General features: G+C 67.7%; 40 protein-coding genes and 1 tRNA gene (2 of these 41 running past the window's edge). 22 read left to right on the top strand and 19 right to left on the bottom strand.

What is annotated here, in order from left to right; all coding sequences use genetic code 11:
• Nucleotides 1–7,616: the final stretch of a type I polyketide synthase gene (locus FHU35_RS19485; protein ID WP_145741808.1), read on the top strand. It extends 22,549 nt beyond the left edge of the window; 7,616 of the gene's 30,165 nt are visible here — the last part of the coding sequence; the start codon falls outside the window, past its left edge; it ends in the stop codon at nt 7,614–7,616.
• A 161-nt stretch (nt 7,617–7,777) separates the two neighbouring features.
• On the opposite strand, the gene FHU35_RS19480 is transcribed toward FHU35_RS19485, so the two are convergent.
• The 6 genes from FHU35_RS19480 to FHU35_RS19455 all read right to left on the bottom strand — a co-directional run bounded on the left by FHU35_RS19480 (nt 7,778) and on the right by FHU35_RS19455 (nt 17,741).
• A complete protein-coding gene (locus FHU35_RS19480) occupies nt 7,778–9,100 on the bottom strand; it encodes an HNH endonuclease signature motif containing protein (protein WP_145741806.1) in 1,323 nt (440 codons plus the stop codon).
• A 196-nt stretch (nt 9,101–9,296) separates the two neighbouring features.
• The gene (locus FHU35_RS19475; RefSeq protein ID WP_145741804.1) at nt 9,297–9,494 is read right to left on the bottom strand and encodes a ferredoxin; all 198 of its coding nucleotides are present in this window, start codon (nt 9,492–9,494) and stop codon (nt 9,297–9,299) included.
• Between the two features lie 51 nt (nt 9,495–9,545).
• Nucleotides 9,546–10,718, bottom strand: a complete 1,173-nt coding sequence (locus FHU35_RS19470; RefSeq protein ID WP_145741801.1) for a cytochrome P450 — start codon at nt 10,716–10,718, stop codon at nt 9,546–9,548.
• A 7-nt stretch (nt 10,719–10,725) separates the two neighbouring features.
• A complete protein-coding gene (locus FHU35_RS19465; protein ID WP_145741798.1) occupies nt 10,726–12,105 on the bottom strand; it encodes a glycosyltransferase in 1,380 nt (459 codons plus the stop codon).
• Nucleotides 12,106–12,274: 169 nt separating this feature from the next.
• Nucleotides 12,275–13,303: an FkbO/Hyg5 family chorismatase gene (locus FHU35_RS19460; RefSeq protein WP_145741796.1), complete on the bottom strand. Its 1,029-nt coding sequence runs from the start codon at nt 13,301–13,303 to the stop codon at nt 12,275–12,277.
• Between the two features lie 25 nt (nt 13,304–13,328).
• Entirely contained in the window at nt 13,329–17,741 is a 4,413-nt protein-coding gene (locus tag FHU35_RS19455) for an ATP-binding protein (protein WP_145741794.1), read from the bottom strand.
• Between the two features lie 582 nt (nt 17,742–18,323).
• On the opposite strand from FHU35_RS19455, the gene FHU35_RS19450 reads away from it, so the two are divergent.
• Nucleotides 18,324–19,421, top strand: a complete 1,098-nt coding sequence (locus FHU35_RS19450) for a 3-deoxy-7-phosphoheptulonate synthase (RefSeq protein ID WP_145741792.1) — start codon at nt 18,324–18,326, stop codon at nt 19,419–19,421.
• Between the two features lie 69 nt (nt 19,422–19,490).
• On the opposite strand, the gene FHU35_RS19445 is transcribed toward FHU35_RS19450, so the two are convergent.
• The gene (locus FHU35_RS19445) at nt 19,491–20,060 is read right to left on the bottom strand and encodes a TetR/AcrR family transcriptional regulator (RefSeq protein ID WP_145741789.1); all 570 of its coding nucleotides are present in this window, start codon (nt 20,058–20,060) and stop codon (nt 19,491–19,493) included.
• A 139-nt stretch (nt 20,061–20,199) separates the two neighbouring features.
• Here FHU35_RS19445 and FHU35_RS19440 point away from each other — a divergent pair, with 139 nt between their 5' ends.
• A complete protein-coding gene (locus FHU35_RS19440; RefSeq protein WP_145741787.1) occupies nt 20,200–20,613 on the top strand; it encodes a DUF6463 family protein in 414 nt (137 codons plus the stop codon).
• Nucleotides 20,614–20,733: 120 nt separating this feature from the next.
• On the opposite strand, the gene FHU35_RS19435 is transcribed toward FHU35_RS19440, so the two are convergent.
• Nucleotides 20,734–22,134, bottom strand: a complete 1,401-nt coding sequence (locus FHU35_RS19435) for an MFS transporter (protein WP_246110423.1) — start codon at nt 22,132–22,134, stop codon at nt 20,734–20,736.
• Nucleotides 22,135–22,435: 301 nt separating this feature from the next.
• On the opposite strand from FHU35_RS19435, the gene tatA reads away from it, so the two are divergent.
• From tatA to FHU35_RS19390, 9 genes are all read left to right on the top strand, one after another.
• Nucleotides 22,436–22,654 carry a Sec-independent protein translocase subunit TatA gene (gene tatA / locus FHU35_RS19430; protein ID WP_145741783.1) on the top strand — a complete coding sequence of 73 codons (219 nt, stop codon included), beginning with the start codon at nt 22,436–22,438 and terminating at the stop codon, nt 22,652–22,654.
• Between the two features lie 176 nt (nt 22,655–22,830).
• A complete protein-coding gene (locus FHU35_RS19425; protein ID WP_145741781.1) occupies nt 22,831–23,694 on the top strand; it encodes an SDR family oxidoreductase in 864 nt (287 codons plus the stop codon).
• Nucleotides 23,695–23,828: 134 nt separating this feature from the next.
• Nucleotides 23,829–24,056, top strand: a complete 228-nt coding sequence (locus FHU35_RS19420; protein WP_145741779.1) for a hypothetical protein — start codon at nt 23,829–23,831, stop codon at nt 24,054–24,056.
• Nucleotides 24,057–24,182: 126 nt separating this feature from the next.
• The gene (locus tag FHU35_RS19415; protein WP_145741776.1) at nt 24,183–24,473 is read left to right on the top strand and encodes a TIGR04222 domain-containing membrane protein; all 291 of its coding nucleotides are present in this window, start codon (nt 24,183–24,185) and stop codon (nt 24,471–24,473) included.
• A gap of 12 nt (nt 24,474–24,485) precedes the next feature.
• Complete coding sequence (locus FHU35_RS19410; RefSeq protein WP_145741774.1) at nt 24,486–25,025, top strand: hypothetical protein; 540 nt, start codon at nt 24,486–24,488, stop codon at nt 25,023–25,025.
• Nucleotides 25,025–25,834, top strand: a complete 810-nt coding sequence (locus FHU35_RS19405) for an MbnB/TglH/ChrH family RiPP precursor modification enzyme (protein WP_145741771.1) — start codon at nt 25,025–25,027, stop codon at nt 25,832–25,834. The genes FHU35_RS19410 and FHU35_RS19405 overlap by 1 nt, the downstream gene beginning before the upstream one ends.
• Nucleotides 25,831–26,148 (top strand): SCO6045 C-terminal-like domain-containing protein, encoded by a 318-nt coding sequence (locus FHU35_RS19400; protein WP_145741768.1) that lies wholly within the window; start codon nt 25,831–25,833, stop codon nt 26,146–26,148. Before FHU35_RS19405 ends, FHU35_RS19400 begins: the two co-directional genes overlap by 4 nt.
• Before the next feature lie 245 nt (nt 26,149–26,393).
• Nucleotides 26,394–28,103, top strand: coding sequence for an FAD-binding dehydrogenase (locus tag FHU35_RS19395; protein ID WP_222429452.1), 1,710 nt, complete (start codon nt 26,394–26,396; stop codon nt 28,101–28,103).
• Between the two features lie 440 nt (nt 28,104–28,543).
• Nucleotides 28,544–29,296, top strand: coding sequence for a hypothetical protein (locus FHU35_RS19390; RefSeq protein WP_145741763.1), 753 nt, complete (start codon nt 28,544–28,546; stop codon nt 29,294–29,296).
• A gap of 157 nt (nt 29,297–29,453) precedes the next feature.
• Here FHU35_RS19390 and FHU35_RS19385 read toward each other — a convergent pair whose 3' ends face one another.
• The 5 genes from FHU35_RS19385 to FHU35_RS19365 form a co-directional block, all read right to left on the bottom strand.
• Nucleotides 29,454–31,913, bottom strand: coding sequence for a helix-turn-helix transcriptional regulator (locus FHU35_RS19385; RefSeq protein ID WP_145741761.1), 2,460 nt, complete (start codon nt 31,911–31,913; stop codon nt 29,454–29,456).
• Nucleotides 31,914–32,079: 166 nt separating this feature from the next.
• Complete coding sequence (locus FHU35_RS19380; RefSeq protein ID WP_145741759.1) at nt 32,080–33,951, bottom strand: anthranilate synthase family protein; 1,872 nt, start codon at nt 33,949–33,951, stop codon at nt 32,080–32,082.
• Nucleotides 33,952–33,957: 6 nt separating this feature from the next.
• Nucleotides 33,958–34,602, bottom strand: coding sequence for an isochorismatase family protein (locus FHU35_RS19375; protein WP_145741757.1), 645 nt, complete (start codon nt 34,600–34,602; stop codon nt 33,958–33,960).
• A gap of 47 nt (nt 34,603–34,649) precedes the next feature.
• Nucleotides 34,650–35,822 carry a 3-deoxy-7-phosphoheptulonate synthase gene (locus FHU35_RS19370; RefSeq protein ID WP_145741755.1) on the bottom strand — a complete coding sequence of 391 codons (1,173 nt, stop codon included), beginning with the start codon at nt 35,820–35,822 and terminating at the stop codon, nt 34,650–34,652.
• Nucleotides 35,819–37,069 carry an NAD(P)-dependent malic enzyme gene (locus FHU35_RS19365; RefSeq protein WP_145741753.1) on the bottom strand — a complete coding sequence of 417 codons (1,251 nt, stop codon included), beginning with the start codon at nt 37,067–37,069 and terminating at the stop codon, nt 35,819–35,821. The genes FHU35_RS19370 and FHU35_RS19365 overlap by 4 nt, the downstream gene beginning before the upstream one ends.
• Before the next feature lie 280 nt (nt 37,070–37,349).
• On the opposite strand from FHU35_RS19365, the gene FHU35_RS19360 reads away from it, so the two are divergent.
• The 5 genes from FHU35_RS19360 to FHU35_RS19340 all read left to right on the top strand — a co-directional run bounded on the left by FHU35_RS19360 (nt 37,350) and on the right by FHU35_RS19340 (nt 45,491).
• A complete protein-coding gene (locus tag FHU35_RS19360; RefSeq protein WP_145741751.1) occupies nt 37,350–38,690 on the top strand; it encodes a preATP grasp domain-containing protein in 1,341 nt (446 codons plus the stop codon).
• A gap of 5 nt (nt 38,691–38,695) precedes the next feature.
• On the top strand, nt 38,696–39,928 hold the full coding sequence (locus FHU35_RS19355; RefSeq protein ID WP_145741749.1) for an MFS transporter: 1,233 nt from the start codon (nt 38,696–38,698) through the stop codon (nt 39,926–39,928).
• Nucleotides 39,929–40,392: 464 nt separating this feature from the next.
• On the top strand, nt 40,393–41,736 hold the full coding sequence (locus FHU35_RS19350) for a DUF4062 domain-containing protein (RefSeq protein ID WP_145741746.1): 1,344 nt from the start codon (nt 40,393–40,395) through the stop codon (nt 41,734–41,736).
• A 71-nt stretch (nt 41,737–41,807) separates the two neighbouring features.
• Nucleotides 41,808–42,707, top strand: a complete 900-nt coding sequence (locus FHU35_RS19345) for an AAA family ATPase (RefSeq protein ID WP_186459511.1) — start codon at nt 41,808–41,810, stop codon at nt 42,705–42,707.
• Nucleotides 42,708–42,710: 3 nt separating this feature from the next.
• The gene (locus FHU35_RS19340) at nt 42,711–45,491 is read left to right on the top strand and encodes a hypothetical protein (protein WP_145741743.1); all 2,781 of its coding nucleotides are present in this window, start codon (nt 42,711–42,713) and stop codon (nt 45,489–45,491) included.
• 120 nt (nt 45,492–45,611) lie between these two features.
• Here FHU35_RS19340 and FHU35_RS19335 read toward each other — a convergent pair whose 3' ends face one another.
• Both FHU35_RS19335 and FHU35_RS19330 read right to left on the bottom strand, forming a co-directional pair.
• Entirely contained in the window at nt 45,612–46,679 is a 1,068-nt protein-coding gene (locus FHU35_RS19335) for a glycoside hydrolase family 62 protein (protein WP_145741741.1), read from the bottom strand.
• Nucleotides 46,680–46,775: 96 nt separating this feature from the next.
• Nucleotides 46,776–47,813, bottom strand: coding sequence for a glycoside hydrolase family 10 protein (locus FHU35_RS19330; protein ID WP_246110422.1), 1,038 nt, complete (start codon nt 47,811–47,813; stop codon nt 46,776–46,778).
• Between the two features lie 1,224 nt (nt 47,814–49,037).
• Between FHU35_RS19330 and FHU35_RS19320 the strand changes: the two genes are divergently transcribed.
• Nucleotides 49,038–49,247 (top strand): hypothetical protein, encoded by a 210-nt coding sequence (locus FHU35_RS19320; protein WP_145741737.1) that lies wholly within the window; start codon nt 49,038–49,040, stop codon nt 49,245–49,247.
• Between the two features lie 234 nt (nt 49,248–49,481).
• Here the strand turns inward: FHU35_RS19320 and FHU35_RS19315 are convergent, their stop codons facing one another.
• Together FHU35_RS19315 and FHU35_RS19310 are read right to left on the bottom strand one after the other, a co-directional pair.
• Complete coding sequence (locus FHU35_RS19315) at nt 49,482–49,751, bottom strand: hypothetical protein (protein ID WP_145741735.1); 270 nt, start codon at nt 49,749–49,751, stop codon at nt 49,482–49,484.
• A 375-nt stretch (nt 49,752–50,126) separates the two neighbouring features.
• Nucleotides 50,127–50,199: transfer RNA gene (locus FHU35_RS19310), tRNA-Leu, on the bottom strand.
• Between the two features lie 255 nt (nt 50,200–50,454).
• On the opposite strand from FHU35_RS19310, the gene FHU35_RS19305 reads away from it, so the two are divergent.
• Both FHU35_RS19305 and FHU35_RS19300 read left to right on the top strand, forming a co-directional pair.
• Entirely contained in the window at nt 50,455–51,759 is a 1,305-nt protein-coding gene (locus tag FHU35_RS19305) for an amino acid permease (protein ID WP_145742602.1), read from the top strand.
• A gap of 119 nt (nt 51,760–51,878) precedes the next feature.
• Nucleotides 51,879–52,490 (top strand): ANTAR domain-containing response regulator, encoded by a 612-nt coding sequence (locus FHU35_RS19300; protein ID WP_145741733.1) that lies wholly within the window; start codon nt 51,879–51,881, stop codon nt 52,488–52,490.
• 42 nt (nt 52,491–52,532) lie between these two features.
• On the opposite strand, the gene FHU35_RS19295 is transcribed toward FHU35_RS19300, so the two are convergent.
• A complete protein-coding gene (locus FHU35_RS19295) occupies nt 52,533–52,946 on the bottom strand; it encodes a PaaI family thioesterase (protein WP_246110475.1) in 414 nt (137 codons plus the stop codon).
• Nucleotides 52,947–53,082: 136 nt separating this feature from the next.
• On the opposite strand from FHU35_RS19295, the gene polA reads away from it, so the two are divergent.
• Both polA and FHU35_RS19285 read left to right on the top strand, forming a co-directional pair.
• Entirely contained in the window at nt 53,083–55,728 is a 2,646-nt protein-coding gene (gene polA, locus FHU35_RS19290) for a DNA polymerase I (protein WP_246110474.1), read from the top strand.
• Between the two features lie 239 nt (nt 55,729–55,967).
• Complete coding sequence (locus tag FHU35_RS19285; RefSeq protein WP_145741729.1) at nt 55,968–56,357, top strand: VOC family protein; 390 nt, start codon at nt 55,968–55,970, stop codon at nt 56,355–56,357.
• A 63-nt stretch (nt 56,358–56,420) separates the two neighbouring features.
• Here the strand turns inward: FHU35_RS19285 and FHU35_RS19280 are convergent, their stop codons facing one another.
• Nucleotides 56,421–57,671, bottom strand: partial view of a YhgE/Pip domain-containing protein gene (locus FHU35_RS19280; protein WP_145741727.1) — the 3' portion only. Its footprint extends 771 nt past the window's final position; the window shows 1,251 of its 2,022 coding nt (coding positions 772–2,022); its start codon lies off the right edge, out of view; the stop codon is at nt 56,421–56,423.

Here is a 57,671-nt window from a genome sequence, read left to right as displayed (position 1 = left end):
CATCAGGCCTGGGCCTCACCGCCCTCGGCCACCCACTGCTCGGTGCCGGTTCGGAACTGGCCGGTTCCGACGGGTTCCTGTTCACCAGCCGGTTGTCGCTGCGCTCGCAGCCCTGGCTCGCCGACCACGTCGTGATGGGCCAGGTGATCGTGCCCGGCGCCGCCCTGGTGGAACTCGCGATCCGCGCGGCGGACGAGGTCGGGTGCGATCGGGTCGAGGAGCTGACCACGGCGTCCCCGCTGGTGCTGCCTGCGGACGTCGCGATCCAGCTGCAGGTCTCGGTCGGCCCCGCCGACGAGTCGGGCCACCGCTCGATCGCGATGTACTCGCGGCCCGAGCACGCTGCGGATTCGACCTGGACCGAGCACGCCGGCGGCGCTCTCGGTACCGGCGACCGGCACGACGGGGCCGACCTGGGGGAGTGGCCGCCCGCGCTGGCCGAGCCGGTGGCGCTGGACGGCTGCTACGACCGGCTCGCCGATGCCGGGTTCGACTACGGGCCGGTCTTCCAGGGGCTCCGCGCCGCCTGGCGCAGCGGGGACGAGGTCTTCGCCGAGATCGAGCTTCCCGAAGACGTCGCTACCAGCGGGTTCGGGCTGCACCCAGCCCTCCTGGACGCGAGCCTGCACGCCGCCTTCCTCGCCGACGACGAGGGCGCGGCCGGTCTGCCGTTCTCCTGGACGGGTGTGTCGCTGCGGGCCGCGGGCGCCGCGGAACTGCGAGTGCGCCTGTCGCGAGGAGCCGATCGGACGCTGACTCTCGACCTGGCCGACACCACCGGTGCACCGGTCGCCTCGGTGCGGTCGCTGGCCGTCCGCCCGGTCTCACCTGAGCAGCTCAGCGGTGCGGGCATCGGCCGCGACGCGCTGTTCGGCGTGGAGTGGGTGCCGGCGGCCGCACCGCCGGAGGCCGGTGCTCCGCAGTGCGCCGTGGTCGGCCCGAACGCGCTGGGACTGCCCGGCAGCGCTCACCCGAGCCTCGACGATGTCGAGGACGACGTGGTGTTCGCACCGATCACGGGCGCTGCGGACGCGGCCGCCTCCGCCCACGACCTCGCCGCGCGGACCCTCGGGCTGCTGCACGAGTGGCTGTCCGAGGAGCGCTTCGCCGAATCGCGTCTCGTGTTCGTGACGCGGGGTGCGATGTCGGGCGACGACGTGGCCGCGGCCGCCGCGTGGGGCCTGGTGCGCTCGGCGCAGTCGGAGCACCCGGGCCGGTTCGTGCTGCTGGACCTGGACTCCGAGCCTGTGGACGAGACCGCGATCCGGCGGGTTCTGTCCAGCGACGAGCCGCAGCTGCTGATCCGGGACGGTGAGGTTCTGGCCGCCCGGTTGGCGCGCGTCGCGCCGCAGGACGAGACGGTGGACTGGGCCGTGAACGGCCCGGTTCTGATCACCGGCGGCACCGGTGGCCTGGGCGCCCGGATCGCTCGCCACCTGGTCGCTGACAAGGGCGTTCGCGAACTCGTCCTGGCGAGTCGTCACGGCCTCGACACCGAGGGCGCGGGTAAGCTGGCGGCTGACCTGACCGATCTCGGTGCCCAGGTCGATGTCGTCGCCTGCGACGTGGCCGAGCGCGACGCCGTGGCGAGCCTGCTGAAGCAGCACGCGGTCCGATCCGTGGTGCACGCTGCGGGTGTTCTCGACGACGGTGTGGTGGAGTCGCTGACCCCGGAACGGGTGGATGCGGTGCTGCGGCCCAAGGCCGACGCCGCCTGGAACCTCCACGAACTGACCGAGGACCTGTCCGCGTTCGTCGTGTTCTCCTCCGCTGCCGGTACTTTCGGCACCCCGGGACAGGCCAACTACGCGGCGGGCAACGCGTTCCTGGACGCCTTGATCGAGCACCGGCGGTCTCAGGGACTGCCGGGCGCATCGCTGGTGTGGGGCGCTTGGGAGCAGGCCGGCATGGCCGCGCCGGGACGCCCGGGAATGCCCGCCTTGTCGGTTGCCGAAGGGCTCGAGCTGTTCGACTCCGCACTGTCCACGGACCGTCCGGTGGTGCTGCCGGTCCGACTCGACCTCGCAGCTCTGCGCTCCGCAGGGGAGGTCCCGCCGCTGTTGCGCGGACTCGTCCGGGCCCGGTCGCGCCGGTCGCTTGCGCAGACGCGCACGGCGGAGTCGCTGGTCGCCAGGCTGAGCGGTCTGGGCATGGCCGACCGCCTGCAGACTCTCGTCGACCTCGTGCGCGGCGAGGTCGCCGCGGTGCTGGGGCACGCGGATCCGAACGCGATCGATCCTTCGCGGGCGTTCCAGGAGTTGGGCTTCGACTCGCTGACCGCCGTCGAGCTGCGCAACCAGCTGGGAACCGCTTCCGGCTTGCGGTTGCCCGCCACGCTGGTCTTCGACTACCCGACGACCCACGCGCTGGCCACGCATCTGCACGACGAGCTGTTCGGATCTGAATCGACTGCTGCCCAGTCGGTTCTGGCTGTGTCGAGCGTGGTGGATGATCCGGTGGTCGTGGTGGGGATGTCGTGTCGTTATCCGGGTGGGGTGTCGTCGCCGGAGGATTTGTGGCGGTTGGTGTCCGGTGGTGTGGATGCGATTTCGGGGTTCCCGGTGGATCGGGGTTGGGATCTGGATTCGTTGTTCGATTCGGATCCTGATAGCGCGGGTACTTCGTACGCGCGGCATGGTGGTTTTCTGCATGATGCGGGTGATTTCGATGCGGCGTTCTTCGGGATGTCGCCGCGGGAGGCGATGGCCACCGACGCCCAGCAGCGCCTCCTGCTCGAAACCGTGTGGGAAGCGCTGGAACGGACGGGCGTCGATCCGGTCTCGCTGCGCGGCAGCCGCACCGGTGTGTTCGCCGGCGTGATGTACAGCGACTACAGCCAGCTCCTCAGCGGAAGTTCGGAGGGCCACCAGGGAACCGGGAACTCACCCAGCGTCGTGTCCGGCCGGATCTCCTACACCTTCGGTTTCGAGGGGCCTGCGGTGACGGTGGACACGGCGTGCTCGTCGTCGTTGGTGTCGATGCACTGGGCGATGCAGGCGCTGCGTAGCGGTGAGTGCTCGCTGGCACTGGCCGGTGGTGTGACCGTGATGTCCACACCGGGTTCGTTCGTGGAGTTCTCCCGGCAACGCGGACTGGCCTCCGACGGCCGGTGCAAGGCCTACTCCGATTCGGCGGACGGCGTGGGCTGGTCCGAAGGCGCCGGGGTGGTCGTCCTGGAGCGGCTGTCCGACGCGCGGCGCAACGGGCACGAGGTCTTGGCGGTCGTGCGGGGTTCGGCGGTCAACCAGGACGGTGCGTCCAACGGTCTCACCGCGCCCAACGGCCCGTCGCAGCAACGAGTCATCCGCCAGTCTCTGGCCAGCGCCGGACTGTCCACATCAGACGTCGACGTCGTGGAGGGTCACGGGACGGGAACCGCGCTCGGCGACCCGATCGAGGCCCAGGCCCTGCTGGCCACCTACGGCCAGGACCGTGAGCAGCCGCTGCTGCTGGGCTCCATCAAGTCCAACATCGGGCACACGCAGGCGGCGGCGGGCGTCGCGGGCGTGATCAAGATGATCACGGCCATGCAGCGCGGCGTCCTGCCGAGGACACTGCACGCGGACACCGTGACCTCCCAGGTCGATTGGGAGTCCGGTGCGGTGGAGCTGCTCACCGACTCCACCGAGTGGCCGGAGGTGGACCGGCCTCGCCGGGCGGCCGTGTCGTCGTTCGGCATCAGCGGCACCAACGCCCACCTGATCCTGGAACAGCCGGCGGCCGTCGACGAGCCGGTGGAGGACACCCAGGTCCTTCCCGGCGTCGTGCCGCTCCCGGTGTCGGCCAAGTCCGAGGGTGCGCTGTCCGGGCAGGTCGAGCGGATCCGCGCCTTCGTCGAGGAGGAGTCCGCGGTCGACATCGGATTCTCGCTGGTCGAATCGCGGTCGGTGTTCGAGCACCGGGCAGTGCTGCTCGACGGGGACACGGGAGTCGTGGAGGCGGCGCGCGGTGTCGCCGGTGAGCGGCCGCTGGCCGTGCTGTTCTCCGGGCAGGGCTCGCAACGCATCGGCATGGGTTGCGAGCTCTACGACCGCTTCCCGGTCTTCGCCGAAGCTCTGGACGCGGTGCTGGAACACCTGGACCCGGCAGTCCGGGATGTGATGTGGGGTGCGGACGCCGAGCCTTTGAACGAGACCGGCATCGCGCAGCCTGCGCTGTTCGCGGTCGAGGTCGCTCTGTTCCGGTTGGTCGAGTCGTTCGGTGTGCGGCCGGATTACCTCGCCGGGCACTCGATCGGTGAGATCGCTGCCGCGCACGTCGCGGGCGTGCTCTCGCTACCCCACGCCTGCGCGCTGGTCACGGCCAGGGCGAACCTGATGCAGGCTCTTCCCGCTGGCGGAGCGATGGTGGCGGTGCGAGCCGGTGAATCCGAGGTACTGGGGCACCTGACCGATGAGGTGTCGATCGCCGCGGTGAACGGACCGAACTCGGTGGTGCTGGCCGGTGCGGAAGCTGCAGTGCTGGAGGTGGCGTCGCGCTGGAAGTCGACCCGCCTCCAGGTCTCCCACGCGTTCCACTCGCCGATGATGGATCCCGTGCTGGAGGACTTCCGCGAAGCCATCAGCGGGCTGACGTTCCACACCCCGAGCCTGCCGGTCGTGGTCTCCGGTGACGTGAGCTCGCCGGAGTTCTGGGTGCAGCACGTGCGCGAAGCGGTGCGGTTCGGCGATGTCGTCGCCGATCTGGCCGACGCGGGAGTGAGCGCGTTCTTGGAGCTGGGGCCCGACGGGGTTCTCTCCGCGATGGCGGCCGAGTCGGTCGAGGACGCGGTGCTGGTCCCGATCCTGCGCAAGGACGGTGCCGAAGAGGTATCCGCGGTCACCGCGATGGCGCAGCTGCACGTGGCGGGGGTCGAGGTGGACTGGGCGCCGCTGTTCACCGGGACCGGTGCTCGGCGAGTGCCGCTGCCCACCTACGCCTTCGAGCACAAGCGGTTCTGGCCGATGCCTTCCACGCAGTCCCGGGACGCCTCGGGACTGGGACTGCAGGCCGTCGAGCACCGGTTGCTGGGAGCCGCGGTCGAACTGGCCGGCTCGGACGGGTACGTGTTCACCAACCGGTTGTCGCTGCGCTCGCAGCCCTGGATGGCCGACCACGTCGTGATGGGCCAGGCCATGGTGCCCGGCGCCGCGTTGGTGGAGCTGGCGGTGCGTGCGGGTGATGAGGTCGGGTGCGACCGGGTTGAGGAGCTGACGCTGGCCTCGCCGCTGGTGCTGCCCGAAGAGGGCTCGGTCCAGTTGCAGGTCTCGGTCGGTGCCCCAGATGATTCCGGCCGCCGCAGCGTGTCGATCCACTCCCGCCTCGACGGTGACGCCGACGCGCCGTGGGCGGAGAACGCCATCGGTGTTCTCGCGCCTGGAGACGATGCGGCGCCGGTCGACCACGGCGCGTGGCCGCCCGCGAGCGGGGAGCCGGTTGCGCTGGAGGACTGCTACGAGCGGTTCGCCGAGGCCGGGTTCGACTACGGTCCTGTGTTCCAGGGCCTGCGCGCCGCGTGGCGCCGCGACGGCGAGCTCTTCGCCGAGGTGGCGCTGCCCGACGGGATCGACACCGGTGGTTTCGGGCTGCACCCCGCGCTGCTGGATGCGTGCCTGCACACCGCGTTCCTCGCCGAGGGCGATGGTGTGGCCGGTGTCCCGTTCGCCTGGAACGGCGTGTCCGTGCACGCCACGGGTGCTTCGGAACTGCGGGTGCGGCTGTCGGTGGCAGCGGACGGCGCGATGACCCTCGGGATGACCGACACGACCGGATCTCCGGTCGCGACGGTGGAATCTTTGGTCGTGCGCTCTGTGTCGGCCGAACTCGCCGGCCAGGCCGCGACGCGCGACTCCTTGTTCGACGTCGAGTGGACTGCGGTCACCACCACCGACGCGGCCGAATCAGACTGGGCCGTGCTCGCCCCGGACCCGCTCGGACTGCCCGGCGCCGCGCACCGGGACCTGGCGAGCATCGAGGCCGGTGCGGTGCTGGTCCCGATGACCGGAACCGGGGGCGACGTGGTCACCTCCACGCACGACCTCGCTGCGCACGCGCTCGACCTGGTGCGGGAATGGCTGGCGGACGAGCGCTTCGCCGACTCCCGGATGGTGTTCGTGACGAGGGGAGCGGTCTCGGGTTCCGATGTGGCCGGGGCTGCGGTGTGGGGCCTGGTCCGGTCCGCCCAGTCCGAGCACCCAGGCCGGTTCTTGCTGGTCGACGTGGATTCGGCGGCGGTGGATCCGGCGGTGCTGGCCGGAGCGCTGGCCTCCGGTGAGCCGCAGCTGCTCATCCGCGACGGCGACGTGCTGGCACCGCGTCTTGCCAGGGTCAGTCCCTCGCACGGCACCGCGTGGAACGCCGAGGGCACCGTCCTGATCACCGGCGGTACCGGTGGTCTAGGTGCGCTGGTGGCCCGCCACCTGGTGACCGAGCACGATGTCCGCCGCTTGCTGCTGGTCAGCCGTCGAGGCTGGGAGGCCGCAGGTTCTGAGAAGCTGGTAGCGGATCTGGCGGAGCTCGGTGCCACGGCGGACGTGGCGGCCTGCGATGTGGCCGATCGGGCTGCGGTGGCCGAGCTGCTGGAGCGGCACCGGGTCTCGGCCGTCGTGCACACCGCCGGCGTGCTCGACGACGGCCCCGTCGAGTCGCTGACACCGCAACGCCTCGACACGGTGCTGCGACCGAAGGTCGACGCGGCCTGGAACTTGCACGAGCTCACCGGGGACCTCTCGGCTTTCGTGGTGTTCTCGTCGGTGGCAGGCACGTTCGGCAACCCGGGCCAGGGCAACTACGCAGCGGGCAACGCGTTCCTCGACGCCCTGATCGAGAAGCGCCGGGACCTCGGCCTGCCGGGCACCTCCCTGGTGTGGGGCGCGTGGGAGCAGACCGGGATGGCCGCTGACGTGGCGACCGAGCGGATGGCCAAGTCCGGGATGCCGCCGCTGTCGACGGACGAGGGCTTGAGCCTGTTCGACGCGGCCCTGGCCGTCGACGAGCCCGTGGTGCTGCCGGTCCGGCTGGACCTGGCGGCGATCAGGTCCCGTGGCGAGGTGCCACCGCTGTTGCGGAACCTGGTGCGGCGCCGCACGCGCCGGACGGTCGCCGAGCCCACGGCCGAGGCGCTCACGGCTCGGCTCGCTGGTCGCACGGCCTCCGAGCGCGCCGAGATCGTCCTCGACCTCGTCCAGCGGCAGGCCGCCGAAGTGCTGGGCCACGACGACTCGAGCGCGGTCGAGCCCGGCCGCCAGTTCCAGGAGATGGGGTTCGACTCGCTCACCGCGGTGGAGTTCCGCAACCGGCTCAGCGCGGCGGTGGACACGCGACTGCCCGCAACGCTTGTGTTCGACTACCCCACGCCGAACGAACTGGCGCAGTTCCTGCTCGGCGAACTCGTCCCCGACGAGGGAGCCGGGGTCACCTCGATGCTGGCCGACCTGGAGCGCCTGGCGAACGCGCTCACCGGGGCCGACATCGACGACGAGGTCCACAAGCAGGTCGCCGGCCGACTCGAGGTGCTCCGGTCGAGGTGGGAGTCCCTGCGGGTCGAGCACACGTCCGATGAGGCCCAGGTCGACCTCGACACGGCCTCCGACGACGAGATGTTCGCCCTGCTCGACAGCGAACTGGGCGACGGCTGATCGGGGAGGTCCGCGGTGCGCGGTGGGGCGCGCACCGCGGACACCCGTTGCCGTCCGGATCGGGGACTGCTCGTCTCTCTTGAGTTGTCAAACAGCAGGTTTCTCAAGGCATGTCGGGGTGGCCGGCCACAACGGTGTGGCCGGATCCCGGGAACAGCGCGTCAGTTGTGGGTCGGTACGGGTTGCCGTGGTGGTGGAACCAGTCCCCGATTCACTTGGCGGTGCAGGGTGGTTCTGGCCGCACCTGCGGGTCGTGGAGTGCGTGACGGGTCCACGCGCGCGGGCGGGATGAACGCCGGGCGCCCCTTCTCCACCACGATGTTCCACTGGTCGTGATGGACGGTGCGGTGGTGGAAGGCGCAGAGCATGACCATGTTGTCGAGGTCGGTTGCACCGCCGTCGAGCCAGTGGCGGATGTGGTGTGCCTGCGAAGTCCCGGGCGGGTGTTCGCACCCGGGAAAGGCACACACGCCGTCCCGCCGGAACAGTGCGGCGCGTTGGACGGGCGGTGCGGTGCGTTCTTCCCGCCCGTAGTCCACCGCCACCCCGTCGCTACCTAGGACGATCGGGAGGATCCCGGCGTCACAGGCCAGGCGGCGTACGTTGTCGGTGGTGATGGGTGTCCCGTCGGTGAAGACTCCCGGAACGACACCCTCGGCTTGAGGGTCGAGGCTGCGCACCAGATCGTCGTAGTCGACGGACACCTGAACCTGCACCCGCTGACCACCCACGCGCGGCATGCGGTCGGATCCCAATGCCAAGTCGACCAGCGTGGCAAGACCATCAGCGTGTCGTTGGGCGGGAGTTCGCGGATCGGGCTCACCATCAGCCGCAGGGCACGGTTTCGACAAGGGCCGGATGGCCGCGATGAACTTCTGCCCGCTTTCCTTGTCGAGCCGGGCTTTGATCATCACCGTGCCGTCGTCGGTGGTGATGTAGTGCAGTTCTCGAGACTCGAACTGGGCGTGTTCGTCTCGCACTGCGGTGCCGCGGTCGAAGGTGGCGTTGACGCCATCGGCCAGCCGACGCAGATCACTCGGCCGGCAGCGTTGTGCTTGTTCGGTGAGAACCCGCTCGACGTTCGCCGCCTCACCGGCAGCGGTGCCGGGCAGCTTCCGCACGCAGGCAGCGATCACTCGCGCGTGATCGAGGCTGATCATACCGTCGGACAAGGCTTTCCGGCTCGGACCAGCCGCAGAACGGGCGACCTCGACCCGGGCGCGTGCTTGCCCGGGATCGACCTTCAGCCGGTCCTGCAACCAGGTCGCGGTGTCCCGCGCCCCTTGAGCGCGTGCCAGGGAGCGCCGGTCGGCTTCGGCGACCAGGTTCGCCTGCAGCGACTGGACAAGACGCGCAAGGGCCTCGGCGTCCACGATCGATTCGGTCAACTCGGTGTCACTGGTGTGCGGTGCGGACGCCAGGACCGCGGCAACCGCGGCCCTGGCCGTCGCCACCGCGGCCCCCACAGGCGTCCTCGAACTCATGTGCTAAATGATGCACCAGGGCGTTCGAGGGCACGAGCGAAATCCGATCACTAAATCGGGTGATCCATCCCAGAAACAGGCGAAATTGCCTACGAGGAGCCAGTTTCGTCAAGGGAGAAGACACGCCCGTTCAGTGCCACAGGACAGACGAAGTCCCCGGCCACCACGAGATGACCGGGGACCACACCTGGACTGTTCAGGTCTCCTGGACGGTGATCGCCTGCGACGGGCAGAGCGTGGCGGCCACGCCGGCGGACTTCTCCAACTCCCCCGACGGCCGTTCCTCCAGCAACATCACGAATCCGTCGTCGTCCTGGTCGAACAGGTCGGGTGCCGACAGCACGCACTGCGCCGCCCCGACGCACCGCGTCACGTCCACGACGATCTGAGCCATGTTTTCCTCACCTCTCTGCGGGGACACCTCGGTCGCTCCGGTGCGAGACCGTCACCACCGCACCGGAAGCTCGTGCAGTCCGAAGAGGATCCCGTCGTACTTGAAGGGCAGCTCCGACAACGGGACCGCGATCTCCAGCGTCGGGATGCGTTCGAACAGCTTCGAGTAGGCGACCTCCATCTCCAGCCGGACGAGGTTCTGCCCGAGGCACTGGTGCACGCCGTAGCCGAAGGCCACGTGACCTTGTGCGGAACGGGTCGGGTCGAACTCGTCGGGCCGCTCGAAGATGGTCGAGTCGTGGTTCGCGCCGGCGACCAGCGGCACCACGCCCTCGCCCGCCTTGATCAGCTGCCCGCCGATCTCGACGTCGTCGGTGGCCACCCGCAGCGCCACCATGTCGGCCACCGAGTAGTAGCGCAGCAACTCCTCGACGACCCGGTCGTCGTTGACCCACTCGGGGTGGGAGAGCAGGGTCATCACGCCCAGCGAGATGTTGTTGGCCGTGGTCTCGTGCCCGGCGATGAGCAGCAGCATCGCGACGCCGGAGAGTTCGCGGACCGACATCTCGTCGCTCGCCCCGAGCTTGCTCAGCAGGTCGTCGCCGGGGCGCTTGCGCTTGATCGCGATGAGCCTGTTGAGGTAGCGCAGGATCTGCTTGCTGGCCTCGTCGCGCTGCTCGTCGGTCGAGTTGATCGTCACCAGGACCTTGGTCTTGGCCTCGAAGAACGCGCGGTCGACCTTGGGCACTCCCAGCAGCGCCGAGATGACCAGCGACGGCACGGAGAGGGAGAAGTCCTCGACCAGGTCGGCGCTGTTGCCGCGGGAGAGCATCGCGTCGATCGACTCGTCGACGATCGCCTCGATGGCGGGCCGCAGGGCGCGGATGCGCCGCACGGTGAACTCGGGCAGCAGCTGCTTGCGGAACTTCGTGTGGTCCGGGGGGTCGAGTGACACGAACCAGCCGGGGATCTCGGTCGCGGCGGGCACCCCGCCCGTGCGCCCGGGTGCGGGGAAGCCCTCGTGCGCGGGGTTCGAGCTGATCCGCGGGTCGGTGAGCACGGCGCGGACGTCTTCGTGCCTGGTCACCAACCACACGACGTCCCCGGTGGGGAGCTCCGCCCGGGTCAGGCCGGGTCGCTCCCGGAACTGCGCGTATTCAGGCGGCGGGAACGACACTCCCGGCCGACGGAGCATGAACGGGACCGGCTTCTCTTCTGTGTCCATCGAGGCATCAATCCACTGTGAGCGCGGGAAGTCCGAGGATGAGATCGACCGCGGTGGTGCGGCCTCCGGCGGCGCGCTGGAGCTCGGCCAGGTGCTCGGCGCGCTCCCGGAAGGAGGCGCCGTCGAGCACTCGGGTGAGCTTGTCGAGAACGTCGTCGGGATCCATGTCGTGCGGTTTGTCGAGGGTGAGGCTCACGCCGACGTCCTGGCTGCGCACGGCCTGGTCGTAGCAGTCGACCCACAGCGGTCGCATCACCATGGGCTTGCCGAAGTGGACGCCCTCGGTGTAGGCGTTGCCGCCGCCGTGGGTGAAGAAGACCTTGACGTGGGGGTGGGCCAGCACGTCCACTTGCGACGGCACCCACTCCTCGATGCGGAGGTTGCCGGGCAGGTCGTCCGGGAGCCACTTCTGCTGGTCCTGGGGGAGTTTCCAGAGAACGTCGTGCCGGCCGTCGAGGCGGCGGACCACCTCCACGAACGAGCGCACCTGCTTCGCGGTGAGCCGCGTGATCGTCCCGAAACCCGCGTAGATCACGGACTCCCGCTCGTCCAGCCATCGGGTGAGCTCCTCGCCCGGCGCCTGCGGCAACGGCGGGACCACAGCACCGACGGTGTGCAGCACCTCGGGGATCTCGAACGGGTAGTCCATCTCGGGAACGGCGTAGCACAGCACCAGTTCGGCCGCCTCGATCCGGGTGAACTGCCCGAATGAGGCCGGGTCGATTTCCAGCTCGGCGCGCACCTGCGTGTCGCGCGCGTTGCGCTCCTTCATCATCGAGGAGAACGCCAGGCTCAGCGTGCGCCACTTGAACAACCGGTTGGCCAGGCGCTGGCGGACGTTCATCTGCAGCGGCAGCCCCGAGTTCGGAGCGGGGAAGTCCGCTGGGGTGTAGGACTTGCCGATCGGCACCGGCGAGGTGAGCAGGTAGCTCGGCACGAAGGTGTCGCTGAGCACGTAGGGGATCTTCTCGGTCATCGCCAGCTCGTGGGCGAACCGGCACATGCAGTCGATGACCATGAGCGCCGGCTGCGCCTTGTCGACCGCTTCCTCCAAGGCGCGGTACTTGGGCACCCGCTGCTCGGGCCGATGGGTCTGCTCGATGACCGCGCGGTGGGCCTTGAACCGCGAGCGCTGCGTGACCCTGCGGTAGGTCTCGTCGTCCCAGGTGACCGAGGACATCTCGGGGGTCACCTCACCGAGGGAGAAGAACTGGATGGGCGAGCCGACCTGAGCGGCTTCCACCCCGGCTCGCGCCTTCTCGTCCGCGGCGAACCAGAGGTCCGGCACACCCCGGCGCGAGAGCTCCTCGACGAGCACCAGCAGGGGGTTGAGCAGACCGGCTTCCGGGAGGCTGACGAACAGGATCGGCCGTTGAGTCGAGCTCATGGACAAAGCACCCTTCGGTGTGGGCGGGCCGACGTGGCACTCCGGGAAGCGTGCCGGACGGGGTCTCGTGCTGTCCCGCTCCAGCGGGAAGGTCGAGGAGAAGCCCTAGTCCTCCGACGGTGCCGGGTCGGGAAGCACCTGGTGCCGGCGTTGCGGATCGTTGACGGGACTACGGGAGGTTCGCGGAGCGCACGATCCCCTCCAACTCGACCGAGAGGTCGGCGCGGCAGACGTCGACGTTGAGGTAGGCGACCTGGGCGTCGGGGGAGAAGTGCTCCTCGCAGATGCGCCGCACTGCGGGGATGTCGTCGTGGTTGCGGACGTAGACCTTGATGGTGTCGAGGTCGGCCAGCGTGCTGCGCTGGTCGATCCGGTGGTGGGAGAGCGTGTCGGGTCCGATCAGGTGCGCGACGTTCTCCAGCGCCAGCAGCGTCTGCTTCTCGACATCACCGGCGAACAGCGTCTCGTGCCCGCGGATGCTGGAGGTGCCGGAGACGTAGATCTGCCCGGAAGCGCTGTCCAAGCCGGGAACGCTCAGGTGGGTGGCCCTGGCGAACTTCGGTGGCCGGGGACCGTACTGCTCCGGGTAGTGGTACGCCGAGACCTGCTTGGAGTTCTCGAGCGGTGTCAGCGCACCGGTGCGCGAGGCCAGCACGTAGAAGGCGATTCCGCCGCCCAGCGACCCGATCCCGGTCGCGGCGGGTACGGAGGAGTCGTTGAAGCGGTGCGCTTCGAAGGCCTCCGCCCGGCCCTTGCAGAAGTCCCGGTAGATCTCCAGGCCGTCGGCGTTGTCCTCGTTGATGCGGTTGACGAAGTTCCACATCCGCGCGCAGTGGTGGTAGCCGAGCTCGGCCATCAGTTCCAACGTCCGCGCGTACGCCGCACGGGTACCGGACGCGTAACCGTCGCCCGGCGGGATCCGGCCGGCGCACAGCAGGTGCTCGCCGTCGTGGGCGTAGGCGATCCCACCGGATTCCCCCGACTCCACCGGCAGATCCGTCGTCCACACCTCGGAGAAGGAGTCGCTGTCGCCGTGGGCCATGTGGATGTCGAGCCGGAGGTGTCCACGCGACGTGTCGGGGTCGGCGGCACCGGTGGTGTAGTTGATGATGCCGAGCACGTTTCCGGCGTCCTCGTCGAGCTCGTCGAGGGACGCGAACTTCGAAGCGGGCAGGGTGGCGCTCTGCTGCTGTGTCATGGAAAGTCGCTCTCCAGGGTCGATGTCAGGTCGTGCCGTGCTCGACGGCCGCGATGATGCGGGACCGCAGCTCGGCGGCGCTGATGATCGAGTCCACCGATCCCATCTCGACCGCGCGCTCGATGCTGTGGATCCGGTCGAACTCCGCGGCGACCTCGCCGAGCTTCTCCGCTCGGACCGCTGCGGAAACCTCGGTGAACTGCGCGGTCAGCGCGTCCCGCTCAGCGCCCTCGGCAGCGGCGATCTGGTCCTGCAGCTTGGCCACGCGGGGGTCGGCGCAGGTGCGGTTCTGCACGTCGCGAGAGAACACCACCGCCGCTGCCGGGGCGCCGCCGATGACCGAGGCGTAGGAGCCTTCGACGGCGAGCACGGTCATGTTGGGGTTGAGGGCCTTGGAGAAGACCACGAAAGCACCACCGTGGTAGCGGGAGATCACGCAGAAGACGATCGGGCCCACGAAGTTGACGACGGCCCGGCCGATCTCGGCGCCGTACTCCAGCTGCAGCTCGCGCATCGACTCCGGTGAGCCGTCGAACCCCGACAGGTTGGCCAGCACCACCAGCGGCCGGTTCCCGCTGGCCGCGTTGATGGCGCGCGCGGTCTTCTTCGACGATCGGGGGAACAACGTGCCCGACGTGTAGGCGTCGGGACCGTCCGTGGGCGGGAAACCGGTGCGCTGCACCGAGTGCGACTCGATTCCTACCAGGCACACCGGAATCCCGCCGAGGTGCGCGTCCTGCACGACCGAGGTGTCGGCGTCGGCCATGTCGGCCCAGCGCTCCAGCACCGGGTGGTCCAGGTCGGCCACGGCGCGCATCACCGCGCGGATGTCGAAGGGCTTCTTGCGCTCCGGGTTGTGCGCGGGGGAGAAGATCTGGCCGACCCGCGTGAAGTCGCTGCCGTCGGCCGCGTGCGGGAAGTCGGAGATGTCGCGGTCGAACGGGTCGGTGGTGACCGCCCGTCGTGGACCGGGTTCGCCGGGAGCGACGTAGGTGTGCTCGTAGTGGGCCATCAGGACGTCGGCGGCAGCGGCGAGGTTCGGCGCCCAGTGCTGGGCCTGGCCGTTCGGCCCCATGACGCGGTCGTAGCCGCCGATGCCGAAGTTGTCCTCGGCCGACACGCCACCGGAGAAGTCCAGCGACTGCTTGCCGGTGAGCACCATCGCCGAATCCGGTGTCATCACCAGGATTCCCCTGGTGTGCATGAGCATCGTGGCCTCGGCGTTCCAGTACGGCTGGGCACCGACGTTGATGCCCGCCACCACGACGTTGATCTCACCGCCGTCCTGCGTGAAGGTGATGATCCGCTTGAGCACGGCCGAGATCCAGTCCATGTTCTCGGTTCCGGACGTCATGGAGATCCGCGCGCCGGCGGACAGCGCGAACCACTCCAGAGGTACGCGCATCTGCTCGGCCAGGTCCAGCGCCGCGATCACCCGCTCGCACTCCGGGGCGGCGAGAGCCCCGAGCGAGTGGGTCGGATCACCCAGGAGGACAACGCGTGTCACCCCCTCGGGGTGAAGGTCGGTGGGGGTGGTGACGACGCCGACGATGATCGCGGAGGTGTTGCCGCCCTTCGGCCGGTCCACCGGGGCCAGCACCCCGACTTCGTCGAAGTCGTGCTCGACGAAACGTCCCTGGAAGCCGGTGAGCACGTCGATCAGCTCGTAGGGGTAGACGTTGCCCCGCCGGGCCGCGCGCAGCACCTTCTGCTGGTAGTCGTCGGTCGGCCGCGCCGGCTGCGCCACGTCGGTCCGCTTCCCGTGCAACGGGTCGCGCGCGGCGCGCGGGATCTGCAGCTGGAACCACCGCTTCAGCACGTCGCGGGTCAGGTCCGACACCTCGGGGAAGAGCACCTGCGTCGCACCGGCCAGCTGCTGCAGCACGATTCGCGCGCGCTCGTGCAGCGGCTGGTCCGGAGGCGGTCCGGCCAGCAGTCGCGTCAGCAGTTCGGACACCACCACGACGTCGTCCGAGATCCGCTGCAGCGCCAGGAAGACCCGGAAGATCGCGATCTCCAGCTCGGGAGCGCGGTCCAGCTCGGTGACGCCGTGGTGGGAGAGCACCTGCTCGATCTGCGCCTGGAACGCCTCGCCGGCACCGCACCGCTCCACGTCCAGGCTCTTCAGGTAGCGGTGGAAGTGCTCCCGGGGGCTGTGCACGGGGACGGCCGGATCGAGATCGTCCTCGTCGCGGGGCTTGTCGCGGCTCAGCTCGGCGAGGTCGGCGAACACCGCGAGCACGTCCAGCTCGTCGGCGCAGGGGCCGCCGCGCAGTTCCGCGCGTGCGGCCAGGTAGTCCGCCAGAACTCGTCGGCGGTGCTGATCCTCGGAGTCGAAGCCCAGGAGCAGGTCGTGGAGGTCGCGAAGACCGCGCTTCGCTCGCTCGGACACCTCCAGCACGGGCTGCGCGGGGAGTTCGATCTCGACTGCCGCGGCAGCGGGCTCGGACTGCTCGGCTCCGTCGGTCAGCGGCTCCAACCGCAGCAGCGGCGCGCCGGACTCGACCTGGCTGCCCACCGACACCGGGCGGTCGCTGATCCGCGCGCGGAACGGCGCGCGCAGCACCGTTTCCATCTTCATGCTCTCCACCACGAGCACGGGCGCGCCCGCGTCGACCACCTCGCCCTCCGACACCGGGGTGGCCACGACGAGCGCGGGAGAGGGGGAGCGCAGGACGCCGCCCTCGTCCCGGCTGATCAGGTGCGTGACGTCGTCGATCTCGATGACGTGGGTGGGGCCGTGCGCTGCGGCGGTCAGCTTGAACGTCCGCCCGTTGACGGTGATCCGGCCGGTGTGCGCGTCGAACCGCTCGACCTCGGCCTCCGCGGTGCGCACTTCACCGCCGCTGCTGATGCCGACGCGGAAGCGCTTCTGCCCTGCCCTGGCGACGCTCACCCGGTAGCCGACGCCGCGCAGCTTGAGCGCCAGCGGCGCGCTGGGGTCGTGCTGCACCTGCGGGCGCCCGCCGTGCGCGGTCTCCAGCAGCCGGTGGCGGCTGATCTCCTCCTGCTCCAGGTAGCCGTCGATCGCGGCCGCGGCCAGGGCCACGCCTGAGTGCCTGCCGCCGACCAGGTCTCCTTCGGCGCGCACGCGGTCGATCCAGCCCGTGTCGGCGCTGGCGTCGATGACCTCGGGGCGGTGGAGCAGGTCCAGCACGAAGCTCTTGTTGGTGGTGCCGCCTTCGACGATCACCGCGGTCTCGGCCATCGCGCGGCGGAGCCGGGCCAAGGCCTGCTCGCGGCTGCTGCCGCAGGCGATGATCTTGGCGATCATCGAGTCGAAGTCGGGCGGGATGACGTCGCCCTCGCTGACACCGGCGTCCACTCGGATGCCAGGTCCAGCGGGCAGCACCAGCCGCGCGACGCGTCCGGGAGCGGGTGCGAAGTCGCGGTCGGCGTCTTCGGCGTTGAGCCGTGCCTCCACCGCGTGCCCCACCTCGGCGGGTCGCGTTCCTTCCAACGTGCCGCCGGAGGCCACGTGCAGCTGGAGTCGGACCAGGTCCGTACCGGTGGTGACCTCGGTGATCGGGTGTTCCACCTGCAAGCGGGTGTTGACCTCGAGGAAGGCGAACAGCCGCTCCCCGGGGTGGTAGAGGAATTCGACGGTGCAGGCGCCCTGGTAGCCGACGGCCAGGGCGAGCCGTTCGGCCGAGACCTTCAGGTCGGCGACCTGGTCGGGATCGAGGACGGGCGAAGCGGACTCCTCGATGATCTTCTGGTTGCGCCGCTGCACCGAGCAGTCCCGCACGCCCAGCGCCCACGCGGTGCCCTGACCATCGGCGATGACCTGCACCTCGACGTGCCGAGCGCCGGTGACCAGCCGTTCCAGGAAGACGGTTCCGGAGCCGAAGGCGCGCAACGCTTCCTGGCCGGCCCGCTCGTAGCACTCGGTGAGCTCCGCTGCGGAGGAGAGCTTGCGGATGCCTCGCCCGCCGCCACCCGCGGTCGCTTTGAGCATCAGCGGGTAACCGATCTCCTCGCCGATGCGCACAGCGTCGTCGAGCGTGGTCACCGGGCCACGGCTCCACGGGGCGACCGGCACGCCGACTTCCTCGGCGATGTGCTTCGCGCCGATCTTGTCGCCGAGCCGGCGCATGGCCTCGGCGCTCGGTCCCACGAAGGTGATGCCGATCTTCTCGCAGAGCTCCGCGAACGCGGGGTCCTCGGCGACGAATCCCCAGCCGACCCACGCGGCGTCGGCGCCGGATTCCACCAGCGCGCGCTCCAGCACGCCGTGGTCGAGGTAGGGGCGGGCCGCAGCGGGTCCCAGCGGTTGCGCGACGTCGGCTTCCCGCACGAAGGTCGCGTCGCGGTCCGCATCGGTGTGCAGCGCGACGGTCTCGATCGGCTTGCCGATCTCCGCCGACAGATCCCGGACGGCGCGGATGAGCCGCATCGCGGCTTCTCCACGGTTGACGATGGCGACACGGCTGAACATCGTTCAAGCCTCCCGAGTACCCGCGTGCGGAAGGAGGCGTCGGGGCACCCGGGCGCCGAGCGCGACCTGTCCACAATGGTCGATTACTGACGGGCGCACCAACGTCCCGCATCGCCCGTTCCGGGATCTGGCGCGAAACACGACAGAAGCGTACGGCGCGAACAACTAGGGAAATGCCGGATTGTTGGCGGTGATCAACTTCTCGGTCGGGGAGCGGCGTGCTGGAGGTGGGATCGGATCGCCCGCGGCATGTCTCACGTCGGTCGCCCTGTGCTGCGAGGACGGGTCCATCGCGTCCTGTGTGGATGGAGGATGGTGAACGTCTCGAACGACAATCCAAGACGCGCAACGGGTGTCGACAGCGACGCTTCGGGAACGCTCGGGCGGTTGCGTTCGGGTGCTACGGTCGCTGCGAGCGGTATCAACGCGGCTGTCGTCGTCCTGGCTCTGCTTGGTCAGGCCGAGATGAGCCGGCCTGCGGAGCTTCTCCCGTCGCGCGCTGACTCCTCACCGCGAGCCGGAGCGTCCCGATCGGCTCGCGGTCGCCGCGGCGGGCCGGTCACCCGAAAGGAACTCCCCGCCATGACTTTGACCGCAGGTCCTGCGGCCTCACCGGGCCTGGACGACCAGCGGGTCACCGCCGTGAACCCGCTGCTCTCACCCGCGCTGCTGCGCCAGGAACATCCGATGAGCCCGGAGGTCGCCAAGACCGTGGGGCACGGGCGCGCCGCGACCGCCGACGTGCTGGCCGGGCGCGACGATCGCGTGCTGGTCGTGGTCGGACCCTGCTCGGTGCACGATCCGGACGTCGCCATGGACTACGCCCAGCGCCTGGCCCGCGAAGCCGCCGTCGTCCAGGACGACGTGCACGTGGTGATGCGCGTCTACTTCGAGAAGCCGCGCACGGCCCTGGGGTGGAAGGGCCTGATCAACGACCCGGAGCTCGACGGCAGCTTCGCCGTCAACAAGGGCCTGCGCACGGCCCGCAAGCTCCTGCTGGACATCGGCTCGCTCGGACTGCCGGTGGGATGCGAGTTCCTGGACCCGATCCTCTCGCAGTTCATCGCTGATGCGGTGAGCTGGGGCGCGATCGGCGCCCGCACCTCGGCCAGCCAGGTGCACCGCCAGCTCTGCAGCGCCCTGCCGATGCCGGTGGGCATCAAGAACTCCACCGAGGGCGATGTGCAGGTCGCCGTGGACGCCACCCGCGCCGCAGCCGCCGGGCACGTCTTCACCGGCATCACCCCGGACGGCGTGGCCGCCCTCCTGACCAGTGCGGGGAACGAGGACTGCCACGTCATCCTCCGGGGCGGTTCGACCGGGCCCAACCACGACCCGGCCACCGTGGCCGCCACCGTGACTCGCCTGCGCGAGGCGAACCGCCCCGAACGCCTCCTCATCGACGCCAGTCACGGCAACAGCGGCAAGGACCACCGACGCCAAGCCGAGGTAGGAGGGGACGTGGTCGCCAGGATCGCTTCCGGCGAACCGGGTATCGCGGGTCTCATGCTGGAGAGCTTCCTCATCGCGGGCCGCCAAGACCTCGAACTCGGCAACGCTTACCGGCTCACCTACGGCCAGAGCATCACCGACCCCTGTCTCGACTGGCCGACCACGACCTCCCTGCTGCACCGGTTGGCCGCAGCGGTCAGGAGTCGGCGCGCAACGATCACCCGCTGAGCCGTCCTCGCTCTTCGATCGGTCGCGCGTCCTCGTCGCGGTCGTTGTGCGGATCGGCTCGGATGTCGATCACCGCGCGGTGTCTCCCGGCGGCTGGAGGAGGAGGTCGCCGGCGCGGGCGAGGACTTGTGCGCGGGTCTGGCCGGGGTGGTCAGCGGCGAGGAAGTGGTTGCCGATGGCCGCGCAGAAGGCGAGCAGGCTGCGAGCCTCGACCTCCTCGGGATCGGAGCACCGGGTGCTGATCGCGTCGCGCAGCAACTGCATGCGCCGGTTGTCGACTCGGCGCAGACGTTCGGCGACCGCCTCGTCGCGCCGCGCCCAGTCGCGCACGGCCAGATCGACGGACAGCAGCCGGTCGCCGGAGAACGTGAGCTGTCCGGCGAGTCGGGCCTTGTCCAGCGCGCTGCCGCCTTCCCGCTCGATCCGGTCGAGGACGTCGTCGACGCTCTCGCGCTCCCAGGCCTCCAGCATCGCCTCCAGCAGCGCGTCGCGGTCGGTGAAGTAGCCGTAGAACCCGCCCTTGGTGACTCCGAGTGCCTTGGCGAGCGCTTCCACCCGCACAGCGTCGATGCCCCCGGCGGCCAGCGCTTGCAGGGCCTGCTCGACCCACTTCTCCCGCGGCGTGCGGAGCGCTCCCATCGTGTGGTCCACCTCACTTCGGCACCAGTTGTACGGACCCGCACAACGGCCCTAACGTTACCTTATACGCCACCGTACAACGGTGGCCTGGGCTGCCGAGTCGAATCGATCCGCTCGGCACGAGAACTGGGGAGAGCACATGATCAAATCGGCCGGCTGGCTCATCATCTTCTTCGGAGCCGCCCACACGCTCGGTGCGCTGACGGTGAAGCAGGCCGCCCTGCACGCGGGCTCTTGGTTCACCGGAGCCCTCTGGTACGACGACCTCGCCTCCATGAGCCCTGCCAACAGCGCCTACTGGTTCAGCCTCGCCAGCTTCGGCCCGCCGCTCATCGTGGTCGGCGCGACCGTGCTGTGGATGCACAGCAAGCGGATCACGCCGCCATCGTTCATCGCGTGGGCGCTCGGAGCCTGGACTCTCGTCGGCGCCGTCGTCCTCCTGCGCACCCCGTGGCCGATCCTCCTGGTCGCCACCGTTCTCCTGCTCACCGGCATCCAGCGGGCACGCCGTGAAGGTCCGGTCGAGAGCGCCGCAACGGCGCAGGCGGGCTGAGTGTCCGCGTCGAGCAACGCCGTCGCTGGGGGTCGACGTTGCTCGACGCGGAGGGTGCGGGCTTCTTCGGGAGTGGGTGCCGGGGCCTTCCGGCCCGGGGCGCCGGACGGTCTTCGGCGATCAGCGCGCGGTGCTGGCCTCCTCTGGCGCGGCCGAGGCCGGTGAGCCCGGGAGGGGACGTCCGGCGGATTCCTCGGTGAACCAGATGCCGATCGCGCCGAGGACGCCTGCGCCGATGAGGTAGTACCCCGGCCACATCAGGTCGCCGGTGGCCGCGATGAGCGCGGTCATGACCGTGGCGACCGTGCCGCCGAACAGCGACACCGAGATGTTGAACGAGATCGACAGGCCGCCCTGACGGATGTTGGTCGGGAACAGCGCGGGAAGCGTCGAGGGCATCGTGGCGCTGAAGACCACCAGCATCAGCCCCATGATCAGCAGTCCGGAGAACACGGTCGGAACGGTGTTCTGCTGGATGAGCAGCACCGAAGGCACCGACAGGACCACGAGCGCAATGCACCCGGTCATGATCACCGGCTTGCGGCCGAACCTGTCGCTGGCGCTGCCGATGAAGGTGATGACCGCGAGCATCAGCGCCATGACCACGATCTGCAGCACCGACGACTCCGTCGAGCTGATCCCCGGAGGCAGCTCGTCGGAGAGGTAGGTCGGCATGTAGGCGGTGAGCATGTAGTTGGTCACGTTGAACACCAGCACCAGCGCACCGCAGATCAGCATGGCGGGCCAGTGCCGGAGGAAGATGTCCCGCAACTTCGTGGTCGCCGACTCGGCTTCGCGGGCCTCGTGGGTCTCGACGAGCTTGGCGAAGGCCGGGGTCTCCTCCAGCTTCAGCCGCAGGTACATGCCGACGATGCCCAGCGGTCCCGCGATGAGGAACGGAATTCGCCAGCCCCAGGACAGCAGTTCCTGCTCCGGCATCGCGGCGGTGAGCACGGCGACGATCACCGCGCCGAAGATGTACCCGGTCAGCGTGCCGAACTCCAGCCAGCTGCCGAGGAATCCGCGCCTGCGGTCCGGGGCGTACTCGGCGATGAACGTCATCGCGCCGCCGTACTCCCCGCCGGTGGAGAAGCCCTGGACGAACCGGGCGAGCAGCAGGAGTGCGGGCGCGGCCAGACCGATGGTGTCGTGGCTGGGGATGAGGCCGATGCAGAACGTGCCGGCCGCCATCATGATCATCGTCGTGGCGAGCACCTTGGTGCGCCCGATCCGGTCGCCGAGCGGCCCGAAGAACAACCCGCCGAGGGGGCGCACGAGAAACGCCGCCGCGAATGTGCCGAACGTCGCCAGCAACTGAGCGGTCGGGCTCGACTGGGGGTAGAAGACCTTGCCGATGGTGGTCGCCATGTACGCGAACACGCCGAAGTCGAACCATTCGGTCACATTTCCCACGGCTGCAGCGGCGACCGCGCGACGCACCAGTGAGGGGTCCACGACAGTGATTCCGCCGACGGTGCGGACACCGGAGGAAAGGCCGGGTTCCTCGTTCCTCTCGCTCACCCGAACCACCGCCTCAGCGAGGTGACGGCGGTGGGAGGCCGGTGCGCTGATGCTTTCCTGCGGAACGCGAACATGGCGATCGACAGTAGTGGAATAAATTGAGCCTGCCCAATCCGGCGAAAGCGAATCAAGGCAACTTGCAATCAAATCGGGCAAACCATGCATCAGTGTTCTGCGGGCGGAAATTCCCCGAACGGCGAGTGCATTTGAAATGATCGTTCGATCACGATGCGACCGTCAGCGTCTGTCACGCGGGCTAAGCTTGCTCTCCATTGATGGGGAACGAAATCCGGAGGGACGAATGGGATCGTTGAGCGCCTGGCACTGGTTGGTCGTGCTCGTCGTGGTGGTGCTGCTGTTCGGATCGAGCAAGCTGCCGCAGATGGCCCGCTCGCTGGGGCAGTCGGCCCGCGTGCTCAAGGCCGAAGCCCGGGGGCTCCGAGACGACGATCAAGCAGCTCAGCGCGACAACACCGAAGCGGAGCCGGGAAGCCCTCGCGGGTCCGCGGAATCCGGATGAGGTTCCGGTCGAGCCCTGCGTCGACTCGATCGCCACCGTTCGGCCACCAGAGGTCCACAATGGAATGGCCGTGGATGGTTTCGCACCCCGTTTCCTCTCGGCATCGGCTCGCGGTGACCGCGAGGTCCCGGCGGTTACCCTCGAAGTAACCACTTGCTTACACCACGGGGAGATCGATGAGCACCGATCAGCGGGTCTGCGTCGTGACCGGGGCGAACTCGGGCACCGGGTACGTCACGGCACTCGAACTCGCGCGCAGCGGGGCGACCGTCGTCATGCTGTGCCGCAACGCCGACAAGGGGGCCGCGGCCCGCGAAGCGATCATCGCGGAGACGGGCAACCAGCAGGTCGAGCTGATCGTCGTCGACCTGGCCGAGATGGCCGAGGTCCGCCGGGCCGCCCGCGAGTTCACCGACCGGCACGCGAAGCTCGACGTGCTGGTCAACAACGCCGGGGGAGTGACGCAGACCCGGCGCGAGTCCTCCGAGGGCCTGGAGTCGATGTTCGCGGGCAACTACCTCGGCCACTTCCTGCTGACCACCCTTCTGCTCGACCAGCTGAAGAACGCCGAACGTGCGCGGGTGATCAACGTCAGTTCGTTGGCCCATAAGGGGTCCAAGATCGACTTCGCCGATCTCCAAGGCCGGAACAGCGGGAACCCGATGCGTGGCTACGGGCAGTCGAAGCTCGCGCAGATCCTGTTCACCTACGAACTCGCCGAACGCCTGCGTGACTCCGGCATCACCGTCAACGCGATGCACCCCGGTACGGTCGCGTCCGGTTTCAAGAACGGGACCCACGGCGTCGCACGGGCCTTGATCGGTGCCTTCTACGCGGGTTTCGGCATCTCCCCGGAGAAGGGCGCGGACACGATCCTCCACCTGGCCAACTCGCCGGAGGTCGCCGACGTCACCGGCAAGTACTTCGTCAAGCGACGCCCGGTCGCCACCAGCAAGACCTCCTACGACGACGATGTTCGCCGACGCCTTTGGGCGGTCTCGGACGAGCTGCTCGCGACCACCGGGGGAACGACGGGCTGAGGCGCGTCCGGTGATCAGCAGCGGGTTTCCGGGTGCGTCTCCGGGTTCGCCCGGATCCTGGTGGCCGGGTGCGAGCGCACGGTGGGCCCATGCTGATGCCAACGTTCTCTGTAACTCTGATAAGTCTGATCGTCGTGGCGATCGTGGTGGTGACGACCAGTGCACCGCCGGGCCGGACCCTGCTGTTCGGACTGATCGGCGCGTGGGCGGGTTTCGCCGCCGGGGCGCTGGGCGGTGTGCTCGTCGATGTGGTGACCGGCAGCGGTTCCTACCTGGCCGTCGTTGGTCACGGCGTTGCCGTGCTGGGCGCGGTGATCGGATCGCGCCGCGCCGTCACCGCGCAGGCCGATTCCCGCAGCTGAACCGCGGATTGACCAGCGAGGTGCAGCCGGAATGCTGCGTCGCTGGTGGAACCTGGGGTGGTGCCCGCGCGTCCAACGGGGTGGATTCGCGGGGTGCGGGTCCGTTCGGATCGTGATGAGGTGGGCATGGAACAGCCGTGGGGACTCAGCGGCCCGGAGTTTCTGCTCCTGTACGGCATCGCTCTCGTCGTGTGGTGCGCGATCGTCGTGGTCGTTCGCACGGTGGTGAAGCAGGCGAGCAAGTCCCGAACCGATAGCCACGTGCTCGGCCTGTACGAACGGGCCTTCCTCCACGGGGGAAGTGACCGGGTCGCCGACACGGCGCTGGCGGGCTTGATCGAGGCCGGACGTGTCCGGGTCACCCGGTCGCGGAAGCTGCACCGCATCAGTACTGACGGCGAGGATGACGCCGTGTAACGCGAAGTGCTGGTGCCCGTCGGGGCAGAAGGCACGCTCGCCTCGCCGCGCAAGGCGATCCGCCTCAGCGGTCACTGCGACACCCTTCGCCAACGGCTCGTCGAGGAAGGCCTCCTCGTCCGGCCGCGCGCGCAGGCGGTGCTGGGCGTGCTGGTGTGGGGGTTCCCGCTGCTCGCGCTGACCGCGGTGGTGCGGGGTGTGAACGGGGTTCGGCTCGGCTACCCGGTCGGCTTCCTGGTTTTGGCGCTGGCGGCGACCCTCGTCATCTGGGCGATCGCCGCGCACAAGTGCGGTGATCCACTGCGCACGGACGCAGGCGATGTCGTGGGCACGCCGCCCTCGATCGCTGAAAGGACGAACGCCGCGGTGCTGGGGACGGTCGCCGGGGGTGCGGCCGCGGAGCTCGTGGCGGTCGCAGGGCTGAGCGCCTACCCGGATGCGACCGTCGTGCGACTGCTGAACACCTCAGGATCCGGAGGCGGAGCCGCGAGTGGCACGTCGTCCAGCTGCGGAGGCGGCGGTGGTGGCTGCGGCGGAGGAGGCGGCGGCTGATGGATGCCGGAACACCGCGCCTCGGCGTCGGAATCGGCTGGCGTCGCGAGATCGACCTCACCGTGGAACGTCTCGACGTGGACTTCGTGGAGTGCGTCGCCGAGGACGTCGACCCGCGTCGCCTCCCCGAATCGCTGAGCCTGATCCGCGAACGCGGACTCCCGGTCCTCCCGCACGCCGTCTCGCTGTCGCTGGCCGGAGCCGAGCCGCTCGACACCGAACGCGTCCGCCACCTCGCCCGCGTGGCCACGGCTTTCGACGCACCGCTGGTGAGCGATCACGTCGCGTTCACCCGGGCCGGGCAGTGGGAAGCCGGGCACATCCTGCCCCCGCCTCGCACTTCCGAATCGCTCGACGTGCTGGTCGACAACGTGCGTCAGGCGCAGGAGCTGCTGCCGGTGCCGCTGGCGCTGGAACACGTAGCCGCGCTGGTGGAATGGCCCGACGCGGAGTTCACCGAGGCGGAGTTCCTGGCGCGGTTGGTGGAACGCACCGGGTGCGGGCTGATCCTCGACGTCGCGAACCTCCACGCCAACGCCCACAACCTCGGCACCGATCCCGAGGAGTTCCTGGACACGGTGCCGCTGGATCGCATCGCGTACGTGCACGTCGGCGGCGGCACCTGGCAGGACGGCATCTACCACGACACGCACGCGCACCCGGTCGTTCCCGAAGTCCTCGACCTGCTGGCGCGGCTGCACGCCCGCACGTCCCCGCCGGGAGTCATGCTGGAACGCGACGACCGGTACCCGTCCGACGACGAACTCGCCGCCGAGCTCGCCGCCATCCGCGCGGCGATCGCGCGATGAGCGACCCGAGGGAACGCCTTGCCGCGCAGCAACAACAGCTCCTCGCAGCGCTGCTCGGTCACGCCGAGGCCCCGCCCGGTTTCGACCAGGACCAGCTCAGGGTTCAGCAGCGGGCACTGCTGAACAAGCGCCGCCGCGTCGTGGCGAAGCTGCGGCCGGAGCTGGCGGAGGAGCTCGGCGAGCGCTTCCAGCCGCTCTTCGACTCCTACGCGGTCGAGCACCCCCGGCGGCCCGGGCAACGGGCCCGCGCCGACGCAACGCGGTTCGCCCGCTGGATCACCCGCCGCAACCGCCCGTGGAAGCGCCGACGCTGAGCGCTCGTCCCGGGAAAGGCCGCTCCGCATTCTGGGAATGATGGGGAATTTGAGGGTTTTCCGCCCGTTTCTCGGAATCTTAACGATTTGTCCGTGATCTTGTGCCGTGCGCGGTAACAGGTGTTCACTCGGACGCCGGGACCGAACGGTGAAGGGATGACATGAACTCTCGCGAGAAGGGCATGATCAGTCGCCGCTCCGCGCTCATCAGCGGTGGTGCGGCTGCGATGAGCGCGTCGTGGCCCATGAGCGCCGCGCTCGGCGCACCCCGCAACTCCTCCGGTGCCGACGCAGACGTGATCGTCGTGGGCGGTGGGCTCGCCGGGCTGGTGGCCACCGCGGAGCTCGCCGACGCGGGCCGCAAGGTCCTGCTGCTCGACCAGGAACCCGAGGCCAGCCTCGGCGGGCAGGCGTTCTGGTCGCTCGGCGGACTGCTGTTCATCGATTCGGAGGAGCAGCGGCTGGCCGGCATCAAGGACTCGCTGGAGCTGGCCCGCGACGACTGGTTCGGCAACGCCGGTTTCGACCGAGGTCCCGACGACCCGCTGGGCGAGGACTACTGGGCGAAGCGCTGGGCCGAGGCCTACCTGGAGTTCGCCGCGACGGAGAAGCGGTCCTGGCTGCACGAGATGGGCGTGCGGTGGGTGCCCGTCGTCGGCTGGGCCGAGCGAGGCGGACAGCTCTCGGACGGGCCCGGCAACTCGGTTCCCCGTTTCCACCTCACGCTCGGCACCGGTCCCGGTGTCATGGAGCCGTTCGAGAAGAGGGTGCGGGAAGCAGCCGAGCGGGGGCTGGTGTCCTTCCGGTTCCGCCACCAGGTCGACGAACTCACCACCACCAACGGCGTCGTCAACGGTGTGCGCGGCGGAGTCCTGGAACCCAGCGACGCGCCACGCGGCACGCCGAGTTCCCGCACCAGGGTGGGCGATTTCGAACTGCACGCTCCCGTCGTCCTCGTCACCTCCGGTGGAATCGGCGGCAACCAGGACCTCGTCCGCCAGAACTGGCCGGACTGGCTGGGCGCGCCGCCGGAGCGCATGGTCACCGGCGTCCCCGCCCACGTCGACGGCCGCATGCTGGGGATCACCGAGAGCGCGGGCGCCCGCCTGGTCAACCGCGACCGGATGTGGCACTACACGGAGGGCCTGGCCAACCACGACTCGATCTGGCCGAACCACGGCATCCGGGTTCTCGCGGCACCGTCCTCGCTGTGGTTCGACGCCCGCGGACGCCGCTTCCCGAACCCCGGCATTCCCAGCTACGACACCCTGGGCACGCTCAAGCTGATCAAGGACACCGGCTACGACTACTCGTGGTTCGTGCTGAACCAGAAGATCATCGACAAGGAGTTCATCCTCTCCGGCTCGGAGCAGAACCCGGAGCTCACCAGGAAGGACCTGGCGGGCTACCTCGCGAGCAGAGCGCTCAACGGCACCCCGCCGCCGGTCAAGGCGTTCCAGGACCACGGCGAGGACTTCGTCACCGCGCGCACCGTCCCGGAGCTGGTCGCGGGGATGAACCGGCTCGCCGGGACGAACCTGCTCGACGCGGGCGACCTCGAGCGCCAGCTGGTGCAGCGAGACCGCCAGGTCGACAACAACTACACCAAGGACGACCAGATCATGGGGATCCGCAACTCCCTGGCCTACGTCGGCGACAGCCTCGTCCGCACCACGCAGCTGCACAAGATCCTCGACGAGGACGCCGGGCCCCTGATCGCCATCCGCATGAACATCCTGACCCGCAAAACGCTCGGCGGGCTCCAAACCGACCTCTCCGGCAGGGTCCTGGACGCAGCCGCCAACCCCATCCCCGGCCTCTACGCCGCAGGCGAGGTCTCGGGCTTCGGAGGCGGAGGCGTCCACGGCTACCGCGCCCTCGAAGGCACCTTCCTCGGTGGCTGCCTCTTCTCAGGACGACAAGCCGGCCGAGCAGCAGCAGCGGAGACCGCCTGAGCCGGGGGACTGCTCGAAGTCTTCGAGAGGACGTTCACCGAATCCCAGCGCACAGGCGGGCACCGAACGGCTTGCGGCCGCTCGGTGCCCGCCTGCTTCGACGTGCACGCACCGACTCGTTTCACGGAACCGGTTGCGGAACTGCTGCGCCAGCGCTCGGCTCGTGGGGACGAATGCGTTGATCGAGCACTGGCCCGGCTGCACCGTGAGCAGCTATCCACGGGTCTGCGGAGGCGGAAGTCCATCGCGCGGTGGACGCGGCCGAGGCAATCGTCGCTAGCGTTCGCTTCAGGCAGGATCGTGGTGAATTCTGTGAACGTATCCGTTGTGCAGGGCGTGTGAATTCTTGACGGCCGCGCGAGGTCACGAGTTGCGCACCACTGTGTCGCGGGCAGGTTAAGATGCCGGCTTCGTTGGGTTGAAGGTCTGGGGGTATCTGAGTGGCGGCCAACGAGTCCGGCGATCGACAACGGGAGACCAGCGAGGACGCACGCCGTGCGGTCCGGAACAGCGTTCGCGAGTCCCGCGTCGAGAGCCTGATTCAAGCGGGAAGAGTAGATGGTGATGTGAACATCACCCTTCCCAAGGGGGCGAATCAGGAGGTGACCGTTCGTTGCACCGACACGGCGCCCCGGCAGGGGGACGAGCCTTCCGACGGATGGCTGGACAGGAAGCTGAACGAGCTTGCCGAATACCTCCAAGACATCGTCCGGAAGCGGTCCCCACTTCTGATCTGGTCGGCGTTCGCGTTGTCGGTCGACTCGGTGCTGGTCGGATCCGCGGAATACATCTTCGGTGTACAACGGCCCGGCGAGCCGGCTTCAGAAGATCTGGGCACGGTGCAGTCCGGACTGCTATTCGCCGCACTGTTCGCGGTCGTCTTGTTGTGGCGCGATGTCGCTCGTCGTCATGGTTCGGAAAAGTGGAAGTCCCTGCGTGAGGTGCACCCGCAGCTGGTCCTGCTGTTCTCGAGCAGGGTGCTGCTGTGGGGGCTGGTCGCGGGGATGGTTGCGGTTGCCGCGCTGGAGGTTCCAGACCTGCTGAAATCGACCTCGTCGGTTTCAGCCCAGACGCACGGTTCGAACATCGGTGAGTTCGGTTCTTCGCTGATGGTCATTCTGACTTCGTTGGAGATCGCTTGCTTCTTGGCGATCTCTCGTAGTCGCGAGTTGGTCCAGCCACGTTCCCCGTAGCGTGGTGGGGTTTTCAGTGCGGGTGGATGAACCCCCGGCGGGGGTAGGCCAAGGCTTCTGTTCTACCAACAGCGCGCAGCGCCACAGCTGTGCAGATGAACGAATACGCGCCCGTGGTTGTCCCCACTTCACCCGGCATGTGGGGAGTAGGTCCCTGTCACCGGGTGTGGAAGTACCGCGCGAGTTCGGTTCGTGAGCGCACGCCCAGCTTTCGGAAGATGCGTCGCAGGTGGTAGTTGACGGTGTGCGGCGACAAGTGGACTCTTTGCGCTACTTGACGATTGGTCAGGCCCTGGGACACGAATTCGGCAATGGTCCGCTCCGCTGGCCCGAGGACGTCATGGATCTCGTGCGCGTCTGGTCTGATCTCGGGATCAACCGCCCTCATGCTCCCCACGCTGTCACGGACGGTGATGATGCCACGCGTCCGCACGAACTCACGTGAATCAACCTGCCGCTCCTTGAGCAGTGTCTCAAGGTCATGGGTCGCGCAGGCCCGTGCCCAGTGGTCTTGGTGTTCTGCGGCCGCCTGTGCCAAGCCTTCGGGGTCGCACTCGAACAAGCTGCGTGCGTGCGAAGCGGCGAGGGACACCGCAGTGATCCCGGGGTTGTCCACGGCGAGCTGCTCGACGGCACGCAACGTCCTGTCGGCCAACTCGGGGTTGTCAGCCGTGCGGGAGAATCGGACGAACCAGGCTGCGGCCCCCGGTTCTTCGAGCAGCAAGGGACGCATGGCCGGCAGATGCGAGTGGGAAGTGGCGAGGAGACCTTCGGCCTCGCGGATCTCGTTGCGAAGCTCGTGCAGGAGCAGGTCCAGCCACTGCCTGCGCACGGTGTAGAAGAACGAGGAGGTGTGCACCATCCCGTCCAGCTCCCGGCATCGTCCCAGGTGCCTCGCGGCCTCCTGGTGATCTCGGCATCGCAGCGCCACCAGCGCCAGGACTGCTTCAGCCCAGCTGATGTAGGCAGACAGCCCGATGTGCTCCGCGCTTTCGAGCCCAGCCCGCGCCTGTTGGTCAGCGGCTTCGAAGTCGCCGCTCCTGATCAACGAGTAGGCCTCGATGAGATTGATGACGGGCGTGAAGATTGCCGCGTCGTGTGCGGTCAGATCTTCGCGGGCTTGCTGCACCAGCTTGCTTGCTTCGTGCAGGTCGTCCAGCACGATCATCTTGTGGGCGAGGACCAAGTGCGGGTAGGGGCGAGTGGGCGTCATCTCGGGTGTCACGGCCACGTCCACTGCGGCACGTCCCCAGCGGGTGGATTCCTTGGCGTAGCCCGCTGCCCAGTCGAGGCTGGACACGGCGAGTGCGGCGGCACGCTGAGTGTCGGGATTCGCCTCCCCGGCGTTCGCGGGTTCCGGTTCGTCGAGTTGTGCCTGAGCCTGGGCGAGCATGTCCGGGGTGGATTTGATGGCGCCGTCTTCGGAGAGAGCTGCCGGGGAGTGTCGAGTCGCCATGATGATGTCCGCGGCCAGCCGGGACAGGAGCGGCTTCTCGTGCTCCGGCATGTCTCCGTTCAGTGCCGTGCGCACCAGCAGCACAGCTGATTCGACATATCCCGTGGCGAGGAGTGTGCGAAGGGCTCCGCTGGTCTCGTCGGTCTTGGACGGCCATCGCCGTCGGGTTATCTCCTCGCGCCCCAGCGTCACCAGGTCGTCGGTGGGAGCGGAGGAACCGCTCGTGATGTGGCGTGCGTCCAGGTGCAGTGCGGCACGCACGGTCTCCGGGATCGACTCGTAGACCGCACGCCACACCAGTGGTTGCTCGAAGGTCAGTCCTTCGTCGGTGAAGGCGAGAAGTCCGCTGGTCACGGTCTCGTTCAACGGGGGGAGTAGTGCGGCGACGCTCCTCTGGAGCATGGCTGCGGCCTGAGACAGTTGAAACGAGCGTCCCAGGATCGTTCCCACGCGCAACAGCTGGACGGATTCGTCCGAGAGTCGCGCCAAGTGGAGGTTGACCGCGGTACGTACCCGACGGGGAAGCCGGCGAGGAGTGGTCCGCAGGAGGTCTCCTGCGGCTCCGACCCGCTCCTCTTCCATCAGGCCTTCGACCAGTTCCACGATGAGCCGCGGATTGCCGCCTGCGCAGCTCACCGCGTCGAGGAGGCCCTGTTGTGCGGGAACGCCGATGAGGTCCTGGACCACTGCACGAGCGGCATCGCCACGCAGCGGCGCGAGCTGCAGGCGATCCTGCGAAACGCCGAGCTCGTCGGAAATCCGGTCGCCTATCGGGTCCTGTGCGGCGCCGTTCTGCGCGAGCAGAACCCCCGGTGGTGGTGTGAACTCGGCATTCTTCAGAACTTGACGCAGTGTTCGGATTTCGATCCCGGGCTCGGTGGGTTCGTCGTCGAGCACGAGCAGAGAGCGATGGCTGAATGGCGGAGCGTGCTGTGGAGCGCCTGGAGTACTGGATTCCCAGAATTCTGCGACGGACCGGCGAACGGTGAGATTGTGTTGCTTTGCCAAGTTCACTGCTTCGAGTAGCAATCGGCTCTTGCCGATGCCGGTCACTCCTTCGACCACGAGAATCGGGGGAGATTCCCGCTGTCTTACATCGTCGAAATAGGTTGCGAGCCGGTGTAGCTCGTGCTCGCGTCCCCGTAGTCCGCCGATAGACATGCGACTCCCCTCACGGTCCGTGAACTGGCGGCTCCGCAGAGGAATTATGCCTGGTGTGGTGAACGGATTGGCGAGTGTTGAGCAAAGCTGTGCTCCGCGGTCGGGTGAGTCAGGTCACGGGCCGGCATCGGCAGGTTCGCCGATGCCGGCCCGTGACCGCCGCTGCCTATGCGACGCCGATGCTCAGCGCCTCCGTCATCAGCGTGCCGAGGATGCGCGGTCCCGCACTGGTCAGGACGGATTCGGGGTGGAACTGGACGGAGGCGAAGCCGGGTCCGCGAAGGCCGTGCACCTCGCCGGTGGAGGAATCGCGGCTGCACTCCACCGAGCCGACGAGGGGGTGGTGGAACTCGGTTGACTGCGCCAGGGCAGCAAAGGTGTTGTAGAAGCCGACGCGCTCCGGCCGGCCGAAGAGGTCGATCCGAGACTGCACGCCCTGGTTCGGCGTCTCACGTTGCACCAAGGGGAGATCGAGCAGGTCGCTGAGGATCTGGTGGCTCAGGCAGATGGCCAGGAACGGCCGCCGCTCTTCGAGGAGCCGCACCATCGTCGCGCGGAGCTGCGCGATCTTGGCGTGTTCGGCTCGCCTCGGATCGCCCGGCCCCGGTCCCATGACGACGAGATCGTGTTCCGCGATCTCATGCGGCTCGTCGAACCTGCTCACCGTGACGTTGAGGCCCATGGAACGAAGCTGGTGGCCGATCATCGACGTGAAGGTGTCCTCGGCATCGATGACCAGGACGGTGCGGCCGGCGAGGTGCGAGATGTTGGCAGGGTCGCCGTCGTCCGCGCGCAACCAAAAACCGGCGATGGATTCGTTGCGCCTTTCCAGTGCTTCCCGAACCTGGGGGTGGTTGGCGAAACGGCGCGGACCGTCGTTGGTGAGGGCTGCGAGCAGCCCGGCGGCCTTCGCCCGGGTCTCCGCCACTTCGGAAGCCGGGTCGGAGTGACGTACCAGCGTGGCACCGACACCGATTCGCACTCGGCCGACCGAGTCGATGTCCGCGGTCCGGATCGTGATCGCCGAGTCGAGAGTGCGGTCGCCGTGCTCATCCCGTCCGAACAGGGCGATGACCCCGCTGTAGTAACCGCGGCCTTCGGGTTCGTGGCGCTGAATCACCTTGCACGCGTTCTCCAGCGGGCTCCCAGTGACCGTCGGGGCGAACATGGTGTCGCGCAGGATGTCACGAACGTCCTTGGACGTTCGTCCTTCGATGAAGTACTCGGTGTGGGCGAGCCGGGTCATCTCCTTGAGGAAGGGGCCGACGACTCTGATGTCCTGCTCGCAGGACTGCGCCATCATCTTCAGCTCTTCGTCCACGACCATGCAGAGCTCGTCGGACTCCTTCTGGTCCGCGAGGAACTCCATGACCTCGGGCAGCGCCGGCCCCGAATTCGGGTACCGGTACGTCCCGCTGATCGGGTTCATCACGGCGGTTCCGCCGCGCACGCTGATGTGACGCTCAGGGCTGGCGCCGACGAACGTGCGTTCCCCGGTATGGATCAGGAACGTCCAGTACGCGCCACTCTCCTGTTCGAGCAGTCGCCGGTAGAATGACAAGGCGTCACGCGGCGAGTAATCGGTGATGTCCGCGACGAAGGAGCGTCTGATGACGAAGTTCGCCCCTTCGCCTCGGCCGATCTCTGTCTCCACGACATCTTCGACGATCGCGGCGTACTCTTCGTCCGTCACGTCGAAATGACTGTTCTCCAGGGTGGCCCCGGTGTTGGGCAGGCGTCGCACGACTTCGGAGAGCTCGACCGTGCTCTGCTTCTCGATCCGCATCGTGATCAAGGGCTCGTGATCGTCGGTCGCGGCGTACCCGCGCTCTCTGATTTGCTGGAAGGGTATGACTGCCAGCACGTCCTGGTGCTGGGGCGCATCGCCCGCATCAGGCAGCGGGATCGAGTCGATCGCCTCCACGGTCGAGATCGAGCCGACCAACACATCGAGGTTGTCGCCGGTGGTCTCCGGACGGTGCAGCAGTGCGTACGCGGGTGCTCGGCCGTTGAGCAGATTCGCCAGCAGATCGGTCATGTGAGTTCACCCCTTGCCCTTGAGATCGGACAACATCGTCTTGGTGGTTTTCACCACGGCGCAGCGTTCGGCCGCGTAGTCGAGCGCCATGCGGTGGCGTGATTCGGAGAAGTCGGCGACTGCATCGGCGACGACGAAGGTCTCGATGTCGTTCGTGAACGCTTCCACCGCCGTCATCAGCACGCCGACGTGCGCGTACACCCCGCAGACGATGATCTGGTCACGACCGTGCTCACGCATCTTCGCGAGGAGATCGGAGTGGAAAAAGGCGCTGTAGCGCCATTTGGTGAACACCCAGTCGTCGCCTGCCGGCTTCAGCTCGTCGATCACTTCGCGATCTTCTGCGAGCACTTGCATTCCAGGACCCCAGAAATCCTTGAGGAGGCCGCGCTGCTGTTCGGTCATTCCGCCCGGCTGGGCGGTGTAGGCAACTGGAACGCCGAGATCGGCGCAGGAGTCGCGCAGCAGGGACGTGTGGCGTATTAACTCGCGTCCGGGTGCGCGGTCAGGATCGAACGGACGAAGGAAGTAGCGCTGCATATCGTGAACGAGAAGCAGCGCTCGTTTCGGATCCGGGGTCCAGCCGGGAACGGGTTCCGGGAAATCGCCGTTCTCCGGCATGGGGTACGCGTCGATGTCGGGAATGGGCATGGTCGTTCTCCTGATGTGTCGCGGAGGGAAGGGAGTCGAGCGTGCTCTCAACCGCGCCAGGCGGCAGCGACGGTGAGAGCTTGGCGTGGGTTGAGGCGCGGATCGCAGAACGACGTGTAGCTGGTCCAGGGCTGGTCGAGGTGGTGCTCGGCGTCGACGCACTCGGTGACGTCCTCGGGCGTGGTCTCCAGGTGGAGACCGCCGGGCACGCCGTTACCCGAGTCCACCGCGTTCTGGAATCGCTGAACCTCTCGTACGACCGTCTCCACGAGCCGAGTCTTCGACCCGTCGGTCCTGCGCACCGTGTTGCCGTGCATCGGGTCGCACAGCCATACCACCGGGTGTCCGGCCGCTCGGACGGCGGAGACGAGCACCGGAAGCCGGTCCAGAACGGCCTCTGCCCCCATGCGCGAGATCAGCGTCAAGCGTCCGGGTTTTCTCCGCGGGTCGAGGCGCTCGCACAACGCGAGCAGTTCTCCGGTGGTCATCGTGGGACCGACCTTGCAAGCGACCGGATTGGTCAGCGCGGAAAGGAGGTCCACGTGCGCGCCTGCGACCTGGCGGGTGCGGTCGCCGATCCAGGGCCAGTGTGTCGAGGTGAGGAGGTGGCCGCCGTCCGTTTGCTGTCGAACCATGGCGAGTTCGTAATCCAGCAGCAGCATCTCGTGGCTCGTCCACGTACCTGACGTGCGGCTGGTGTCGGTACCCCAGCCGAGGAGTCGCGTGGTGTCGTATGCCGCTCGATACCCGGTGAGCATGCGCCAGGGATCAGGGGTTCGGAGCTTCGCATCCGGTTTCGGCGAGTTGACCATGTGCCCGCGGAAGACGGGAAGCTCCACGCCTGCCACTGTTTCGACGTCGGTGGAGCGGGGTTTGGCGTACTGACCGGCGATTCGCCCCACGCGCAGCACTGGCCGACCGGTTTCCCGCTCCATGGTGTCGGCGATGGCGTCGAGGAGCTCTTTTTTGCGGGCGATGTGTCCCGGCGTGGTCTCCGACCAGTCTTCCGCGCAGTCCCCGGCCTGGATCACAGTGACCTCGCCCGCGGCGGCCGACGCCAGCTGCTCACGGAGTCGAGCCACGTCGATCGGGGAGACGAGGGGCTCTGCGGCCTGCAGGCGGGCCTTGACCAGTGCCAAGGCCTGCGGGTCATCCCAAGTGGGTTGGTGCAGCGCGGTTCCGGTGACGAGGTCGGTTGCGAATTGCTGAACGGAAGTCATCCTTCGTGCTCCGATGTCGTGTGGTCGTAGCGTTGTTCTGCCTTGGAAAACGCTGCTGATCGTGAAACGAGCGAGCGGGTGGAGTCCTCGATGGCGGCGCGTGCCACAGCGTTGGCCACAGCGGGCATGACCCTGGAGTCGAGTGAATGGGGGACGATGCGATCCGCACTCAGGTCGCCGGCTGCGACTTCGGCGATCGCTTGGGCGGCGGCGAGCTTCATGTGTTCGGTGATGCGCCGGGCCCCGGCATCGAGCGCGCCTCGGTACATCCCGGGAGAGGCCAGCATGTTGATGACCTGGTTCGGGAAGTCGCTTCCGCCGGTGCCGACCACTGCGACGTGTCTGGCTGCGACATGCGGGGCAATCTCCGGATGGGGATTGGAGAGGGCGAGCACGATGCCGTCGGGCGCCATCGCAGCGATCAGGTGCTCGGGCACCTGTGAGCTCGATAGCCCCACGAAGACGTCCGCGCCTCGGATCGCCTCGGCGAGTCCACCGCTCAACGATCGCGGATTGGTGCGTTCGGCGACCTCGGTTTTGGCGGTGTTCATGTCGGGGCGCCCTCGATTGATGATTCCCCGGGAGTCGAGCACGGTCACATCGGAAACACCTGCAGCCAGCAGTATCCGCGCGCAGGCGAGCCCCGCTGCTCCGGCGCCTGATACCACCACGCGCCGGTCCTGCAGTGGGCGCTCGACCACCGCACACGCTCCGCGAAGGGCGGCGAGAACGGCGATGGCCGTGCCGTGCTGGTCGTCGTGCATCACGGGGCAATCCAGCGCCTCGACGAGCCGTCGCTCAAGCTCGAAACAGCGGGGCGCTGCCACGTCCTCCAGGCTTACCGCGCCGTACGACGGACGCAGCCGGACCAGCGTCTCGATGATCTCGTCGTTGTCCGTGGTATCGAGCACCAGCGGGATCGCGTCGACCCCGCCGAGTCGCTTCAGCAAGACAGCTTTTCCCTCCATCACGGGAAGAGCCGCTGCCGGCCCGACATCACCGAGCCCCAGCACGGCGGTGCCATCGGTGACCACTGCGACGAGGCGGCTCGCCCAGGTGTAGCGCTCGGCCAGAGCCGGCTGCGCGGCGATCGCCTGGCTGACCGCGGCGACTCCGGGTGTGTAGGCGACGGCCAGAGAATGCGGATCGTTGAGTTCGGCAGTCGTTTCGATGCAGATTTTTCCGCCCTTGTGGGCGCTGAATATCTCGCTTTCCTGGATCTCGGTCGCGGTATTGGCGAATGTCATGGAATTCCTTCCGGTTGGCACGGAATTGAAATCTAGTGGCCGGTGTGCGTGGTGGTCCACTACTCGATCGCGCAGTTCATGGCTCGACGACCAATCCCCGTTCGAGTAAGAGGTGCATCCGGGTTCTGGCCGCTACTCGATCGAATAGTCCCGGGTTCGCATTAGTACTCATTCGAGTAGTGGATGGATTCGTATTCAGGGTGAGACGGTGGAGCAACTCCCCGCTCCGGTTCGCTGTGCGGTCCGGGACGGCGAACACAGACGATCGAAGGGGATGAGCATGGCGACCGTGATCATCAGCAATCAGCGAACCGAGGAGATGGTCGGCGACCTCGAACTGCTGGATCCGGACTATCGGCGGTACGTTGGCAACCAGGCGATGCGCATGGCCTGGTGTCTGCAGGAGGGTGACGTCCTGGTGCTGCCGATGCCTGCGGACGAGGAGTTCTTGCGCTATGTCGCGGAAAGTTTGGGAATCGACCGCGATTCGGTGCACGTGATCGTGCCGCCGGTGGGACGAGCCGGTGAAGGTGTGCTCTCCCGCGACAGGTTGAACGACGAGCGATTCCTCGCCGAGCTGCGCGCTGCGACCACCGGGGGAGTTGATCGGGTGCTGCCGTTCCACTTCGACGGATCGGTCGCGGAACTGACCAAGGCGCTCGGCCTAGGTGCGGTCACGCCCGGTTTCGGGTTCCTCGACCAAGGCGGTGGAAAGCTGCTCAACAGCAAGTCCACGTTCCGGTCGCTGGCCGGCGGTGTCGATGCCGCCGTCCCGGCAGGAACCGTCGTCTCGTCGCAGGAGGACGCCGAGCAGTTCTTGTGGAACGCTCTCCTCGATCGTGGGCATCCGGCCATCCTCAAGCAGGACTTCCACGTAGCCGGATATGGCAACGAGATCGTGAGTCCGATTTCCGGCGTGAACCCGATCGGCGCGCAGCGCGCCGTTGTGGTGGAGACCAGGGAGGAACTGTCGAAGTACCTTGCGGACCGTTGGGAATGGCTGACTGATGGCGGGCGCAACCAGGTGGTCATCGAGCACTACCTACCCGACTCGGCACCGATCTACGCCGAGATCAGGATCGAGGACCACGGTGTGGAATTCACCGGCCACGGGGAAATGCGGATGAAGCCCGTTCTCAACGGCCTGATCGTCCCGTCGCCCTCCAGCGGTACGGCTGAGTTCGACGGGTTCCTGGACACCGTGTACCGGCTGGGCGCGGCCATCCACGCGATGGGTTATCGCGGGACCGTGAGTGTTGACGCGATCGTGACGGCGGACCAGTCCATTCTGATCAACGAGTTCAACTGCCGGACCGGTGGTTCCACGCACATCCACCGGATCGGTGAGCGCATCGTCGGAAGTGACTACTTCGAGGAGCGGGTACTGGTCGAGCTTCGACGCTGCGTGTTCCCGGCGTTCGCCGACGCGCTGGACGCGCTGAGGTCCCATGGGCTCGCGTACGACCCATCCTCGCGAACGGGCGTTCTCATCACGGTCACCGACGACAGTTCCGTCGGCGGGTTCGGGGAGTACTGCGTCGTCGCCCGGGACAGCGAGCAGGTTGAGCGGATGGAAGCCGCTGTCGCCGAGTTGTTCGCCGCACGTCAGAGTGGAGCCTGAGAACGATGTCCAACGTCAAGCCGCGCTATCGAGACCTCATGACGCCGGAACTGCTGTTGTGGGGGTTGATCGCGCTGGCCAGCAAGGCGCCCGTGGCCATGGCTCCGCTCGCCCTGGTGTTCTTCAGCAGAGCGACCCCTGGCGGGTATGCATTGGGAGCGACCTTGGCCTCGGCGTACGTGCTGGGCGAAGTGGTCGGTGCGCCCCTGCTCGGAAGCCGTCTCGGTCGGGGGCGGATGCGGCCGCAGCTGGTGATCGGGTTGCTCTGCGGAGCCGTGGCTTTCGGGGCGCTTCCGCTGCTCGCAACCGGTTCGCCCGGCTGGGTGATCGCAACGGCGTTCCTGGCCGGTGCAGGGCCGGCGGCGTGCCCCGGTGGTATCCGGTCACTGCTCACGCGCCTGGTGGGCGATCGCGACGTGGCCCGGGCGCTGAGCGCCGAGGCGATGCTCACGCAGATCACGTGGGCCGTGGCACCGGCTCTCGTCGTGCTGCTCGCCCTGCAGGTGCACCCGGGCGCGCCGCTGGTGTTGTGCGCGTTGCTCGCGTTGCTCGCAGGGGGCCTGCTGCTGCGCTTGCACGAGCCGGCAACGCAGAGCACCGCGACCCGCGCGCCGACATCCATGAGCAGGGCGGTGATGGCGGGGTGGCCCGTGTATCTCACCAGTGCCGCAGCGATGGCGATGCTGGCCACGGCGGAACTCGTCCTGCCCGCCCTGCTGGAAGACCGGGCGATCGCGGTGGGCTGGTCAGGGCCGCTGCTGGCGGCGTTCGCTCTGGCCAGCGCGTTCGGCGCCTTCTGCTACGGGCTGCGCAGGTGGCCGGGGGCGGTCGAGGCCCAGAGCCTGGTCTTCCTCACGGCCACAGCCTGCTGCGTGACATTGATCGTCCTGCTGCCCGGAGTGGCGGGTATCGCGGTCGGGTTGATGCTGGCCGGTGTCTTCCAGGCCGGTGTCATGGTCACCAGGAACCTGAGCCTGCGACAGCAGTTGCCGGAGCAGGCTCACGCAGCGGCGTACTCGATGATGTACGCCGTGCAGGGTGCCGGGTACAGCTTGACGGCGACGCTCTCGGCGGTCGCACTGCAAGTGGCGACCCCTGCCACGGCGGTCATCGGTGGTGTCGCCGTGACCTTGGTGATCACCGCGATCTGCGCTGTGGCCGAACGTCGCTCCCTCCGCGCACCGGAGTCCGGTGCGTCGAAGCAGCCGCAGGGGCCGGAGTCCGGCGCCGACCGGTGACGTGCCGGAGTCTGCCGAGGAAGCACGCGGTGAGGCAGGGGGCGGCTGTGCGGACAGCGGCCCCCTCCCGGTCGCCGCCGGTTGTCGTCCGCGGTGGTCCGGGCATGCGGATCGAGTTCCGTGGTCTTGGCTGCGCGAGCGACGTGGAAGCCCAGAACGTCGAGCTCAGATCGGGTTTTCCGATGAGATTCGAACTCACACCTTATGGATTGTGATCGGCAAGGCGTTCTCGCTGGGGTGAACACGCCGGCAAGCGCGTTGAATCGAAGACGAGAACAGTGCTCAGGCGGCATCGCCTGAGGCCTCTCTCGCATTGCTCGGACAGCGCCGTGGCTTCACACCGAATTGCGCATGGGGATTCATGTCTGCGCTCGACGGCGACAGCCTCGGGCGTCCTGATACGGATGGGCGCATTTGGTCTTCTTCCGGCCCGTCGAGCGGCGAGATCGTGATAGGTACGGGGAATGCATTCAGCGGCGGACACGCGACAGATCGCCGGACCGGCTGTGTCTCAGCGTCGAGCCAAGCGCGGCAAACGGGTGTACATCTCGTCGGCAGCAACGGACTTGGGGCCGGAAAGGTGGGCGGCGATCGAGGCTGTGCGCGCCGGCGGGTGTGAGCCGGTAGCGATGGAGTTCTACGGTGCGGACACCCAGCGGGCCATCAGCCGGTGTCTGCAGGACGTCCGGTCCTGCGATGTCTACGTCGGCATCGTCGCCTTCCGGTACGGCTCGCGCCCGCCTGGACACGATAAGAGCTTCACGCACCTCGAATACGAGGAAGCGGTTCGTCAGCGCAAGCAGATTCTGCTGTTTCACCTCAAAGAGGACGTGAAGCGGCAAGTCAGCGATATCGACCAGGCGCAGCACAAGGTGAACAGGCTCCGCAGCCTCCAGGTGCGGGACCACACCGTAGTTCGCTTCTCCACGCTTGATGAGCTCGCAACCGGCGTGCGACGGTCGCTGCACCACCTCTACGGTGCGGTCGGGCCCAAGGTGCCCGAGCTGCTGCCCTACACGCTCGATCGAGACGCGCAGAAGGACGCCCTCGCCGCGGCTGTCGAGCGCGGCAGCCTCCAGCGCTCACCGTCGGTGGTCGTGATGCACGGTGGCGCGAAGCAGGCCCAGGGCAAGTTCGTTGATTTCCTGCAAGAGCGGCTCCTGACGCAGTATCTCGGGGTCGAATCGCCGCGCAAGTTCGGGATCTCCCTGCGAGGAGCGGAGTTCGAGAGCCCGGAGGTCATCACGCGAAGGATCGCCAGCAGCTGCTACCTGAATCCGACCTCCGACATCGGCACCGTGTGCCGCCAGTTGCACAATTTCGGGTCGATCACGATGCTCTGGTTCCCGGTCGAGGCGGTGATGCGTCATGGTCGACCGCAAGTTCGGCAAGTCACCCAGATCATCGACTACTTCGCTCGATGGCCGCGCTACCGGCAACTGCGAGTGCTGCCGGTCATCTCGGTGCAATACGCCGAGACACCCGGCTGGCGCGGCCTCCTGTCCCGCGGACCCGCGTCTCAGAACCGTTTCGGCCGGGCGTTCGAGGGCGCGGTCGGCGAGGCCGCAGGGCGTGAGGTCGTGATGCTGCCGGAGTTGACCAATGTCGAGCAGATGGAGGCCATCGTCTGGGCCGACCAGGTCGAGGTGCGCAGTCGTCTCGGTGGTCGCGACCCGGTTCCGGTGATCCGGCAGTTGTTTCAGAAGTACGAGCGATCCGCGAAGAAGCGCGGGATACCGATGGAGCAGTTGGCAACGGAGTTGACCGACCTGCTACGGAAATCGACTTCGGTGAGGGATTCGGTATGACACTGGGAATTTACACCGCGCGACGCGGAGGCGATGGGGCGCAGTTGATTCCGTCTCCCGCATCGGTCACCTTGGGAGATCCTGAATCGTACGTCCCGGCCGATGGCGTCAAGGAAGCGGTCAACGTCGCACTGGCCCTGGGACAGCCGTTGCTGCTGACCGGTGAGCCCGGATGCGGCAAGACCCAGCTCGCGAGCAATCTGGCCTGGTCGCTGGGTTTGACACTGCGCAAGTTCGAGACGAAGTCCGACTCGACCTCCGAATCGCTGTTCTACCGCTACGACTCGCTGCGGCACTTCGAGTCGTCGTCCCGAGGTGAACCGAGCGATCCCCTCCGCCACATCAGCTGGAACGCACTCGGTGCTGCCATTCTCGCGACGCTTCCTGCCGAAGAGCAGGCCGCGTACTCGGTTGACGGGATCGAGCCGACCCCGCGGCGGTCGGTCGTGCTCATCGATGAGATCGACAAGGCGCCACGCGACTTTCCCAACGACGTGCTCAACGAGCTGGAACATCTCTACTTCCGGGTGCCCGAGATCGGCAACACCGTCATTCGCGCTGACAACGCTCACCGGCCGATCGTGGTCATCACCAGCAACTCCGAGCGCGATCTGCCCGAGCCGTTCCTGCGCCGTTGCGTGTTCCACCACATCACGTTCCCCGACGATGAGACGGTGCGTCGCATCGCGCTCAACCACCTCGGTGCGCACGTGCGCGAACTCGACGCGTTGCTGGACGAGGCCGTGTCGTTCTTCGCGGAGCTGCGTGCCGACAGCACCGGGTTGTCGCGACGGCCTGGTTTGGCGGAGTTCCTCAACTGGCTGGTCGTGCTGGGTCAGCACGACACCGCGCGGCAACGGTTGACCACCACGAGCGTGCGCGCGACGATCGGGGTTCTGGTCAAGACGACCTCCGATCTGCGGCGGGCCGAGGATCTGCTCACCACGTGGTTGTCGCGACGAGACGGCTGAGCGGTGGACTCGGAATCGGTTTCCCGGCAGGAGACCTCGCGCGGCCTTGAGATCGAAACCCTGCTCTGGGGCGTGGTTGCCCGGTTGCGCGCGCACGGCTGGCGCATCTCCTTGCGGGAGATCGGGCGAGCCCAGGACGTCACCGCCTTACTGGTCGCGCGGCTGGGGCGTCCGCCGACCGACGACGAGCTGCTGCGCCATCTTCGGCCGATCTTCTGCGGAGAGGACAGCGAGCTCGCGGTCTTCGATGACGCCTTCCGGCAGAGCGCGGCGACGGGGGCGCGTCCCATCCCAGCCGCAGCGCCCGGACGGCGCAGGCGCTGGTCCTGGTCCGTCCCCTTCGCTGGTGTCCTGCTGGTGGTGTTCGCCGTGGGCGCGGTCATCACCTATCTGGCCAACAGAGCGACCGAGAGCGTTCCCGGGCCCAGCGGACAGGACCGTCAACCACTGGAGCGGGACTTCTTGTCGGCGGCCTGGCCCTGGATGGCCCTGGCGGTCGTGACGGTCGCGTGTGTCGCGGTGGCCGTGTGGTTCGCGCACCACAAGCGTCTCCGACGTCGTTCCGGGCCGCCCACATCGGGATACGATCTGGATCTCCGCTGGGACGTCCACAACCCGCTCGATCCGGCCGAGTGCGCCCGGACGGCGCGGGCACTGCGTGCCAGGTCTCCGGAACAGGGCCGCACGCTGGACCTGCCGCGCACGATCGATGCCTCGATCCGGGCCGGCAGGCGCTTCGCTCCTCGCTTCGTCCAGTACCAGCGTTCGCCGGAGTACCTGGCGGTCATCGAGCAACGGAGTCCGCACGACGTGCTCGCAGCGCATCGCGCCAGAACCGTCGACCAGATCGGTGCGTGCGGGGTGGCGATACGCCGGGTGGGCTTTCATCCAGGTTCAGGACTGGTCATCGATCCTCAGCGGGGTACGCGGCAGCTGGAGATGCTGCAGCCGATCGACCACCGCGAACGAATCCTGCTGTTCGCCGCAGATCGTGCGTTGCGCGACCCGTTCACCGGTGCGGGACGCCCGTGGCTGAGCAGGTTCAGCAGCTGGGCGGAAACCACGCAGATCGCACCTGATGCTGATCCGGATCACGCGGTGTACCGGGTCCTGCCCGATATCCGAGCTCTCGACCCCGTCTGGCAATCGAGTGCCGTGACGACCTCCTGGAGGACCCCGCCGGCCATTTTCGAGGCCGGTGACGAGATGTGGATCGAGCCGATCGCTCCGGCCGACGACGAAGTCGCCACCGCGATCACACTGCTAGTCACCGAGCTCGGTCCGAACGGGTGGTATTGGCTCAGTGCCTGCGCGCTCTACCCGGAGATCAACTACGAGCTGACCGTGTCGCTCGGGGCACTCCTGCGGGGCGACGACGGCGAACCGGTCAACACCCACCTCGACATCGAGGTGCTGGCGCAGCTGCCGTGGTTCCGGCACGCCTACATGCCGGACTGGCTCCGCAAGACACTCCTCAGCTCACTGACGCACGGCCAGCTGGCGGATGCGCGGACTGCGCTCAACGAGATCCTGATCAGCGGCTTGGCCGTCGAGGCCCCAGGTACTGGCGGTGTGTCCGTTGCGGCAGCACCGCGTGGTGCCGGGCGCGGGATCGTCGGCTCAACCGGCACACCGGAGGGCGCGGCGGACCGCGTTTACCTGGACGGTTCGTCGCTGCGGCGACGGCGCCTGGCGGTGGCGGCACCGCCCCAACTCCTGGCAGCGCTGCGGAATCGGCCACGCGACGCCTTAGCGAAAATGCGGTCGGGCGACGCCCCTTCGCTGCGCGTGCGCAGGGCCCTGGCGTGGTCCAACGCGCTTCTGCTGGTCGGAGCACTGGTGTCCAGCGTCGGCGCCGCGATCCTGCTGTGGCAGCACGGCGGTGACTGGGAGAAGATCGGCAAGGAGTTGAACAGTCCCGAATGGGAGGCTGGCTTGCTGGTCATCCCTGTCTTGACCGCCTTCCCTCTGGCGACGGTGGCACTGGTGTTCTCTCCTATGGCTGGGCGACGGCGTGGTGTGATCACGGGCAGCGGTGAGCTGATGTTCAGCCTGACAACCTTCCTCGGAATGACGCTGTTCTACCTGAATTCCGAGGATGTCGTTGTGCCGGTCATTGTGGGGATTCGCTTCGCGGCGTTGGTCACCACGATCGTCGCAGTGCGGTCGACTCTCAGGGACGCCGTGGTGCCGTGGGAAACCTTTCATCTGCGATGCCGTCGGGCTTTTGCGCTCTCCACCGGTTTCGTCCTCGTGCTGACTACGAGCTGGGCAGTCGTGCGCTGGGCCTTCTTCCCGCTGGAATTCGGCGGCGACGAAATCGGAGTTCCCACGTTGGTCGGCCTGGGCTTCGCCGGGACTGTCCTGGTGACCGCCGCGTACCTCTGCGGCGTGCGCTACATACCACTGCTCGCGGGCGGCACCGTGGCATTGCTCGGCGTGGTGTTCACGATCGCGGATGACACTTTCCTGACGCTCGTCTTCGCCCCGCCTGGCCTGCTGGTGCTCGGCGCCTTCTACTGGCAGGTGCGCCGGGCCGCACAGCACCCCCCGTTGGAGCTGTGGGAAACAAGGTGGCAGAAGTGGAAATGGCCGCTGGCGATCGCGGCGCTGGCGGCGGCAGGGGCGATCTCGTTTGCCCTGTCTGGTGGTGACACCCTGTCCGTCGCCATCGCACCCATCCCCGTAGGTCTAACACTCCTCAACCTGATCACGGGTCTGGTCACCGACCACGTCCCCACAACAGCGCTCCACCGCTTCCCGACGCCGTTCCACTTCGACTGAGAACCGCCGCGGGCGCGGGGCCGCTGTCAGGCTGCGTGTCGCAACTGCCTTCGCCCGCATGAGGTCGTCAGGTCTCCGAAACAACAGGCTGCGGCAGACGGGGCGTCCCACGGGCGTGGGTCAGCAGTCGGAGTTGGTTTGGGTGGCTTTGGCGATCTGGTAGGGGAGGTCTTCGTAGGCACCGCCGGCGGACGGGTCCTTGCCCTGGTAAACGAGCTGGAGGTTGCAGGGATCGATGGTCATCGTCTGGTCGTTTGTGCTGCGGACCAGTTCCCCGTGGCTGATGTCCGCGGTCCAGGCGTTGCCGTCGTCGAAGGTGACGTTGTTGCTGCGCGCGAAGGGGTTATCCTCGGTGTCGGCCAGGGGTTTCCACTCACCGTCGAGGCCTTCGGCGGTGAAGGCTCGGTACCAGCGGTTGTTGTCGGCGCCGATGGCCTCCCACATCAGCAGGTAGGTGTTGGTGTCGCCGACGCGGTAGACGGCGCCGCCCTCGAAGAGGTTGTTGGCCGTGTCCTCCAGGACGATCTGGGTGTTGCCGAAACCGTTCGGGAAGTTCTCCAAGGTGGTCTCGGAGCGGTAGACGTGTCCGTTGTCGTCGGCCGAGAACAGGTAGCACTTGGCGTCGTCGCAGTTGACGAAGAAGTCCAGCCAGTTGCCGTCGCCGATGTTGTCCTGGACGACCTGGGGCACGGTGTCCATGAAGTTCTTGGGCGCCGACCAGCTGGTCGGGTCGTCGGGGGTCCTGGTGGTCGAGTACGACGGCAAACCGGTCTGGTAGACGAGGTACCACTCCCCGGTGGGTTCGAAGTAGAAGGCGTGGGGTGCCGCGCGGTAGCCGGTGCCGATGGTCGACGCGGTTTCCAGATCGACCTGCGGTGCGGTGGGGGCCTGGGACCAGTCGGTGAAGCTGGTGTGGGCCAGACCCCAGTCGCCGTTCTCGACCCTGGTGAAGAAGACGTGCCAGGTGCCGTCCTCATCCTGGACGACGGACGGGTCCTTGGCGGAGGCGGAGTTGAGGTTCTCCGCCGGCGAGATCACAGGCCCGGTGGAGGACCACTCGAAACTGCTGGGCAGCGGCGTGGCGTCGGCACCGGGCGCCGCTGAGGCTGGACCGACGAGCAGCACCGAACCCAGCGCGGCGACGGTCGCCACGACGACGGGGCGCGAGCGGTGACGATGAACAGGCATGACAATACTCCCTCGTGATTCGGCTGGAGGGCCACCGGCAGCACTCGCCGCCGGTGGCCCGAAACCGAAAACCGTTGGTGCGAAAGAATCGTAGGTCTACCTGCTGGACGTGCTCGCGCTGTTCAGCGCATCGAGCACCGCGCCGTACGCCTCCTTCTTCTGGTAGTTCCCGTCGTAGAGCAGCGGGGTTTCCTCAGCGCGCCAGGAGTACGCATCGGTGATGCCCCAGACGGTGATGCCCTTGCACCGCGCCACTGCCAAGCAGGATTCGGTGACCGCGCGGTACACATCGGCCTGCGCGGTCCCCGAGCCACCGACGTCGAGCTCGGTGATGTGCACGTCGACGCCGAGGTCGGCGAAGCGTTGGAGGTTCTGCTGGTAGGTGCTCAGGTCGGTATCGGTGCTGAGGTGGGTCTGGAATCCGACGCAGTCGATCGGTACCCCGCGAGCCTTGAAGTCGGCGACCATGTCGTAGACGCCGTTGCTCTTCGCGTTGATTCCGTCGGTGTTGTAGTCGTTGTAGCAGAGCTGGGCGTTCGGATCGGCGGCCTCGGCAGTGCGAAACGCCTCTTCGATGTAGCCGTCCCCGAGCTGCTGCTGGAAGTGGGAGTCGTCGCGGCGGGTGCCGTCCTCGTCGAACGCCTCGTTCACCACGTCCCAGGAAGCGATCTGGCCCTGGTAATGGCCGGCGACCCCGTTGATGTGGTCGACCATCGCCTGGTTGAGCGCGTCCCCGGTGAGTTGTTGGGCCCACTGCGCCAGCTGCGAGTGCCACACCAGGGTGTGACCGCGCACCTGCATGCCCTGGTTCTCGGCGTGGCCGACGACCTGGTCACCGCCGCTGAAGTCGAACTGGCCCTGAGCGGGCTCGGTGGTCTCCCACTTCATGTTGTTCTCGGCGACGACGCTGTTGAACTCCTGGTTCAGCGTGTTGACGTAGGGCTGCTCGCCGAAATAGCCGGGTTCGATCGCGGTGCCGAAGTACCGCCCGCTCTGGGCAGCCGAATCACCCAGCGTCTCAGCGGCGTGGGCAGTACCGGTGAGGAGTGCGACGCCGCTGGCGGCGAGAACACCGGAGGTCAACAGCGCCAACGCCGTCCGACTTCGGGGCCGAACGCTCGAACTGTTCTTCACGAGAACTCCTTCTTGTTTCACACGGAAATCTCTTTCTTCGTAACGCGAAAACGCCGCCAACACGGCTACTTGCGGCGAAACACCTGGCGCGGAGATGTTTCCGGACGTGCCGCAGCACCGCGCGGACATCGGGTCTGCGGAACGCGGAGCCAACGCACCTGTCGCGCCGGTTCGTTACGGCTCGAGCTGTCTCGTGGCGTAGTTGAAGATGCCGAACCGGTAGCCCATGAAGAACTGCCAGTCGGCGTTCATCGCCGCGGTGGCAAGATCCGCAGCGCGGTCAGAGCTCTCCGGCGGCTGTAGGAATGACTGGGCCAGAACATGAGAACACCATCCCGGTGAAGCAAGGAAGAGCCTGCTGACAAGGGGATACCGCGCACAGCGACGTCCTGAACGGGACGTTCGCCTGGTCGGACAGTGTTCGGGCCGTGTTGGTTTCGCATGTTACGGCTCCATGTCCCGTTGTCAACGGCTCATGACCCGAATTCCGTCGCATGGATGCGTATTCGGATCTCTCATCGCCGGAACTGCAGTGATCGACTCGGATCGCCCGAAACTTTCTTCTGCAGATCGACCGAGTTCGCACTCGTCGCTAGTTCAATCCTGTTGACTCAGGATCAGTTTCGTGCGCTATTATCCTGAAAGGTCATAGATAGTTCCGAAAATTTCGGGACCGTGTTGCTCGGTAATGTGCCTTCCACTTCGACCGCGAAGAGGAGACCTCCGTGCCCACCCGCGCTGCTGATCGACGCTGTTCGCAGAACCTCTCGCCTCCGGTGGCTCCGCCCAGAGGGGCTCCGGTCATCGCCTTCACCGACACCACGGGAAACCGCGTCGAGGGCACCCCGCCCTCGCACGGCCCGGAAAGGGGTCACCGAGCCCGTGGCCCGGCCGTTCCAGGGGGCTGTCGATGACGAGAAGGTGCGGCGGCCGTCGCCAACGAGGAGAAGAAATTCGGCGCAGTCTTCGACGACGTGTTCGAGGACAAGATGGCCGATCACATCGACACGATCACGGATCTTGGTGATCAGTATTTCTCACCGGCGCGATCTCAATTGCGCTGTGCAGTCTTTTGGTGAGGTGCAGCGGTACTTCCTGCGGCATCCGTGCAAGGGGCTGAAGCAGCGGTTGATCCCGGTCGCTGATACCGAGGGCAACGTGCTCGTCGTGTACTTGATGTGAGTGAGCATGCGGTCGCGGTCTGACGTGGCGGGGTTGCAACGAGTGGAGGACGAGTACGGGACGGGCGACGTGGTCCCCATCGATAGCCAGCTCCTGGGGTTCGGTGGCTTCCGTTTCACCGGTCGGCACTACGACTCCGACACGAAAGGCTCCACACTCGCCATTGCCGAGACCGAGCCGATACTAGGTCGGCCGTCGGATGAGCTCCTCGACGGTGCGGCCTCGGTTGCTGTCCTGTTCTCGCCGCCGTGATCACGCCGTTGGCCCGCGACTATGAAGGATCGCGCATAGTGCGCTGGCGGGCTTTCGAATTCGGGTGGTCCACTGGATTCGGTCGGGGACCCGCAGGGCGCGGTGCACCATCACGTTGGTCGCGGCTCCGCCGACGATGTCCGATTCATCCCGTTGAAGACGATGTCCCAGAAAGTCGCGGTCCTATTGCGAGCGGCTCGTGCTCACTCGGGCTTCGCGCCCGAGGTGCCGGTGTCAGGTGTCGATCTTGACGTGCTGGACGCTGATGATTTCCTGCCCCTCGTGCGGAGTGACCGTGTACCAGATGGTCACGTTGTTCGAGGACAGGTGAAGTTCGTAGGCACCTGGAATCGGGTCACCTTGAGGAAATGGATCGGCAAGGGTGGGAACCGGCTCATCGAGTAGGTGGAAGATCGTGCGTTGGGCTGCCCACCGGACTGCTTCAGGCAGCGCTTCGATTTCGGCCCATGATCGTCCGGGGAAGCGAATAAGGCGGTCGCTCACTCCGTGATTCCCCATGCCTCGGCGAGTTGGTCTCGCGAGAAGGTGGGCACGTCATCGCCTGGTCCGGGATCGGCCTGGATGCGAGAAACTGCCTCTTGCTGACCAACCTCGCGTCGCAGTCGCCGGACCTCGGCGCGCAACGACTCCCATTCAGCGCGGGGGACTGTGACCATCTCGGGTGTTTCGATGCTCACCAGCGACTCCTTCCGGCTGAGATTCTTGACGGTGCAAGTCTAGCTGTCCAGCCGCGAGAACAGGGTGCTTCGAAGCCACGGGTTGGGGCGAGACGTTCGCACTCAATAGTGGCACACCAATTGAAGCTCACGTCCGTTTTCCCAGCTCACGACCGGAACAATGTTGTGAGGATGCGATATGTGCCCCCGGTGAGATTCGAACTCACACTGTACGGATTTTGAGTCCGCTGCCTCTGCCGTTGGGCTACGGGGGCTGGTCTTGTCGTCAGCATACGGGACGGCCGATCAGCGTCTTCCGGGAGGGTGGCCGGTGCGTTACTCCTGGTCAGAGCTTTTCGGGATGGATTGGCTCTGGGGTCTGGTGGTGGCGATCACGGGGGTTTAGGTTCGCGGGGTCGTGCAGTGTGTGGCGGGTCGAACGCGCGGAGGCCGTGTTGGTCGATGAGAGAACTCAGGTGGAGCCGACGCCGTCGGGGTTGCGGCAGAGCCTGAAGAACCGGCATCTGCAGATGATCGCGCTCGGCGGGATCATCGGGGCGAGCCTGTTCATCGGCAGCGGTGCGGTGATCTCCACCGTGGGGCCGGCGGCCGTGGTGTCCTACGCGATCGGTGGGCTGATCGTCGTCCTGGTCATGCGGATGCTCGGCGAGATGGCCACCGCGGCACCCACTTTGGGCTCCTTCATGGAGTACGCGCGGACGTCGCTGGGGGAGTGGGCGGGATTCACCCTCGGCTGGCTGTACTGGTACTACTGGGTCGGCGTGGTGGCCTTCGAGGCCGTCGCCGGGGCTGAGCTGATCAACCCGTTGCTCCCGATGGTGCCGCAGTGGGTCATCTCGCTGGTGCTCATGATGGTGCTGACGGGCACCAACCTCGTGTCCGTGCGCTCGTTCGGCGAGACGGAGTTCTGGCTGGCCTCCATCAAGGTCATCACGATCGTGATCTTCCTGGTGTGCGGGGCCTTGTTCGTGTTCGGACTGTGGCCCGGCGCCGAGATGTCGGTGAGCAACATCGGCAAGGACGGGTTCTTCGCGCACGGCGGCTTCTCCGTGCTGCACGGCGTTGTGATCGTGATCTTCTCCTACTTCGGGACCGAGATCGTCACCATCGTCTCCGCTGAGTCCGACGAGCCGGAGCGCTCGGTGGCCAAGGCGACCAAGGCCGTGGTGTGGCGGGTGCTGATGTTCTACGTGGGATCCGTGGCGCTGCTGGTGATGATCACTCCCTGGGACCAGATTCCCACCGAGGGAAGCCCGTACGCGGCGGCGTTCACCCGGTTCGGGCTCCCGGCGGCCGAAGTGGTCGTCGACGTCGTGGTCTTCACCGCGGTGATCTCGGTGCTCAACTCCGGCCTCTACACGGCTTCCCGGATGCTGTTCGCGTTGCAGCGGCGCTCGTTCGCCCCTTCGTGGGTGCGGGATCTCAACGGCCGCGGGGTGCCGTGGAAGGCGATCGTGCTGTCCACACTGGTCGGTTACGTCGCCGTTGCGGCCAGCTACGTCGCTCCGGACACGATCTTCTACTTCATCATCAACAGCGCCGGGGCGGTGGCGCTGTTCATCTACGGCATGATCGCGCTCTCGCAGCTGCGGATGCGCCGCCGCCTGGAGCTCGAAGCGCCGGAGTCGTTGAAGCTGAAGATGTGGCTGTTCCCGTACCTCACGTGGATCACCCTCGCGCTGATCGCCACCGTGATCGTCACCATGGCCTTCGTCCCGGACATCCGATCGCAGCTCGTGCTGAGCCTCATCAGCGTCGCCGCGATCCTGCTGATCTACCTCGTGTTCGTGCGGCGGAAGGCTTCGAACGCGTGAGCCCAGGGATGTCGCAATGGTCACGCCGCCTCGTAACCTCGGCGTCAAGTCACTACCGGTAAGCTGCGGTTTCCGATGCAAACCGCATCGGCGGACCCGAGTTCTACTGGAGGATCCCGGTGACGACGCCGGCTGCCGAGGACACACGCGAGGCCAAGCCCGTCGAACGTCGCGTACTCGTGGCCGAGGACGAGGCGTTGATCAGGCTTGACCTGGTGGAGATGCTCCGAGAAGAGGGCTACCAGGTCGTCGGCGAGGCTGGTGACGGACAGGAAGCCGTTCGGCTCGCCGAGGAACTCCGACCCGATCTGGTGATCCTGGACATCAAGATGCCGAAGATGGACGGCATCGAGGCCGCTTCCAACATCGCTGGGGACCGGATCGCGCCGGTGGTCATCCTGACCGCCTTCAGCCAGCGCGATCTGGTGGAGCGGGCGCGCGACGCCGGGGCCATGGCCTACCTGGTCAAGCCCTTCGCCAAGCGCGACCTGGTGCCGGCCATCGAGCTGGCGGTGTCCCGGTTCACCGAGGTGCAGGCGCTGGAGTCCGAGGTCAACGACCTCAACGAGCGGCTTGAGGCGCGCAAGACCATCGAGAAGGCCAAGGGCCTGCTGATGAGCAAGCACAACCTCTCCGAACCCGAGTCCTTCCGCTGGCTGCAGCGAACGGCGATGGATCGCCGCACCACGATGAAGGCGGTCGCCCAGGCGGTTCTGGAGAACCTGTCCTGATCGACGACGGAAGAGCGGGGTGCCACCGGCACCCCGCTTTTTTCACGCCTTGTCGCGGATCGAACAGGTCAGGCGGGCCGAACAAGTGCGGCGGCCCTGCTCGTCGGTGATCTCCACGTCGTAGGTCGCGGTCGTGCGCCCTTGGTGCAGCCGCGTGCTCACCGCGGTGACCAGGCCCTCGGTGGCCGGGCGGTGGTGGGTGCAGATCAGCTCCAGGCCCAGTGCGATGCGGTCCTGGCCCGCGCCCAGCGCGGCAGCGATCGAGGCGACCTGCTCGGCGAGCACCGCGTTCGCGCCGCCGTGCAGCAGGCCATAGGGCTGGCGGTTGCCCGCCACCGGCATGGTCGCGACCACTCGATCGGGCGTGTATTCGACGATCTCGATGCCCATCCGGGCGCTGAGCTGTTCCTCGCCGGAGTTCACCGTCTTGATCAACTCAGCGATCTCGCTGGTCACGGCCTCGTCATGGGTGGAATCGGGCACCGTCGGTCCTCCCCGTCGCCTGCGGTACTGGCTGTCAGAGCTTCAGCCTAAACTCGCGGCCGTGACGCATTCCGAGGACCGACGCCTGCTGTTGATCGATGGCCACTCGATGGCCTACCGCGCCTTCTACGCCCTGCCGAAGGAGAACTTCCAGACGGCGACGGGGCAGCACACCAACGCGGTGTACGGGTTCACCTCGATGCTGATCAACTTGCTGCGCGATGAGCAGCCCACCCACCTCGCGGTCGCCTTCGACGTGTCCCGCAAGACCTTCCGCAGCGAGACCTTCACCGAGTACAAGGCCAACCGCAGCGCCAGCCCCGACGAGTTCAAGGGTCAGGTCAGCCTCATCCAGGACATCCTGGGCGCGCTGAACATCCCGGTGCTGAGCAAGGACAACTACGAGGCCGACGACGTCATCGCCACGCTGACCACCCAGGCCACCGACGGCGAGTTCCAGGTCGCCATCTGCACCGGCGACCGCGACGCGCTGCAGCTGGTCACCGACGCCGTCACCGTCCTGTACCCGACCAAGGGCGTGTCCGAGCTGACCCGGTTCACGCCCGAGGCCGTGGAGGCCAAGTACGGCCTCACGCCCGAGCAGTACCCCGACTTCGCGGCGTTGCGCGGCGACCCGTCGGACAACCTGCCCAAGATCCCGGGGGTGGGGGAGAAGACCGTCACCAAGTGGATCCAGCAGTTCGGGTCCCTCGCCGGCCTCGTGGACCGGGTCGACGAGGTCAAGGGCAAGGCGGGCGACAACCTGCGCGAGCACCTGTCGTCGGTGCTGCTCAACCGCCAGCTCACCGAGCTGGTCCGCGACGTCGAGCTGGAGGCCGGGCCGGACGAGCTGGAGGTCCGCGCCTGGGACCGCGACGCGGTGCACCGGTTGTTCGACGACCTGGAGTTCCGGGTCCTGCGCGACCGCCTCTTCGCCACGCTCTCCAGCGCCGAACCCGAGGTCGAAGAGGGCTTCGAGATCACCGGCGGCGTCGTCCAGCCCGGTAAGCTGGCCGCCTGGCTCGGCGAGCACGCGCGCGGCGGCAACCGGGTCGGCCTCTCGTTCACCGGAACCTGGGCGCGCGGCCACGGCGACCTGACCGGTCTCGCGCTGGCCACCGCCGACGGAGCGGGCGCGTTCGTCGACGTCACCTCGCTGACCGGTGAGGACGAGCAGGCGCTGGCCTCCTGGCTGGCCGACGCCGAGCTGCCCAAGGCCGCCCACGACGTGAAGGGCCCGCTGCACGCCGTCCGCGACCGCGGCTGGACCCTCGCCGGGCTCACCAGCGACACCGCGCTGGCGGCCTACCTGGTGCGCCCCGGTCAGCGCTCCTTCGAGCTGCCCGACCTGGTCGTGCGCTACCTGCAGCGCGAGCTGCGCGCCGACAGCGGTTCCGACGACGGCCAGCTGTCGCTGCTGGAGGACGAGGCGGAGAGCAAGGAGAAGGCCGCCGCGGGCGAACTGCTGCGGGCTCGCGCCGTCGCCGAGCTCGCGGACGCGCTGGACACCGAGCTCGCCGGCATCGACAGCACGAAGCTGCTCACCGACCTCGAACTGCCGCTGCTGCTGGTGCTCGCGGAGCTCGAGGGCGCGGGCATCGCGGTGGACGCCGAGCAGCTCGCCGAGCTGGGCGAGCGCTTCGCGGCGCGGGTCAAGCAGGCCGCTCAGGAGGCCTACGCCGTCATCGGCAAGGAGATCAACCTCGGTTCGCCGAAGCAGCTGCAGGTGGTGCTGTTCGACGAGCTGAACATGCCGAAGACCAAGCGCACCAAGACCGGCTACACCACCGACGCCGAGGCGCTGCAGACGCTGTTCGAGAAGACCGAGCACCCGTTCCTGCAGCACATGCTGGAACACCGCGACGCCACCCGGCTCAAGACCACAGTGGAGGGTCTGGCGAAGTCCATCGCGGACGACGGCCGGATCCACACCACCTTCAACCAGACGATCGCGGCCACCGGCAGGCTGTCGTCGACCGAGCCGAACCTGCAGAACATCCCGATCCGCACCGAAGAGGGCCGCCGGATCCGCGAGGTGTTCGTCGTCGGCGGTGAGTACACCGAGCTGATGACCGCCGACTACAGCCAGATCGAGATGCGCATCATGGCGCACCTGTCCGGTGACGCGGGGCTCATCGAGGCGTTCAAGACCGGCGAGGACCTGCACAACTACGTGGCCTCGCAGGCATTCGACGTGCCGATCGGGGAGGTCGACCAGGAGCTGCGCCGCCGGGTCAAGGCGATGTCCTACGGCCTGGCCTACGGGTTGTCGGCCTACGGGCTGGCGCAGCAGCTGCGGATCTCCGCCGAGGACGCCAAGGCGCAGATGGACGCCTACTTCGCGCGCTTCGGCCGGGTCCGCGACTACCTGCGCGAGGTCGTCGACCAGGCCCGCAAGGACGGCTACACCTCCACCATCATGGGCCGCCGCCGCTACCTGCCCGACCTGCTCAGCGACAACCGCCAGCGCCGCGAGATGGCCGAGCGGATGGCGCTCAACGCCCCGATCCAGGGCAGCGCCGCCGACATCATCAAGGTCGCCATGCTCGGCGTGCACTCCGCGATGTCCTCCGAAGGGCTGCGTTCGCGGACCCTGCTGCAGGTGCACGACGAACTGATCATCGAGGTCGCCGACGGCGAGCGGGACGTGGTGGAGAAGCTGGTGCGCGAGCAGATGGGCTCGGCGTACCCGCTGGACGTGCCGCTGGAGGTCTCGGTGGGCTTCGGCCGGTCGTGGGATTCCGCCGCGCACTGATCGAAGGTGATTTCGACTCGATCACGGAACGTTCATTCCGGGGTTGACGCAGCGCTGCGGTGTTGTGCAATGGCGGACATCACCGCCGGTGGGGCCCGACAGCGGGTGCCGAACACCGGTGCGGATAACCTGCGCTACACGCTCCGGCCAGGTTCGGCTGCTGCGGCGTTGTGGCCGGCGGGGCGTCACCAGGGCGCGGTGCGCCCCGAACGCGAACCGCGCCGACCCCGAGGAGGAGCATGATCAGCATCGACCGAGTCGACCACCTGGTCCTCACCGTCGCCGATGTGGACACGGCGGTTGAGTTCTACCGGGACGTCCTCGGCATGGAGCCGGTGGAGTTCCCCGGTGATCGGCGCGCGGTGCGCTTCGGCGAGCAGACCATCAAGCTGCACGCGGCGTCCGAGCTGGTCGAACCGACCGCGACTCACCCGGTCCCGGGCTCGGCGAACCTGTGCTTCATCACCAGCCAGGCTCTCGCCGACGTGCAGGAGCACCTGCGCAACAACGAGGTCCGCATCGAGGAGGGCCCGGTCGGCCGCACCGGCTCCCAGGGCCCGATCACCTCGCTGTACCTGCGCGACCCCGACGGCAACCTCATCGAGATCGCCCGCTACGACGAGGAGTGACCCGCTCGCCGTCGTGCGCGAGAACGCCCCGGAGCTTCGCGGCTCCGGGGCGTTCGTCGTCTCCTACAGGGACAGTTCCGGCTTGAGCCTGCTCGGCGTCCAGACGCGCTGGCGCCAGGCCGCGATCGTGGTGAGCAGCAGGGACGCGACGAGGTAGCAGAGCAGCACTGCCACCGCCTGCGCGACCGAACCCTCCGCGCCGCCGTAGATGAGGTGCCGCAAGCCGGTCACCACGTAACCCAGCGGAAGGACCTGGTGCAGCGGGTGCAGCGGCTCGGGGATGGTCTGCCACGGGAACGTGCCGCCCGCGGTGACCAGCTGCAGGACCAGGATCACCAGCGCGATGAACTTGCCCTTCGGGCCGAACGCCGCGTTCAGCGAGTGCACCACGGCGGTGAAGGCGAGCGAGGTCAGGATCAGGAATCCGAGCGTCGACCAGGGGTGCGCCGGGTGCACGCCGATGGCGAACACGACGACGACGTGCAGCAGGACCGCCTGCACCAGGCCCACCAGCGCGGCGGGCAGCCAGCCTCCCAGCGCGACGCGCCACGGCGCGACGCCGGCGGCGAGCGCGCGGTTGGACATCGGCCGCATCAGCAGGAACAGCACGAACCCGCCGACCCACAGGGCCAGCCCCATGAAGTAGGGCGCCAGCCCGGCACCGTAGGTGTCGGCCTTGACCTGCGCCTGGGTGTCGACGGCGACCGGGTCGCCGATGGTGTCGGCGGTGGCCTGCCGGGTCTTGTCGTCCGGGTTCGGGATGTCGCCGGCACCCTTGCCGAGTTCGCTGGCCAGCGTGTTCGACCCGTCGGCGAGCTGGCCGGACCCGTCGTGGAGCTGCTGGGCACCGCCGACGAGCTGGTCCGCGCCGTCGGCGAGCCTGCTGGTGCCGGACAGCGCCTGCTGCTGGCCGTCGCGCAGTTGCACCGCGCCGTCGTCGACCTGCCCAGCGCCGCTGGTGAGCTGCTGGATGCCGTTGCTCAGCTGCGGCGTGGCGTTGGCCAGCGCGCGGTTGCCGTCGGCGACCTGGCGGGCGCCGTCGGACAGCATGTTGATCTGCCCGACCTGCGTCTGCAGCTTGTCGTTGGCATCGGTGGCCGGGCTGCCGAGCTCGTCCAACCCGTTGACGATCCGCTGCACGGTGGCCTCGTCGACGCCGGCCTGGCGCAGCTGCGCAGCGGTCTGCGCCTTGGTCTGCTCCAGGTTGTCGACGACGCTCTGGGCGGCGTTGCCGACGACGTCGGCCTTCTGCGCGAGCTGCTCGTTTCCCTGAGCGACCTTCTCGGCGCCGTCGGCCAGCTTCGCGGTCTGCTC

The organism is Saccharopolyspora dendranthemae, assembly GCF_007829955.1.
Taxonomy (GTDB): Bacteria; Actinomycetota; Actinomycetes; order Mycobacteriales; family Pseudonocardiaceae; genus Saccharopolyspora; species Saccharopolyspora dendranthemae.
Note: the sequence above shows the minus strand (reverse complement) of the source record. Positions and strands in the feature narration are given on the sequence as shown.

Coding starts and splice junctions, on each gene's coding strand:
- FHU35_RS19480 (WP_145741806.1), bottom strand. CDS start 9,100: ATGAGTTCGAGGACGCCTGTGGGGGCCGCGGTGGCGACGGCCAGGGCC.
- FHU35_RS19475 (WP_145741804.1), bottom strand. CDS start 9,494: ATGGCTCAGATCGTCGTGGACGTGACGCGGTGCGTCGGGGCGGCGCAG.
- FHU35_RS19470 (WP_145741801.1), bottom strand. CDS start 10,718: ATGGACACAGAAGAGAAGCCGGTCCCGTTCATGCTCCGTCGGCCGGGA.
- FHU35_RS19465 (WP_145741798.1), bottom strand. CDS start 12,105: ATGAGCTCGACTCAACGGCCGATCCTGTTCGTCAGCCTCCCGGAAGCC.
- FHU35_RS19460 (WP_145741796.1), bottom strand. CDS start 13,303: ATGACACAGCAGCAGAGCGCCACCCTGCCCGCTTCGAAGTTCGCGTCC.
- FHU35_RS19455 (WP_145741794.1), bottom strand. CDS start 17,741: ATGTTCAGCCGTGTCGCCATCGTCAACCGTGGAGAAGCCGCGATGCGG.
- FHU35_RS19450 (WP_145741792.1), top strand. CDS start 18,324: ATGACTTTGACCGCAGGTCCTGCGGCCTCACCGGGCCTGGACGACCAG.
- FHU35_RS19445 (WP_145741789.1), bottom strand. CDS start 20,060: ATGGGAGCGCTCCGCACGCCGCGGGAGAAGTGGGTCGAGCAGGCCCTG.
- FHU35_RS19440 (WP_145741787.1), top strand. CDS start 20,200: ATGATCAAATCGGCCGGCTGGCTCATCATCTTCTTCGGAGCCGCCCAC.
- tatA (WP_145741783.1), top strand. CDS start 22,436: ATGGGATCGTTGAGCGCCTGGCACTGGTTGGTCGTGCTCGTCGTGGTG.
- FHU35_RS19425 (WP_145741781.1), top strand. CDS start 22,831: ATGAGCACCGATCAGCGGGTCTGCGTCGTGACCGGGGCGAACTCGGGC.
- FHU35_RS19415 (WP_145741776.1), top strand. CDS start 24,183: ATGGAACAGCCGTGGGGACTCAGCGGCCCGGAGTTTCTGCTCCTGTAC.
- FHU35_RS19405 (WP_145741771.1), top strand. CDS start 25,025: ATGGATGCCGGAACACCGCGCCTCGGCGTCGGAATCGGCTGGCGTCGC.
- FHU35_RS19400 (WP_145741768.1), top strand. CDS start 25,831: ATGAGCGACCCGAGGGAACGCCTTGCCGCGCAGCAACAACAGCTCCTC.
- FHU35_RS19395 (WP_222429452.1), top strand. CDS start 26,394: ATGAGCGCCGCGCTCGGCGCACCCCGCAACTCCTCCGGTGCCGACGCA.
- FHU35_RS19385 (WP_145741761.1), bottom strand. CDS start 31,913: ATGTCTATCGGCGGACTACGGGGACGCGAGCACGAGCTACACCGGCTC.
- FHU35_RS19380 (WP_145741759.1), bottom strand. CDS start 33,951: ATGACCGATCTGCTGGCGAATCTGCTCAACGGCCGAGCACCCGCGTAC.
- FHU35_RS19375 (WP_145741757.1), bottom strand. CDS start 34,602: ATGCCCATTCCCGACATCGACGCGTACCCCATGCCGGAGAACGGCGAT.
- FHU35_RS19370 (WP_145741755.1), bottom strand. CDS start 35,822: ATGACTTCCGTTCAGCAATTCGCAACCGACCTCGTCACCGGAACCGCG.
- FHU35_RS19365 (WP_145741753.1), bottom strand. CDS start 37,069: ATGACATTCGCCAATACCGCGACCGAGATCCAGGAAAGCGAGATATTC.
- FHU35_RS19360 (WP_145741751.1), top strand. CDS start 37,350: ATGGCGACCGTGATCATCAGCAATCAGCGAACCGAGGAGATGGTCGGC.
- FHU35_RS19355 (WP_145741749.1), top strand. CDS start 38,696: ATGTCCAACGTCAAGCCGCGCTATCGAGACCTCATGACGCCGGAACTG.
- FHU35_RS19350 (WP_145741746.1), top strand. CDS start 40,393: ATGCATTCAGCGGCGGACACGCGACAGATCGCCGGACCGGCTGTGTCT.
- FHU35_RS19335 (WP_145741741.1), bottom strand. CDS start 46,679: ATGCCTGTTCATCGTCACCGCTCGCGCCCCGTCGTCGTGGCGACCGTC.
- FHU35_RS19305 (WP_145742602.1), top strand. CDS start 50,455: ATGATCGCGCTCGGCGGGATCATCGGGGCGAGCCTGTTCATCGGCAGC.
- polA (WP_246110474.1), top strand. CDS start 53,083: ATGGCCTACCGCGCCTTCTACGCCCTGCCGAAGGAGAACTTCCAGACG.
- FHU35_RS19285 (WP_145741729.1), top strand. CDS start 55,968: ATGATCAGCATCGACCGAGTCGACCACCTGGTCCTCACCGTCGCCGAT.